We start from the raw sequence: 42,081 nt of genomic DNA on the forward strand, positions 1-42,081 counted from the left end.
GGTAGGGGGCAGAGGTGAAGGAAACGTTACCCGCCCAGATCCTTGCCCATCAAAACCAGGTCGTGATAGCGGCCGAATTTCCAGCCCGCAGCCGGAATACGGCCCCATTCGGTATAGCCCAGCCGCGCGTGGAAACGCAGCGAACCGCTGTTCGTGGCCGTGATCGCGCCGATCATCAGCCGATGACCGCAAGCGCGGGCGTGATCCTCGATCGCCTGCATCAGCATCCGCCCGATGCCGCGACCGCGCGCGGCGGCAGCCAGGTTGACCGAATGTTCCATGCTGCGCGCATAGCCCGGCCCGCCGCGAAACTGGCCATAGCTGGCATAGCCCAGCAGCGCCCCATCTTCCTCGGCCAGCAGGAAGGGATGACCGGCGGCCTGCCGTTCGGCGATATGGGCGGCGATATCTGCCTCGCTGCGTTCGGCCGGCCAGAAGGTGACATCGGTGTCGCGGATCAGGGGGTTCCACAGGGCGCCTATGGCCGGCGCATCCTCGCCGCGTGCCTCGCGCAGCGTGATCACAGCCTGACCTCGCCCTGGGGCGTGGCGAGGCGCAGGGAGAAGGGGCCGCGCGACAGGCGCGGATCGGCGACAGGCAAGTCAATCGGCAGAGAAAGCCGCGCCAGCCTGATACCGTGATCGGGAAGGGTATCCGAGGGATGCGGCCCGCCGCCCCAGTCGATCCGCATCGGCGCGGCACCGTCATGCGGCATCTGCCCGCCATCGGGAACCGTGATCCGCCAGCGCAGCCCTCCGCGACTGGCCGCAAGGATCGTGGTGCCCCGTGGCGCGGTCAGCCGGCTTTGACGGATGACCCAGCCTGCGACCCTGGGTGGCCCGTCGAACCCGTCCAGCCCGAACCAGCGCGGTCGGTCCGGCGCGGGGGCCGCGGGGTCGATGGCGATCAGTTCCAGATATTCGCCCGGTCCCAGCGACAGCAATCGGTTCTGTGTGCCCATCTGCGGATGTTTCCCGCCCGGTTCCGGCGCCACGCCCAGCCTGGCCCGCAGCCATTCCGCGCCCTCGTCCAGATCGCGGGTGGCGATGGCGACATGATCGAAGGCGCAATCCTGGGCCGGCGGGTCCATCAGCCGCGATGCGCCCCGGCCGCCAGATCGGCCACGAATTGCAGGATCTCGGGCACCGGGCGTCCCGCGCCGATCATCTTCACGATGGCGCTGCCGACGACGCAGCCATCCGCGACCGAGGCGACGCTTTCGGCGGCCTCGGGCGTCGAAATGCCAAAGCCCACCACCACCGGCAGGTTCGCCGCTTTCTGGATCCGGGCAACTTCCGGTGCGACCTCGGCGGCGTCGGCGGCCGGGCCGCCGGTGATGCCGGTAACGCTGACGTAATAGACGAAGCCCGACGTGTTCCTGACCACGGCGGGAAGGCGGCGGTCATCGGTCGTGGGCGTGGCAAGGCGGATGAAGTTCAGTCCGGCTTTCGCGGCGGGGATGCAGAGTTCGTCATCTTCCTCGGGCGGCAGATCGACGATGATCAGGCCATCCACGCCGGCCTCGGACGCCTCGGCCAGAAAGCCCTCGACGCCGCCGGGACGGGCATAGATCGGATTATAGTAGCCCATCAGCACGACCGGCGTTTCATCATCCTCCTTGCGGAATGCGCGCAGCATCGCCAGCGTGCGGCTGACGCTGCCGCCCTGGGCCAGCGCCCGCTGGCCCGCCGCCTGGATGATCGGCCCGTCGGCCATCGGATCGGTGAAGGGCATCCCCAGTTCGATCACGTCCACGCCCGCGCCGGGCAGGCCGCGCATGATCTTGAGCGCCGTCGCGTCGTCGGGGTCCGATGCCATCATGTAGGCCACGAAGGCCTTCTTCTTGTCGGCCCTCAGCGCCTGAAACCGTGCGTCGATCCTGGTCATGTCCGTCCCCGTTCGTCCCGGCGCCCAGCACTAGCCCGACCGCACGGCTTTCGCAATCCGCGCGAGGCTGGACTTGCGGCCCCCATCCGCCTATGAGGACGCCGAAATCAGCAAGGGATGTCGCAATGGGCTTTCGCATGGGGATCGTCGGGCTGCCGAATGTGGGCAAGTCCACGCTGTTCAACGCCCTGACCAGAACCGCCGCCGCGCAGGCCGCGAATTTTCCCTTCTGCACGATCGAGCCCAACGTGGGCGAGGTCGCGGTGCCAGACCCGAGGCTGGACCGGCTGGCGGCGATCGCCCACAGCAAGCAGATCATCCCCACGCGGATCACCTTCGTCGATATCGCGGGCCTGGTGAAGGGCGCCAGCAAGGGCGAAGGGCTGGGCAATCAGTTCCTGGCCAATATCCGCGAGGTGGACGCCATCGCGCATGTGCTGCGCTGTTTCGAGGATCGCGATGTCACCCATGTGGAAGGCCGCGTCGATCCCATCGCCGATGCCGAGGTGATCGAGACCGAATTGATGATCGCCGACATGGAATCCATCGAGCGGCGGCTGACCAATCTGGCCCGCAAGCTGAAGGGCGGCGACAAGGAGGCGTTACAGCAGCAGGTGCTGCTGCAACGCGCGCTCGAGGCTCTGGAGGCCGGCCGGCCCGCGCGCAGCGTCGAGGTTGCCGAGGACGACCGCAAGGCCTGGTCCATGCTGCAACTTCTGACCGCGAAGCCGGTGCTGTTCGTCTGCAATGTCGATGAGGCCAGCGCGGCCGGCGGCAACAGCCAGTCGGCGCGGGTGGCGCGGATGGCCGAGGCGCAGGGGATGGGCCATGTGGTGATCTCGGCCCGGATCGAAGAGGAAATTAGCCAGCTTGAACCGGAAGAACAGCAAATGTTCCTGTCCGAGATGGGTCTGGCAGAGGCCGGCCTGGACCGGCTGATCCGCGCGGGATACGCATTGCTGGGTCTTCAGACCTATTTCACCGTCGGCCCGAAAGAGGCGCGTGCCTGGACCATCCGCCGCGGCACGCTGGCCCCGCAGGCGGCGGGCGAAATTCACGGCGATTTCGAAAAGGGCTTCATCCGCGCCGAAACCGTCGGCTATGACGATTATGTCGCCGGCAACGGCGAGGCGGGCGCGCGCGAGTCCGGAAAGCTGCGCGTCGAGGGCAAGACATACGAGGTCCGGGACGGCGATGTGCTGCATTTCCTGTTCAACGCCTGAGGTTTCGGCCCCGAACCGGATCTGTTCCTGGTTTCCGGAAACCCGCGTCGCCTGATTTGCCTGAAACCATTATAAAATCGTCCTCGGTTATCATTTTCGCGAGGAAAACACGCCGATCGCGCGCCGAAAAGCAATTTTCTTTGTGCAAATCATGCTGACCTTGGGTAAACTGACCGGGAACCGCGTGAAGCAGAGAGATATTCATGGCGCAGATTCCCGATGATCTCATTGTCGAAATGCGCCTGGCGCTCGACGATCTCGGCGAGGCGCGTCAGCAGGTTGCGGATCTGGTTGCACGGGAATGCGACCCCCATCTGGGGGCTGCCGTGATGCGGCTGATGATCGCGGCCGAACAATCGACCCGCAAACAGATGCAGCCACAGAATTCCCTTATCTGGGGCTGGCTGTTTGGCGGCGAAAAGGCTGCCGCATCCGCCGCGTCCCGCTGAGGCGGCGTTCCGTCGCGCGGTCATGCAGACCGGATCGAACCGCGTTTCTATCGGCAATGCCGAGCCGCGATTTCCCACGCGATTGATAAAACAGATGAAAGTCGCGGCCGCGTATTAGCATGACTCACATTACCGCGACAGTATATTAACGACACCTGCTAGCGCCGCAGACCGGTCTTTTTCAGCAGTCCCTTGCGTTTGGCTTCGTCATAATAGCCGCGCGAATACCACATGATCGCCGCGTCAGGATCGCCGCCGGCCACCAGCCATGCGCCGCGAAGGTATCTGACGCCGTAGCGCAGGTTCGTATCGGCATCCAGCAACCCATCCGCCGGACCGCGATAGCCCATGGTTCGCGCCGTCTGATACCGGATCTGCATCAGACCGTAATAGGCACCGTTGCGCGCGGTAGGGCGGTGGCGGGATTCGCGAATCACCACACGCTGAACGATCTGGGCCGGGACCCGGTAATGGCGCGCCCAGAAATTGATGCGGGATCGGATATAGGGGGTCTCGTTCGGATAAAGGCCGGTCCTGGTCAGCCCTGCCGGGGCGGTGCGGCCCGTTCCTCCGCCGCCGCAGGCGGCCAGGGCCAGGCTGGCCAGCACCATGGCGCGCCGCCCGACCAGGGGCAGCGCGCGCCGCGGGCGGTCAGGCATGGATCGCGCCGTCGCCGCAGGCCAGGGCGGCCTCTCGGACGGCCTCGGACGTGGTCGGGTGGGCGTGGCATGTCAGCGCCACATCCTCGGCCGAGGCGCCGAATTCCATCGCCACGCAGATCTCGTGGATCATCTCGCCCGCGTTCGGGCCGACGATATGGCAGCCCAGAATGCGGTCGGTTTCCGCATCCGCGATCATCTTGACGAAGCCGTCGGCCTGCAGCATCGCCTTGGCACGCGCGTTGCCCAGAAACGGGAACTTGCCGATCTTGATCTTGCGCCCGCTATCCTTCGCGGCCTCTTCGGTCAGCCCGACGCTGGCGACTTCGGGGGTGGTGTAGATGACGCCGGGGATCACGTCGTAATTGACGTGACCATGCTTGCCCGCGATCACCTCGGCCGTGGCAATGCCCTCGTCCTCGGCCTTGTGGGCCAGCATCAGGCCGGGGACGCAATCGCCGATGGCGTAGAGACCCTTGATGTTGGTCGCCCAGCGGTCATTCACCTTGACGAAGCCGCGATCGGTCATCTCCACGCCCAGCGTGTCAAGTCCCAGCCCTTCGACATGCGGGCGGCGCCCGGTCGAGACCAGGACGCAATCGGCCTCGATCGTCTTTTCGCTGTCGTCCTTTTTCAGCGCATAGACGACCTTCGCCTTGCCCTGAACGATCTCGGCGCTCTTGACCGCCGCGCCAAGAACAAAGTCCATGCCCTGCTTGAGCAGGATCTTCTGGAACTGCTTTTGCACCTCGCCATCCATGCCCGGCGCGATCGCGTCGAGATATTCGACGAAGGTCACCTTGGCGCCCAGGCGGGCATAGACCGAACCCAGTTCCAGCCCGATGATCCCGGCCCCGATCACGACCATGGATTTCGGTATCTTCGGCAGCGCCAGCGCGCCGGTCGAATCGACGATCACGCCGCCGGCATTGTCCACCTCGACCCCTTTCAGCGCGGCCGGGACCGAACCCGAGGCGATGACGATGTTCTTGGTCTCGTGGACCTCGTCGCCGATCTTCACCTTGCCGGCCTCGGGAATGCTGGCCCAGCCCTTGAGCCAGTCGATCTTGTTCTTCTTGAACAGGAATTCGATACCCTTGGTATTGCCCGCGACGGTTTCGGCCTTGTAGCCCTGCATCTTGGTCCAGTCGACCTTCACCTTGGCGCCGGTCAGGCCCATCCGGTCGAAATTCTCATGCGTCTCGTGCAGCATGTGGCTGGCGTGAAGCAGCGCCTTGGAGGGGATGCAGCCCACATTCAGGCATGTGCCACCCAGCGTTTCGCGGCCCTCGACGCAGGCGACCTTCAGGCCCAGTTGCGCGGCACGGATGGCGCAGACATAGCCGCCGGGTCCGGCGCCGATGACGATGAGGTCGTACATGTGGTATTCCCTTTTTCAGTGTTTGCGGCGATGCCGTCGCGAGATATATGGCCCGGCAGGCGATCAGAAAAGGCTCGCCAGGATCATGATCATGCTGGCCGCGAAGCCGACCGCCCAGATGACCGAGCGCCAGGGCACCCAGCCGAAGACGTAGGCCGGCACATAGAGGATGCGCGCCAGCAGGTAGATCCAGGCGCTGGTGGCGGTGAGGCCGCTGGACTGGCCCGGTACGGTGACCACCACCACGGCAAGGGTGAACAGGACGAGCCCCTCGAAATGATTGTTCAGGGCGCGCTGAAGGCGGCCCGCCGTTCCGGTCAGTTCGGGTTTGACGTCGCGCGTGCCCATCGCGACCCGCGGTCCGATCTGCCGATTCGCCGCCACCGAAAAGGCCGCGAACTGAAGGCCCTGCAAAAGACCTGCAAGGGCGAGAACGGTCAATTCGGCTGTCATCAGGCGGTCTCGACAAAGTGGAAGCTGGTCGCGGTCACGCCGCCCTGACTGTTGAAGACCGCCGCCGCGCCATCCAGATACTCGCGCGCCGTCCTGGCGTTGCCGACATCGAACAATGCCCAGGCGCTGCTGTCGCTTTCACGCCAAAGTTGCAGCAAGTTCAGGCTGTTGTTGCCACGATCCTCGGCATCGGCATCAAAGGCGGTCCTGAAGGCGGCATAGGACTTGACCGTGTAATGGGCGATCATCTGCATCGGGATCACTCCGTCGTCATGGCGTCGCGGATGGTCTGGAAATCCGCGGCGTTGATTTCGAAAAGCCCGCGCCGGGCCACGAGGCCCCAGTTGCTGCGGGTAAATTCCAGCCTGTCGCCCAACGGCGCAAGAAGGGTTTCGGTTGCCTTCCACCAGTCGATATCGCGGCGAAAGCCGGTCCGGCCCGGAGCCATTTCGGCCTTGTAGGGCTGGCTGTCCCGGACCGTGCCGATGGCGGTGAAGGCCTTGAGCGGCGGCCCGTCGGGATAGGAGGCTTTCGGCGAGTAACAGATCAGCCCGTCGCCCGGCGTCAACGCGGTCAGCGGACCCAGCTTGCCGTGGTTCAGCATGGCGAAGCCGCCGGCGACGCCCTTGCGGACATGATCGCGGCTGACGACGCCGATCCAGTGGCGGGGGCCGGTCACGCGGCGCCCCGGGTGTTGCGCAACGGCTGCGCGCGTTGCGCGGCGGGGCGGAATTGGGCCCTGCCGCGTCCGGCCCAGCAAATGCTGGCTTTCGGGGGGCACCGGACGGCCACCGGACAGGCACAGCGCGTGCACAGGGCGTGCACCGACAACGCACGATCCCCGATCGTTCCGTGCGCCCGCGCGCGTTTCCAACGGATCTCAGGTGCATCAGTGCATGAATGCACAGGCCGATCAGCCGTCACCCTTGCCGATCGGACCCCTGTTCCGTATCTGCAAGGGGCGTCGACCCGCCGCGAACGGGACGCGAAGCGCCCGCGCCGGGTCAGGCCCGAAACGGGAAGGTTCCGCCGGACCTGTCCGCCGCTTCCGGGCCGTGGCCCTGGCATCCCGGGACGCAAATCACAGATCCATCAGCAGCCTGCGCGGATCCTCCAGCGCCTCTTTCACCCGGACGAGGAACGTGACCGCGCCCTTGCCGTCCACGATCCGGTGATCGTAGCTCAGCGCCAGATACATCATCGGTCGGATCACGATCTGGCCGCCGACGACCACCGGGCGATCCTGGATCTTGTGCATTCCGAGAATGCCCGATTGCGGCGGGTTCAGGATCGGCGAGGACATCAGCGAGCCGTAGACGCCGCCATTCGAGATGGTGAAGGTGCCGCCCTGCATCTGGGCCATGGTCAGCTTGCCGTCGCGGGCCCTGGTGCCCAATTCGCCGATCTCCTTCTCGATCTCGGCAAAGCCCTTGCGGTCGGCATCCTTGACCACCGGCACCACCAGCCCGTTGGGCGTGCCCACCGCGACGCCCATGTTGACGTAGTGCTTGTAGACGACATCGGTGCCGTCGATCTCGGCATTGACCTCGGGCACCTCTTGCAGCGCGTGACAGCAGGCTTTCACGAAGAAGGACATGAAGCCCAGCTTGACCTTGTGCTTCTTCTCGAACGCCTCCTTGTATTCGCCGCGCAGTTCCATGATGGCCGACATGTCGGCCTCGTTATAGGTGGTCAGCATGGCGGCGCTGTTCTGCGCGTCCTTCAGCCGCCGGGCGATGGTCTGGCGCAGGCGGGTCATCCTGACCCGTTCCTCGCGTTCGGCATCCTGCGGCGCCGAGGGGGCGCGGGCGGATTGCGGCGCGGCTTTCGGCGCCGGGGCAGCGGCCGGGGACCCGGCCCTGGCCACGTCTTCCTTCATCACCCGGCCATCGCGGCCCGAGGCCGTCACCTGATCGCGGCCGACGCCCTTTTCGGCCATCGCCTTTCGGGCCGAGGGCGCGTCCTCGACATCCTCGCGCGGGGTCATTTCCTCGGGGCCGGCATCGGTGGCCTTTTCCTCGGGCGCGGCGGGGGCGGGGCTGCTTTCGGATCCGCCGCCCGCGGCACCCTCGGTGATCACCGCCAGCCTGGCCTTGGCATCGACGGTCGCGCCTTCCTCGGCCACGATCTCGGCCAGCACGCCGGCTGTGGGGCTGGGCACCTCGACCGAGACCTTGTCGGTTTCCAGTTCGCACAGCATCTCGTCGGCGGCGACCTGATCGCCGACCTTCTTGAACCAGGTGGCCACCGTCGCCTCGGTCACGCTTTCGCCAAGGGCGGGAACCATCACGTCCACCGAATTGCCGCTCATCTCTGTCTTTTCCTCCGGGGTTTCGGCGCTTGCCCTGACGGCGGCCTTGTCCTGTTTCGCGTCCTGTCCGGCGACCTGTTTCGCATCCTCTCCGGCGTCCTGCTTCGCACCCTTGCCGCCATCCTGCCCAGTGCCGTCCTGCGCGGAGGGCCGGCCCGAGTCCGCGCCCTTGGCGGATTCGTCGATCTGCGCCAGCAAGGCATTGGGCTCGACGGTCGCACCTTCCTCGGCCACGATCTCGGCCAGGACGCCGGCTGTGGGGCTGGGCACCTCGACCGTGACCTTGTCGGTTTCCAGCTCGCACAGCATTTCATCGACCGCCACGGTATCGCCGGCCTTCTTGAACCATGTCGCGATGGTCGCCTCGGTGACGGATTCGCCCAAAGCGGGCACGCGGACTTCGGTACTCATCGGATCATCCTTCGATATTCAGGGCTTCGTTGACCAGGGCTTGCTGCTCGGCCTTGTGGCGCGAGGCGAGGCCCGTGGCGGGCGAGGCCGCCGCGTTGCGCCCGACATAGCGCGCCCGGCCATGTTTCGCGCCCAGCCGTTCCAGCACCCATTCGATATAGGGTTCGACAAAGGTCCATCCCCCCTGGTTCTTGGGTTCCTCCTGACACCAGATCACCTCGGCCGACTTGAAGCGGCCCAGTTCGGCAACCATGGCCTGCGCCGGGAACGGGTAGAATTGTTCCAGCCGCATCAGGTAGACATCGGTGACGCCGGCCTCGTCGCGGGCCTTCAGCAGGTCGTAATAGACCTTGCCCGAACACAGCACGACGCGCTTGATCTTGCCGTCCTGGACCAGTTTGGTGTCGGAATTGCCGCGCTGCGCATCGTCCCACAGCACCCGGTGGAAGGTGGAGCCGGACTGGAATTCCTCGGCGCGGCTGACCGCCAGCGGATGCCGCAGCAGCGATTTCGGGGTCATGATGACCAGCGGCTTGCGGAAGCCGCGATGCATCTGGCGGCGCAGGATGTGGAAATAGTTCGCCGGCGTGGTGCAGTTGGCGACGATCCAGTTGTCCTCGGCGCACATCTGCAGGAACCGTTCCAGCCGGGCCGAGCTGTGTTCCGGGCCCTGGCCTTCGTAGCCATGCGGCAACAGCATGGTCAGGCCCGACATGCGCAGCCATTTCTTCTCGCCCGAGGAGATGAACTGGTCGAACATGATCTGCGCGCCATTGGCGAAATCGCCGAACTGCGCCTCCCACAGGGTCAGGGTATTCGGTTCGGCCAGCGAATAGCCGTATTCGAAGCCCAGCACCGCGTATTCCGACAGCATCGAATCGATGACCTCGTAGCGGGCCTGGTCCTCCTGGATATGGTTCAGCGGATAATAGCGATCCTCGGACTTCTGGTCGATGATCGCGGAATGGCGCTGGCTGAACGTGCCCCGCATGCTGTCCTGACCCGACAGGCGGACGCCGCGGCCCTCGACCAGGAGCGAGCCGAAGGCCAGGGCCTCGGCTGTGGCCCAGTCGAACCCCTTGCCGGTATCGAACATCTCCTTCTTGGCCGCCAGCAGGCGGCCCACGGTCTTGTGCAGGCTCACGCCGTCCGGGGCGCTGGTCAGCGCGCGGCCGATATCGGTCATCATCGCGGCCGGGATGCCGGTCTTGCCGGCGACATATTCCGCGCCTTCGCGTTCGAGGCCCGACCACTTGCCGTCCAGCCAGTCGGCCTTGTTCGGCTTGTAGTTCTTGCCGATCTCGAATTCCTCGGCGAGATGGGCCTGGAAGGCGGCCTTCATGTCCTCGATCTCGCCCTCGGGGATCAGCCCGTCCCTGACCAGCCGGTCGGTGTAGATCTGCAGGGTGGTCTTGTGACCCTTGATGTTGGCATACATGGCCGGGTTGGTGAACATGGGCTCATCGCCCTCGTTATGGCCGAACCGGCGATAGCAGAAGATGTCCAGCACCACGTCCTTGTGAAACTTCTGACGGAATTCGGTGGCGACCCTGGCCGCGTGGACGACGGCCTCGGGATCATCGCCGTTGACGTGGAAGATCGGCGCCTCGACCATCAGCGCGATATCGGTCGGATAGGGCGAGGTGCGGCTGAAATGCGGCGCGGTGGTAAAGCCGATCTGGTTGTTCACGACGATATGGATCGTGCCGCCGGTGCGGTGGCCGCGGATGCCCGAAAGCTGCAGGCATTCCGCCACCACGCCCTGGCCGGCGAAGGCCGCGTCGCCGTGCAGCAGGACCGGCAGCACCGCGGTGCGGGCCTTGCGGTCGCCCAGCTGGTCCTGCTTGGCGCGCGCCTTGCCCAGCACGACCGGGTTCACCGCCTCCAGATGCGAGGGGTTGGCGGTCAGCGACAGATGGACGATGTTGCCGTCGAATTCGCGGTCGGAGGAGGCGCCGAGATGGTATTTCACGTCGCCCGATCCGTCCACGTCCTCGGGCTTGAAGCTGCCGCCCTGGAATTCGTGGAAGATGGCGCGGTAGGGTTTTGACATCACGTTGGCCAGCACCGACAGTCGGCCGCGATGCGGCATCCCGATGACGATTTCCTTCACGCCAAGCGCGCCGCCGCGCTTGACGATCTGTTCCATCGCCGGGATCAGCGCCTCGCCGCCATCGAGGCCGAAGCGCTTGGTGCCCATGTATTTGACATGCAGGAACTTCTCGAATCCCTCGGCCTCGACCAGCTTGTTCAGGATCGCCCGGCGGCCGTTGCGGGTGAAGGCGATTTCCTTGCCATAGCCCTCGATCCGTTCCTTCAGCCAGGCGGCTTCCTCGGGGTTCGAGATATGCATGTATTGCAGCGCGAAGGTGCCGCAATAGGTGCGCTTCATCAATTCGCAGATCTGGCGCATGGTGGCGACTTCCAGACCCAGCACGTTGTCGATGAAGATCGGCCGGTCCAGATCGCCGGGACCGAAGCCATAGGTGGCGGGCTTCAATTCGCCATGATCGGGGACATGGCGCAGCTTCAGCGGGTCGAGATCGGCGTGAAGATGACCGCGGATCCGGTAGGCGCGGATCAGCATCAGCGCGCGGATGCTGTCCAGCACCGCCTGCCGCATCTGGTCGGTGGTCAGTTCGACCCCCTTTTCGGCGGCCTTTCCGGCGATCTTCCTCATCGCCTCGTCGGCCTCGGCCTTGCCGGACATCGGCCATTCGCCGGTCAGCGCGGCGGTGGTGTCGTCATGCGGCATCGGCGGCCAGTCGGCGCGCGACCAGGACGGGCCCTCGGCCTCGCGCAGCGCGTCTTCCTGGGCATCGCCGAGGCCGCGGAAGAATTCGTCCCAGGCCTGATCGACCGCGGCCGGATCCCTGGCCCACTGGCCATAGAGCTGTTCGACCCAGGCGGCGTTATGGCCTTGCAGGAAGGAGGAATCGTGGAAATCGGTGTTCTTGGGCTGGTCGTTCATCGTTTCGGACCTTTAGCGAGACATGAGAAGCCGGGATGCGGGTCTGGTCGGGGCGCGGCGCGACATGTATGCCGACGCAAATCGCGGGCCGCCGGCGGGACCGCAAGGCCGGATGTGAAAGGTGACGGGATGCAGAACTACATCTTCCTGATCGGGGCGCCCAAATGCGGCACCAGCAATCTGGCAGCGATGTTGGGCGCCTTGCCGGAGATCGCGTTGGCCCGTGGCAAGGAGCCGTGCTTTTTCACCGATTTCGCCGAGCGGCGCTGGTCCGGACCCGGCGCGCGCGCCTTTGCCCGCATCCCGCGTGATCTGGCCGATTACCACGCCCTGTTCGCGCACAAGCCCGCCGCGGCGTGGCGTCTGGACGCCTCGACCGACTACTTGTGGAACCCCGCCGCCGCCGGCCGCATCGCCGATTTCGCGGCGCGTCCGGACGTGGGCGAGATCCGGATCCTGGCCGTCCTGCGCGACCCGGTGGCGCGCATCATCTCTGAATATCAGCACACCCGGCGTGACCAGCTGGAGACGCTGGGGCTGACCGCCTCGCTGCGGGCCGAGGCGCAGAGGATCGCGGATGGCTGGCATCCGCTTTTCTATCACCGCCTGCGCAGCCGATATTCCGGCCAGATCGCCCGCTATGACGCGCTGTTCGGCGACCGGCTTGAAGTCCTGGATTTCCACGCCGCCCAGGGCGAGGCGCTGTTGCGGCAGGTCAGCCGGAACCTGGGCGTGGAACCGGTCGCAGATGTGCCTGCCGACCGGAATCGCAATGAAAGCTATGTCACCCAAAGCCGGACGGTGAAGGCCGCGCTCTACAACCCCGCGCTGAAGCGCGTGGCGCGCGCCCTGGTGCCGCGGGAATGGCGCAAGGCAGCCTGGGCGCGCATCGACCGCATGAACCGCACCACGATAGAGGTGAGCGAGCCGGACCGCGCGGCGATCCGAGAATCGCTGGCCGACGAGATCGCCGCCTGTGCCGCCGATCCGAGAATCCCGACCGTGAACTGGTCGCAGGCTTTCGCGACGCCGGCCTAGGACGGGGCCGGCGAGACAGCCGAAATCCGGGTGATGTCGGCGAGCCGTCACGCCGTCGCGCCGCATTTCACCACCATCACCGACACGCCCGGCATGGCGCTGGAGCCGCCGCCGGAATTGGTGCGGGCCGAGGCCACGCCCGCGTCGCCGCAGAGCCTGGCCGCCGCGCCGTCGACGCTGGCGGGTTCGGTCTGCTTCGGACGGAAGATCACCGAAAAGCCGCGATCGGCATTGCCCGAGACCGACACGACAGCGGACTGCCGCATGCCCGTGCGGCTGTCCATCGGTCCCGAAAAGCTGGGCGCGACCGGCGTGGGGGGCGCGATCTCGGCGGGCGGCCTGATCGCCGGCGGGGGCGTGCGGGGTGCCGCGGGCGCCATCGCATAGGGCGAGGTCGCGGCGGCGCTGCGGCCGGTGGTGGTCGGCGCGCCCGGCGGCGGCACGCAGCCCGCGAGCGCCAGCAGCCCCGCAACGGCAAGCGCCGGTTTGCGGATCGTCGTGATGGGGGTGAAGTTGACAATCATGCCCGATCTCCTCATGCGCAATAGATGTCGATGATACGTGCGCCGGGATCGGCAAGGGGGTCGATCCGCGGGATTTGGTCGATCCGCGCCACGGCGCGGCGTTCCAGCCCGCACAGGGCGCTTGCGGCGGCCGGTCCGGCATTGGCGGGCGCGCGGGCGGGCCGATAGATCAGCCGCCAGCCGAAGTCGCGGCGCGCGACGGTGCGCACCGAATCCGGCGGCAGGGTGCTGGCCTGATGCAGATCGGTGCGGGCGGGAATGCCGCCGCGCAGGATGTCTTCGGTCGCGCGTTCGCCGCAGCCCGACAGCAGCAGCGAACCCAGCAGCAGCGCCGGGCGCAGGTCCGTCATGCTGATGCCCGGAACCATCATGGGCGGGCCGGGCGATGCGCCGATCCGCGTCCGCGACCGGCGATCCCCGCCAGGGACATGTCCGGCCGAGGGATCAGGTCAAGCGGGCAAGATGCGATCGCCGCGCGCCGGTCGGGCAAGGCCGCGCCGCACGGGCCGCGCATCACGCCCGGAAGCGTTCCAAGCGAGGCGCCTCTGCGGTTGGCTGTCATTCACCCACTCCTTGCCCGTGCCATGCCATCGTCGCGAGGGCGGCGCCCGGTGTCAAATCATCAGCCCTTGATGGCCTTCAGCACCGCCTCGCCCAGCCCCGCGGGGCTGTCGGCGACGACGATCCCGGCCTTCTTCATGGCCTCGATCTTCGATTCCGCGTCGCCCTTGCCGCCCGAGACGATGGCGCCCGCATGGCCCATGCGCCGGCCCGCGGGCGCGGTGCGCCCGGCGATGAAGCCGGCGGTGGGCTTCCACTGGCCCTTCTTCTTCTGCCGGGCCAGGAATTCGGCCGCCTCTTCCTCGGCCGAGCCGCCGATCTCGCCGATCATGATGATCGATTCGGTTTCCGGATCGTCCAGGAACATGGCCAGCACGTCGACATGTTCCATCCCCTTGATCGGGTCGCCGCCGATTCCCACGGCGCTGGACTGGCCCAGGCCGACATCGGTGGTCTGCTTGACCGCCTCGTAGGTCAGCGTGCCCGAACGCGACACCACGCCGACGCTGCCGCGCTGGAAGATGTTGCCGGGCATGATGCCGATCTTGCATTCGCCGGGCGTCATGATGCCGGGGCAGTTCGGTCCGATCAGGCGGCTTCTGCTGCCCTCCAGCGCGCGCTTGACGCGCATCATGTCCAGCACCGGGATGCCCTCGGTGATCGCCACGATCAGCGGGATTTCGGCGTCGATGGCCTCCAGGATCGAATCCGCCGCGAAGGGCGGGGGCACATAGATCGCGGTCGCGGTCGCGCCGGTCTTTGCCACCGCCTCGTGGACCGAGTTGAAGACCGGCAGGCCGATATGCTCTTGCCCGCCCTTGCCCGGCGTGACCCCGCCGACCATCTGCGTGCCGTAGGCGATGGCCTGTTCGGTGTGGAAGGTGCCCTGCGAGCCGGTCAGGCCCTGGCAGATGACTTTGGTGGTCTTGTCGACGAGAATGGCCATCCCGCTTATCCTTTCACCGCTTTGACAATCTTCTCGGCCGCATCCGACAGGTCGTCGGCCGAGGTCACGTTGAGGCCGCTATTGGCGATGATCTCCTGGCCCTTTTCGACATTGGTGCCTTCCAGCCGCACGACCAGCGGAACTTCCAGGCCGACTTCCTTCACCGCGGCGACGATGCCCTCGGCGATGATGTCGCAGCGCATGATGCCGCCGAAGATGTTGACCAGGATGCCCTTGACGTTCTTGTCCGAGGTGATGATCTTGAATGCCTCGGTCACCTTCTCGCGGGTCGCGCCGCCGCCGACGTCAAGGAAGTTGGCGGGTTCGGCGCCATAGAGCTTGATGATGTCCATCGTGGCCATGGCCAGCCCGGCGCCGTTGACCATGCAGCCGATCTCGCCGTCCAGCGCGATATAGTTCAGGTCGAACTTCGACGCCGCCAGTTCCTTGGGATCCTCCTCGCTTTCGTCGCGCAGGGCCATGATGTCGGGCTGGCGGTACAGCGCGTTGTTGTCGAAACCCATCTTGGCGTCGAGGCATTTCAGGTTGCCATCGGTGGTCACGATCAGCGGGTTGATCTCCAGCATCTCCATGTCGCGTTCGATGAACAGGCGATAGAGGTTGCGGATCAGGGCCACGCATTGCTTGACCTGCCCGCCCTTGAGGCCAAGGGCGAAGGCCACGCGGCGGCCGTGGAAATCGGACAGGCCCGAGGCCGGATCGACGCTGAAGCTGACGATCTTGTCGGGGGTGTTGGCGGCGACTTCCTCGATATCCATGCCGCCCTCGGTCGAGGCGACGAAGCTGACGCGGCTGGTGCCGCGATCGACCAGCAGGGCCAGATACAATTCGCGCTCGATATCGCTGCCGTCCTCGATATAGATGCGGTTGACCTGCTTGCCGGCGGGACCGGTCTGGTGCGTGACCAGCGTGCGTCCCAGCATCTGGCGGGTCAGTTCCTCGGCCTCGGCCACGGATTTGGCCAGACGCACGCCGCCCTTCTCGCCGGCGGCGGCTTCGGCGAAATGGCCCTTGCCGCGGCCGCCGGCATGGATCTGCGCCTTGACCACCCACAGCGGGCCGTCCAGCTCGCCCGCGGCCGATTTGGCCTCGTCGGCCTTGGTCACGACACGACCGTCGCTGACCGGCGCGCCGTAATGGCGCAGCAGCGCCTTGGCCTGATATTCGTGAATGTTCATCGCGACCCCCTCATCGGTTCTGCAGATTTGCCGGTGTCTTGGCACAATCCGGGGGGGAGGCGAAAGGATTTCCAAGCCGCATTGCGAAAAACGGCCAGAAGACCGCGATTGTGATCACAGCCCGAAAGACTGTGATCACAAAGAGCTTTTCGTTAACGGAACCAGCGCGACCCCGGGGGCCGGCGCGGCGGAGTCCCGGGGTCGCGCGGCGCGGCGTGACGCGCGGGCATGACCACCGGCGGGGGAGCGGCGGGCAGGGCCAGGTTCGCCCCGTCACGCCGCATCGTCGCGCCGCGCGCAGGGGTTCACGCCTTTGTCGGCTTGATCTTCCGGGCGGCTGCGGTCAGGTTCGCCGCGATTTTGCAAAGGCCCCCCGGATGTCCAGCCCCGCGCCCTTTTCCCGTTACGAATTCCTGATCGCCTGGCGCTATCTGCGGGCGCGCCGGGCCGAGGGCGGGGTCAGCGTGATGACCTGGATCAGCCTGATCGGGATCGCCCTCGGCGTGATGGCGCTGATCGCGACGCTGGCGGTGCGCGCGGGGTTCCGGGCCGAGTTCGTGGACACGATCCTGGGCGCCAATGCCCATACCAGCGTCTATCTGTCCCCGCAGCAGATCCGGAACCCGCTGACCGACGAGGTCTATGTCACCCCCGGCCGGATCCGGGATTACGACGCGATGGCGGCCCGGCTGGCCAAGGTGCCGGGCGTCCTCCGGGCCGAGCCGGTCGTGCGCGGCCAGGTCATGGCCACGGCCAACGGATCGTCGAACGTGGCCGAGGTCTATGGCGTCACGCCGGACGATCTGAAGGCGATGCCACGGATCGTCGATCCGGCGACCTCATCGGGCAATGTCGATGATTTCGACAACGGCATCGCCATCGGATCCGGCATCGCGCGGGAATTGTCGCTGGGTGTCGGCGACAAGCTGCGCCTGATCGCGCCCGAGGGCGCGCGCACCGCCTTCGGCACGACGCCGCGGGTCAGTGCCTACGAGGTCGTCTATGTCTTCAGCGCCGGCCGCTATGACATCGACCGGACGCGGATCTACATGCCGCTGGCCGAGGCGCAGCGCTATTTCAACCGCGAGGGCGCGGCCGACGAGATCCAGGTCTATGTGACCGATCCCGAGAAGGTGGACGACTGGACCCTGCCGCTGATGCGGGCGGCGGGCGAGGGGGCGCAGGTCTGGTCGTGGAAGGATTCCTCGGGCTCGTTCCTGTCGGCGCTGGACATGGAGGATGACGTGATGTTCGTGATTCTGTCGGTGCTGGTCCTGATCGCGTCGATGAACATCACCTCGGGCCTCATCATGCTGGTCAAGAACAAGGGCCGCGACATCGGCATCCTGCGCACGATGGGGCTGACCGAGGGCGCGGTCCTGCGGGTCTTCTTTCTCTGCGGGGCCTTTACCGGCGTGATCGGGACCCTTGCGGGGGTGATCCTGGGTGTCACGCTGGCGCTGAACGTGGACAACATCATGGCCGCCATCAACGCGCTGAGCGGCGGCGGCGCCTGGCAGCCCGAGGTCCGCGGCATCTATCGGCTGCCGGCCGAATTGCGGGCCTGGGACATCTTTCGCGCCGTCGCCCTGTCGCTGGTCCTGTCCTTCATCGTCACCATCTTTCCCGCCCGCCGCGCCGCGCGGATGAACCCGGTGGAGGCGCTGCGCTATGAGTGACGTGTTGCGGCTGGAGGCCGTGTCCAAGACCTATGGCAAGGGCGGACCGGCCCCGGTCGAGGCGCTGCGCCCGATCGACCTGTCCGTCGCGCGCGGCGAGGTCGTGGCGCTGGTCGCGCCGTCGGGGGCGGGCAAATCGACGCTGCTGCATATCGCCGGGCTGCTGGACACGCCGGATGGCGGCAAGGTGTGGCTGAACGGGCGCGACATGACCGGCCTGCCCGACAGGGCCCGGACCGAGGCGCGGCGGCGCGAGCTGGGTTTCGTCTATCAGTTCCACCACCTGCTGCCCGAATTCAGCGCCGCCGAGAATATCGTGCTGCCGCAACTGGCCGATGGCCGGGCCGCGCGGGATGCGGCGGCGCGGGCGGAGGGCCTGCTGGACCGTGTCGGGCTGGCCCATCGGGCCGCCCATCGCCCGGCCGAATTGTCGGGGGGCGAACAGCAGCGGGTGGCCTTTTGCCGGGCGCTGGCCAATGCGCCGGCGCTGCTGCTGGCGGACGAGCCGACCGGAAACCTGGACCCCGGCACCTCGGACCGGGTGTTCGACATGCTGATGGCGCTGGTTCGCGAGACCGGGCTGGCCGCGCTGATCGCGACGCATAATCACGACCTGGCGGCGCGGATGGACCGGGTGATCCGGCTGACCGGGGCCGCCGGCGACACCCCGCCGGGCTGACCTTCGCAGGCCCGGCCGCGCCGCCCGGCCTGTTGCAGCAAGACCACATCCGCCGGCCCGATCACCTTTTCCGGCGATCCCTTGCGAATCCCGCGCGTTGGGCAGACATCGACGCAACCATTCGACAGCAAAGGAGAAATGGTATGAAATTCGCAATCATCTCCACCGCGGCGATCCTGACGGCCGGTGCGGCTTCGGCCGGGGGCTATACGGCGCCCGTCGCCGAAAGCAGCCCCGCCATCATCACCGCGCCCGTGGTCGAGCAGGGCCCGAACTGGGGCGGCTTCTACGGCGGTCTGCAATACGGCAAGGGCAATGCCAGCCTGTCGAACGGCGGCTTCGACGAAAATCTCGACGCCTATGGTCTGCACGGCGGCTATCTCTACGACATGGGCCGCTATGTCGTCGGCGGCGAGCTGGATTACAACAAGATCAATCTCGACAACAACGGCGGCGATGGCGACCTGGCGCGTCTGAAGGGCCGCGCCGGGATGAAGTTCGGCAGGTTCATGCCCTATCTGACGGCCGGCTATGCCCGGATTTCGACCAACCAGGACGCGGGCGACGTGTCCGAGGGCGCCTTTGCCTATGGGCTGGGGGCCGAATACATGGTCAACAACCGGTTTTCGGTCGGCGCCGAATACACCCGCCAGGACTTCAAGGACGTGTCCAACGTGAACGGCCTGGATCTGGACACCGACATGGTGCAGATGCGCGCCTCGTATCGCTTCTGATCGCGGACGGGTTTCTGCGACAGGACGGGCGGCCCCTGCGACCGCCCGTCTTTTCATTCACCGGAAGGGATGTTCCAGGCGCGTCGCGGCGCATCGCGGCGCGGCCCGCGCGGAAGGCGCGGTCAAACGGGCCGATGGCGGGATTTTGCAGGAATGCGCGGCGATCCGTCGCCGTTGACCCCGGTGGCCCGCAAGGCTAAACCGGCCACAGCCAACCCGTCGCGGGCAGCCACCGATCCCGCGGCCGAAAGGGGGATTCGCCCGTGGAACCATTGTTGCAGGAATATCTGCCCATCCTCGTCTTCGCGGCGATGGCCTCGGCGCTGGCGCTGGTCCTGATGCTGGCGGCCATCGTCATCGCCGTGCGCAATCCCGACCCCGAAAAGGTCAGCGCCTACGAATGCGGTTTCAACGCCTTCGACGACGCGCGGATGAAGTTCGACGTGCGCTTCTACCTGGTCTCGATCCTGTTCATCATCTTCGATCTGGAAATGGCATTCCTGTTTCCCTGGGCTGTCAGCTTCGCCGGGCTTTCGGATCCGGCCTTCTGGTCGATGATCGTGTTCCTGATCGTGCTGACAATCGGCTTTGCCTATGAATGGAAGAAGGGGGCGATGGAATGGGCGTGATGACAGGCGCGAACACCGCCGGCCCCGACCGCGAGGTCGCGACGCAGACGCTGAACCGCGAATTGCAGGACAAGGGTTTCCTGCTGACCACGACCGAGGACATCATCAACTGGGCCCGCAACGGGTCGCTGCACTGGATGACCTTCGGTCTGGCCTGCTGCGCGGTCGAGATGATGCAGGTCTCCATGCCGCGCTATGACCTGGAACGCTTTGGCACCGCGCCGCGCGCATCGCCGCGCCAGTCGGATCTGATGATCGTCGCGGGCACGCTGACCAACAAGATGGCGCCCGCGCTGCGCAAGGTCTATGACCAGATGCCCGAGCCGCGCTATGTCATCAGCATGGGAAGCTGCGCCAATGGCGGCGGCTATTACCATTACAGCTATTCGGTCGTGCGTGGCTGCGACCGGATCGTGCCGATCGACATCTATGTTCCCGGCTGTCCGCCCACCGCCGAGGCGCTGCTATACGGCATCCTGCAACTTCAGCGCCGGATCCGGCGCACCGGCACGCTGGTGAGGTAAGCCATGTCCGTCTATCCCGATCTCGACGCGCTGGACCAACTGGCCGATCACATCAAGCTGCGCCGCTCGAACGAGGTGCTGGATACCGCGATCGCCCATGGCGAGCTGACCGTCGCCTCGACCGTCAGCGGCGTCCTGGATCTGGTCGAATTCCTGCGCACCGATTCGTCCTGCCGCTTCTCGACGCTGGTCGACATCACCGCCCTGGATCACCCCGAACGGCAGCAGCGTTTCGACGTGGTCTGGCATTTCCTGTCGATGTATCAGAATCACCGTATCCGCGTGAAGGTCAGCGTCCGCGAGGATGAGCTGGTGCCCTCGATCATCGGCATCTTCCCCAGTGCGAACTGGTTCGAGCGCGAGATCTTCGACATGTTCGGGATCCTGTTCTCGGGCCATCCCGACCTGCGGCGGCTCTTGACCGATTACGGCTTTCGCGGGCATCCGCTGCGCAAGGATTTCCCGACCACGGGCTATGTCGAGGTGCGGTATGACGAATCCGTCAAGCGCGTGGTCTACGAGCCGGTGAACCTGACCCAGGAATACCGCCAGTTCGATTTCCTGTCGCCCTGGGAGGGCGCGAAATACGTCCTGCCGGGCGACGAGAAGCAGGGGGCGAAGTGATGGACGGCGATATCCGCAACAATGTCTATGACGACGGTTCTTCCGACACGCTGACCGGCGAACAGCGCATCCGCAACTTCAACATCAACTTCGGCCCGCAACACCCTGCCGCGCATGGCGTCTTGCGGCTGGTGCTGGAGCTGGACGGGGAGGTGGTCGAACGCTGTGACCCGCATATCGGGCTGCTGCATCGCGGCACCGAGAAGCTGATGGAAAGCCGCACCTATCTGCAGAACCTGCCCTATCTGGACCGGCTGGATTACGTCGCGCCGATGAATCAGGAACATGCCTGGTGCATGGCCATCGAACGGCTGTCGGGTGTCGAGATTCCGCGCCGCGCCAGCCTGATCCGGGTGCTGTATTCCGAGATCGGCCGCATTCTCAGCCATTTGCTGAACGTGACCACGCAGGCCATGGACGTGGGCGCGCTGACCCCGCCCCTGTGGGGCTTCGAGGAACGCGAAAAGCTGATGGTGTTCTACGAGCGCGCCTGCGGAGCCCGCCTGCACGCGGCCTATTTCCGCCCCGGTGGCGTGCATCAGGATCTGCCGCCCGACCTGATCGACGATATCGAGGCCTGGTGCGATCCGTTCCTGAAGGTCGTGGACGATCTTGACGGGCTGCTGACCGAGAACCGGATCTTCAAGCAGCGCAATGTCGATATCGGCATCGTCCATGAACAGGACGTGCTGGACTGGGGCTATTCCGGCGTGATGGTGCGCGGTTCGGGGATGGCCTGGGATCTGCGGCGGTCGCAGCCCTACGAATGCTATGACGAATTCGACTTTCACATCCCGGTCGGCAAGAATGGCGATTGCTATGACCGTTATCTGGTCCGCATGGAAGAGATGCGCCAGTCGGTCCGCATCATGCGGCAGGCGATCGACAAGCTGCGCGAACCGGCCGGGCAGGGCGACATTTTGGCGCGCGGCAAGCTGACCCCGCCCCGGCGCAGCGAGATGAAGCGCGACATGGAAAGCCTGATCCACCATTTCAAGCTGTATACCGAGGGTTTCCGGGTTCCCGCCGGCGAGGTCTATGCCGCGGTCGAGGCGCCCAAGGGCGAGTTCGGCGTCTATCTGACCAGCGATGGCACCAACAAGCCCTATCGCGCCAAGCTGCGCGCGCCCGGTTTCCTGCATCTTCAATCCATCGACTGGATGGCCAGGGGCCACTTGCTGGCCGATGTTTCCGCAATTATCGGCACGATGGATATCGTGTTCGGAGAGGTTGACCGCTGATGCTTCGCCGACTGAGCCCCGAACAACCCGACGGCTTCGCCTTCACGCCCAAGAACCGGGAATGGGCCGAGGCACAGATGACCAAATACCCGCAAGGCCGCAGGCAATCGGCGATCATCCCGATCCTGTGGCGCGCGCAGGAACAGGAAGGCTGGCTGTCGCGACCGGCCATCGAATATTGCGCCGATCTGCTGGATCTGCCCTATATCCGGGCCCTGGAAGTCGCCACATTCTACTTCATGTTCCAGCTTAAACCCATTGGATCGGTTGCCAATATCCAGATATGCGGCACCACGACCTGCATGATCTGCGGGGCCGAGGCGCTGATCGAGGTCTGCAAGCGCAAGATCGCGCCCAATCCGCACATGGTCTCGGCCGACGGCAAGTTCAGCTGGGAAGAGGTCGAATGCCTGGGCGCCTGCGCCAATGCGCCGGTGGCCCAGATCGGCAAGGATTACTACGAGGATCTGACGCCCGAAAAGCTTGAACGGCTGATCGACGCCTTTTCCGAAGGTCAGGTGCCGCTGCCCGGTCCGCAGAACGGCCGTTTCGCATCGGAACCCGCGTCGGGGCTGACCAGCCTGACCGAACGCGAGGGCAATGAGCTGAATGCCAGCGCATCGCTTGCGCGGCGTCATGGCGACACGGTGAAGCGGATCGACGGGACCGAGGTTCCGATCCTGACGAAATGGCTGGATCGCGACCGCCCCGCCGCGGCCGCGGATGATCAGACCGGGCTCGATGCCGGGCCCCGGCACGACCCGCGCCCCGCCAATGGCCAGCCCGCCGACAAGACCGGCGTGACCGAACACGAGGCACAGGCCGCCTCGGCCGCCAATCCGCCTTCCGACCGCGAACCCGAGGGCGTGCGCGCGCAGGAAGATGCGGTCGAGAAAGACGACCGCGGCGATGCCCGCAAGGCTGACGGCGACACCGCCGCACCCGCCGATGCGGGCCGCCGGCCCGAGGGGCTCGATGCCCCGAGGGACGGCTCTGCCGACGATCTGAAATTGATCAAGGGGGTCGGGCCGAAGCTGGAGGAGATGCTGAACGGAATGGGCTTTTACCATTTCGACCAGATCGCCGCATGGGGTCCCGAGGAACTGGCCTGGGTCGATGCCAATCTGGAAGGTTTCAAGGGAAGGGCCGGCCGCGACGACTGGACCGGACAGGCCAGGGCGCTGGCCGATGACGGCGAGACCGGATCGTCGCGCCGCGCCGCGCAGGACGGAGGCCGGGACGGCGAGGAGTCAGGCAAGGATTGACCTGATACGGGTCTGACACGGGGACAGGCACATGGCGGATGCGAACTGCAACAGAAATTGTTGGATTGCCGGGGCCGGGCTGGGCCTTCTGGTCTGGATTTTCAGCGCGGGCATCGGCTCGGCCGGCTGGCTGGGGGGATTGTTTCTCGGCATCATCGCCGGTGTGCTTCTGGCGCTGCTGCTGATCTGGGCGCTGTGCCACGGACACGCGGCGATGGACGGTTCGCACTGGCATCCCGGTTCCCGGCCCACCCGCGCCGCCGATCCGGTCGAGACGCCCCGTCCGCGTGGCAGCGAATCCGAGGCGGCGATGGCCTTCGCGGGCGCCGCCACCGCGTCACCCGTTCCGGCCGCGCAGCCCGACCACCCCGCGCCGCAGGCCGATCCTGCGCCGCAAGCCGATGTCGCGCCCTCTGGCGAGGCGCAGGCCGGCCGTGGCGGCCCGCGGCCCGAGCCCGAGAAGAACGACATCCATTCCTCCGCCAGCGATCCGGCACGGGCAACCGATGCCGGCGCGGCCGCCACCGGACCGACGGACGCGGATCCTGCCGCAGCGGATGATCTGAAGCAGATCAAGGGCGTCGGACCCAAGCTGGAGGAAACGCTGCACGAACACGGCGTGACCCGTTTCGCGCAGATCGCCGCCTGGGACGAGGCCGAGATCGACCGTTTCGCCGAGATCCTCGGCCGCATGGGAACGCGGATCCGCAGCGAAGACTGGGTCGATCAGGCCAAGGTGCTGGCCTCGGGCGGCGAGACCGAATTTTCCGCCCGGGTCGAGAAGGGTGACGTGTATTGATGGCGGGACGGCCGGACCGCGACACCGCCCAGATCCGGCAGGCGGCCGTGGTCATCGCGGTGGCGATGACCGCCTGGATCGTCGTGCAATGGCTGGGCGCGCGCTATGGCTGGGCGGCGCGGTGGGCATTCCTGGCCGATCTGGCCGCGATCGGCGCTTTTGTCTGGTCGCTGATCGTGACCTGGCGTATCTGGCGGCGCAGGAACGACTCCTAGCCCGTGGATGAGAGGAACAAGAGTCTGATGCTGCAAGACCAGGACCGCATTTTCACCAATCTCTATGGCATGGGCGATCTGGGCCTCGATGCCGCGAAAAAGCGCGGCAACTGGGACGGCACCGCCGATCTGATCGGGCTGGGCCGCGACAAGATCGTCGAGATCGTCAAGGCATCGGGGCTTCGCGGGCGGGGCGGCGCGGGCTTTCCCACCGGTCTCAAATGGTCCTTCATGCCCAAGGAAAGCGATGGCCGGCCCGCCTATCTGGTCATCAATGCCGACGAATCCGAACCCGCGACATGCAAGGACCGCGAGATCATGCGCCATGATCCGCACACGCTGATCGAAGGCGCGCTGATCGCCAGTTTCGCGATGGGCGCCCATGCCTGCTATATCTATATCCGCGGGGAATATATCCGCGAGCGCGAGGCGCTGCAGGCGGCGATCGACGAATGTTATGACGCGGGGCTGCTGGGGCGCGATGCGGCCGGTTCGGATTGGGATTTCGACCTCTACCTGACCCACGGCGCCGGTGCCTATATCTGCGGCGAGGAAACGGCGCTGCTGGAAAGCCTGGAAGGCAAGAAGGGGATGCCGCGCATGAAGCCGCCGTTTCCGGCGGGCGCGGGTCTTTATGGTTGCCCGACCACGGTGAACAATGTCGAATCCATCGCCGTGGTGCCGGCGATCCTGCGCCGGGGCGCGGAATGGTTCGCGGGTTTCGGCCGGCCGAACAATGCCGGCGTCAAGCTGTTCGGCCTGACCGGGCATCTCAACAATCCCTGCGTCGTCGAGGAGGCGATGTCGATCCCGCTGAAGGAACTGATCGAGAAACATGGCGGCGGCGTGCGCGGCGGCTGGAAGAACCTCAAGGCGATCATTCCGGGCGGGGCGTCCTGCCCGGTCATCACCGCCGAACAGGCGGAATCCGCGATCATGGACTATGACGGGATGCGGGATCTGAAATCCAGCTTCGGCACCGCATGCATGATCGTCATGGACCGGGACACCGATGTGATCAAGGCGGTGTGGCGGCTGGCGAAGTTCTTCAAGCATGAAAGCTGCGGGCAATGCACGCCCTGCCGCGAGGGCACGGGCTGGATGATGCGGGTCATGGAACGGCTGGTGACGGGTCAGGCCGAGGTCGAGGAAATCGACATGCTGCTGGACGTGACCAAGCAGGTCGAGGGCCACACGATCTGCGCGCTTGGCGATGCCGCCGCCTGGCCGATCCAGGGCCTGATCCGCAATTTCCGCGGCGAGATCGAGGACCGGATCAAGGCGAAACGCACCGGACGCATGGGAGCGATGGCGGCGCAATGATGTCCGCGCGTGCATATGCTCACGCCGCGCGCACGGGGTCGTGTGGGGAAACCCGTGCAGGCGGCTGTTATGGCAGGGGCCATGACAGAAGAAGGGCACGGATGATGAAACGACAGAACCGCAACCGCGTGGCGACCGCTCTGGTCGCGATCCTGGGAATGGCCGCGACGCAGGCCGCCGCGCTGGAGCCGCTGGCGCAGGAAAAATACATCAATGACCGTCTGATCGCGGCGCGGATCGCCGATCGCATCCGCCGCGAATGTCCCAGCATCGACGGGCGTGTCGTCTTTGCCTTCATGCAGGCGCGCGCGCTGAAGAAATACGCGCGCGACAAGGGCTATTCCACGGCCCAGATCGAGGCGTTCCTGGACAGCCGCGCCGACAAGGACCGCATCTATGCCGTGGCCGAGGATTATCTGGACCGGAACGGGGCGGCGGCCGGGGATGCCGACAGCTTTTGCCGCCTGGGGCGGCAGGAAATCGCGAAGAATACGGTCACGGGATCGTTGCTGAGCGCAAGGTAAGGAAAGTGATGATGGCCGATTTGCGGACAATCAAGATCGACGGCGCCGAGATCGAGGTCGATCCCAATCTGACATTGATCCAGGCCTGTGAACAGGCGGGGATCGAGATCCCGCGCTTCTGCTATCACGAACGTCTCTCCATCGCCGGCAATTGCCGCATGTGCCTGGTCGAGGTCGTGGGCGGCCCGCCCAAGCCCGCCGCCTCCTGCGCGATGCAGGTCAAGGATCTGCGCCCCGGTCCCGAAGGCGCCCCGCCCGAGGTCCGCACCAACAGCCCGATGGTCAAGAAGGCGCGTGAAGGCGTGATGGAGTTCCTGCTGATCAACCACCCGCTGGATTGCCCGATCTGCGACCAGGGCGGCGAATGCGATCTTCAGGACCAGGCGATGGCTTACGGCGTCGATTTCAGCCGCTATCGCGAGCCGAAACGCGCCGCCGAGGAACTGGATCTCGGCCCGCTGGTCGAGACGCACATGACGCGCTGTATCTCGTGCACGCGCTGCGTCCGCTTCACCACCGAGGTGGCGGGCATCAGCCAGATGGGGCAGACCGGGCGCGGCGAGGACAGCGAGATCACCAGCTATCTGAACGAGACGCTGGCCTCGAACCTTCAGGGCAACATCATCGACCTGTGCCCGGTGGGTGCGCTGGTTTCCAAACCCTATGCCTTTACCGCGCGGCCCTGGGAACTGACCAAGACCGAGTCCATCGACGTGATGGATGCGATGTGCAGCAGCATCCGGGTGGATACGAAGGGCCGCGAGGTGATGCGCATCCTGCCGCGCAACCATGACGGCGTGAACGAGGAATGGATTTCCGACAAGACCCGCTTTGTCTGGGACGGGCTGCGCCGGCAGCGGCTGGACAAGCCCTATATCCGCGAGAACGGCAAGCTGCGGCCCGCGACCTGGCCCGAGGCCCTGACCGCGGCCGCGCGCGCCATGCAGGGCAAGAAACTGGCCGGGCTGGTCGGCGACCTGGCACCGGTCGAGGCGGCCTTCAGCCTGAAGACGCTGATCGAGGGCCTGGACGGCCATGTCGAATGCCGCACCGACGGCGCCCGGCTGCCCGCCGGCAATCGCAGCGCCTATGTCGGCACCGCGCGGATCGAGGATATCGACCACGCGAAATACATATTGCTCGTCGGGTCGAATCCGGCAGTCGAGGCGCCGGTGCTGAACGCACGCATTCGCAAGGCGTGGTCGCAAGGCGCTCGGATCGGCGTCGTGGGCGCGGCGGTGGACCTGACCTATCCCTATCACCACGCCGGGACCGATCGTGCCGCCTTGCAGACTATCGTCGACCGCGATCACAGCGACGTGATCGATCATCCGTCCCTGGTCATCGTCGGGCAGGGGGCGTTGCTGGGCGATGACGGCGCGGCCGTGCTGGCCGCTGCCATGGCGGCGGCCGAGGCATCGAAAAGCGGCCTGCTGATCCTGCACACCGCCGCCGGACGGGTGGGCGCGATGGATGTGGGCGCGGTGACCGAGGGCGGTCTGCCGGCGGCGCTGGAGGGCGCCGAGGTGGTCTATAATCTGGGTGCCGACGAGGTCGAGATCGCGGATGGCGCCTTCGTCATCTATCAGGGCAGCCATGGCGACCGGGGCGCGCATCGCGCCGATATCATCCTGCCGGGGGCCTGCTATACCGAGGAAAACGGCCTTTTCGTGAATACCGAGGGCCGGCCGCAGCTTGCCATGCGGGCCAATTTCGCACCCGGCGAGGCGAAAGAGAACTGGGCGATCCTGCGCGCCCTGTCGGCGGAACTGGGCCAGCAATTGCCGTGGGACAGCCTGGCGCAACTGCGCCGCGCGCTGATCCGGGCGGTGCCGCATCTGGCCCGGATCGACCAGGTGCCGGCGAATGAATGGCAGGCCGTGCCGAGGGCCGATCTGGACAGCGCGGCCTTCGTCTATCCGATCAGGGATTTCTACCTGACCAATCCGATCGCGCGTTCCTCTCCGCTGATGGCGGAATTGTCGCGGATGGCCGCGGCGCGGCAGGCGCCGGCGATGGCGGCAGAGTAACCCCATGCGGCCAGCCCTTCGCCAGCCGCTTGTCCGCGCTGCAGCCCTTGCGGGGCTGGCGGCGCTGACGGGGTGCGGCGCGAAGACCGAGGCGCGTCCGCCCGCCAAGCCCGCATCGCTGAGCGCAACGATCGCGGCGCCCGGCGCGGCGGGCGACAGGGCCGCGCTGACGACGGCCCGGATCTCGACCAAATCGGGGCAGATCCTGATCCTCGAACCCGATGGCAGCGTCACCAGCATGGATCTGGATTCGGCGGCGGGGCGCAGCGCCTTTGCCGTCAGCGATGCCGATCTGGCGGCGCTGGACGACAAGCCGCGGCCGGATCCGGCCGGCGCAGGCGCGACAAGGCCGAAAGGCCCGACCGCGCAGCAAAGGGCCATCGCCGCCTTTGCCCGGCGGACCCGACCCGCGCTTCCGGACCGCAAGGAAGGCAGCGAAATTTCGGACAAGGATTTTCTGGGCGCGCGGGTGAAGCCTCTGGGTGACGGCAAACGGTCCGATCTGGTCGAAGTGACGGCGAATCTGCGCGAGGGGGTGGACGCCGATATCGCCTTTTCGTATGCCACCTGCGCGCTGGCAGGCTGGGCAAAGGCGAATGGCGCCCGTTATGGCCGTCACATCCGCACGCTGCAGGACACGCGCGATGGCAAGTTGCTGATCGGGGCCGCCTTCACGATCTCGGACAGCAAGCCGCTGGGCCTGCGGGTGATGGAAACGAATGAGACCTTGCGCGAATGCAAGGCACGCGGCATTCCCGCGGCGTAAGCAGAAGGACGGGCGTCATGGACGGATTTTGGTCTTCATCGCTGGGCATCGCCATCATCCTGCTGGCGCAGGGTCTGGCGCTGATCGTCTTCGTGATGCTGTCGCTGGTCTACATGGTCTATGGCGACCGCAAGATCTGGGCAGCGGTGCAGATGCGGCGCGGCCCGAACGTGGTCGGACCCTGGGGCCTTCTGCAAACCTTCGCCGACGCCTTGAAATATGTCGTCAAGGAAGTGGTGATACCGGCCGGCGCCGACAAGTTCGTCTTCTTCCTGGCGCCGTTCCTGTCGATGATGCTGGCGCTGACCGCCTTCGTGGCGATTCCCTTCGCGCCCGGCTGGGTGATGGCCGACATCAATGTGGGCATCCTGTTCATCCTGGCCATCTCCTCGCTCGAGGTTTACGGCGTCATCATGGGCGGCTGGGCCTCGAACTCGAAATATCCGTTCCTGGGTTCGCTGCGCTCGGCCGCGCAGATGATTTCCTACGAGGTCAGCCTTGGCCTGATCATCATCGGCGTCATCATCTCGACCGGTTCGATGAACCTGACCGATATCGTCGAGGCGCAGCGCGGGATGGGGCTTCTGTCCTGGTACTGGCTGCCGCATCTGCCGATGCTGGTCCTGTTCTTCGTCAGTTGCCTGGCGGAAACCAACCGCCCGCCCTTCGATCTGCCCGAGGCCGAATCCGAATTGGTGGCGGGCTTCATGGTCGAATATTCCTCGACCCCCTATCTGCTGTTCATGGCCGGCGAATACATCGCGATGTGGCTGATGTGCGCGCTGATTGCGCTGCTGTTCTTCGGCGGCTGGCTGTCGCCCATTCCCGGCATCCCCGACGGGGCGCTGTGGATGTTCCTGAAGATGGTCTTCTGGTTCTTCATGTTTGCCATGGTGAAGGCGATCGTGCCGCGCTATCGCTATGACCAGTTGATGCGCATCGGCTGGAAGGTGTTCCTTCCGATGTCGCTGGGCTGGGTCGTGATCGTCGCCTTCCTGGCGAAATTCCAGGTCTTCGGATCGTTCTGGGCCCGCTGGGCGGGGATGTGATCGACATGGCCTATTCGAACAGGATCGCGGAATCGCTGGCCAGCGCCTCGGAGCAGGACAAGATCGAATTCGCGCATTTTCTGGCCAATAATCTGGACAGCGCCGAAAACGCCCGTGACGGCGCGCGTATCCGCGACTATGTGGCGGCCTTCGACCGCTTTTCCGCGCCCAAGCAAGGGGAGCATTTCTGATGGCTTTCGATATCGCCCGCGCCACCAAGTATTTCCTGATGATGGATTTCATCAAGGGGTTCGGCCTCGGCCTGAAATACTTCTTCGCCCCCAAGGCGACGCTGAACTATCCGCACGAAAAGGGGCCGCTGAGCCCGCGTTTTCGCGGGGAACACGTGCTGCGCCGCTATCCCAACGGCGAAGAACGCTGCATCGCCTGCAAGCTGTGCGAGGCGATCTGCCCGGCCCAGGCGATCACCATCGACGCGGAACCGCGCGCCGACGGATCGCGCCGGACCACGCGCTATGACATCGACATGACCAAGTGCATCTATTGCGGGTTCTGCCAGGAGGCCTGTCCGGTCGATGCCATCGTCGAGGGACCGAATTTCGAATTCGCCACCGAATCCCGCGAGGAACTGTTCTACGACAAGCAGAAACTGCTTGCCAACGGCGACCGCTGGGAAGCCGAGATCGCCCGCAACCTCGCCATCGACGCGCCCTACAGATGACCGACGCTTTTCAGAAGATGTTCCAGCAGATGATCCAGTCCGGTCATGAAATGGCGCGGGTCTTCAATCCGGCGCTGGAACATGTCGATACCAAGGCATTCGAGAAGCTGATCCCGACCATGCCGTCGGACATGCTGGAAATGTGGTTCGGCAAGACCTTCAACCGCGACGGGCTGGATGCCAGAACCCGTCTGCTGGTCACCATCGCCGCGCTGACCGTGCAGGGTGCCCAGGCCGAGCCGCAATTGCGCCTGACCATCCGCCATGCCGTCGAGGCGGGCGCCACCCCGCGCGAGATCGCCGAGGTGATCTATCAGATGGGCATGTTCGCGGGCATCCCGGCAATGCAGAAGGCGCTTGAGATCGCCCAGGGCGTCTTTACCAAACCCGAGGAGCGCGAATCCGAATGATGATCTTTTCCTTCTATCTCTTCGCCATCAGCGTCTGCGTCTCGGGATTCATGGTCGTGCTGGCGCGCAACCCGGTCCATTCGGTTCTGTGGCTGATCCTGGCCTTTCTCTCTGCGGCCGGGCTGTTCGTCCTGCAAGGCGCCGAATTCGTCGCCATGCTGCTGGTCATCGTCTATGTCGGCGCGGTTGCGGTGCTGTTCTTGTTCGTGGTGATGATGCTGGATGTCGATTTCGCCGAGCTGAAGGGCGAATTCGCACGCTATCTGCCGCTGGCCGGGCTGATCGCGGTCGTGCTGCTGGCGCAGCTGGGAATCGCTTTCGGGGCCTGGCAATCCTCGGACCAGGCCGAGGCGATGCGGGTCGTGCCGATCGACGCCGGGGCGCAGAACACGAACCTGATCGGGATCGTCCTCTATGACCGCTACATGCTGCCGTTCCAGCTTGCGGGGCTGATCCTGCTGGTGGCGATGATCGGGGCGATCACCCTGACCATGCGGCATCGCCGGGACATCAAGCGTCAGGATGTCCTGACGCAGATGTATCGCGATCCCGCCAAGGCGATGGAATTGCGGGACGTGAAGCCGGGACAGGGGCTGTAGCCGACCGGAACGGCCGCCCGGATCGCGGCAAGGGAATATTTTCAACGGGTGAGCGACCCGGAGGGACGGATAAGATGATCGGTTTGACACATTACCTTGTCGTAGGGGCGATTCTGTTCGTCGCCGGGGTGTTCGGCATCTTCGTGAACCGGAAGAACGTCATCGTCATCCTGATGTCGATCGAGCTGATGCTGCTGGCGGTCAACATCAACTTCGTCGCCTTCTCGGCCCATCTGGGCGATCTGGTCGGGCAGGTCTTTACCCTGTTCATCCTGACCGTCGCCGCCGCCGAGGCCGCGATCGGGCTGGCGATCCTGGTGGTGTTCTTCCGCAACCGCGGCACCATCGCGGTCGAAGACGTCAACGTGATGAAGGGGTAAGGGACCATGGCGCAATTCATTCTCTTTGCCCCGCTGCTGGCCGCGATCGTCGCAGGTTTCGGCTGGCGCGTGATCGGGGAACAGGCCGCCCAATACGTGACCACGGGGATCCTGTTTCTGGCCTGCTTCCTGGCCTGGATCATCTTCCTGACCTTCGGCGGCGAGACGCAGCTCGTGCCGGTGCTGGACTGGATCGTCTCGGGCGATTTCGTCAGCGAATGGGCGATCCGGCTGGACCGGCTGACGGCGATCATGCTGATCGTGGTGACGACCGTCTCGGCGCTGGTTCACCTGTATTCGATGGGCTACATGGCCCATGACGACAACTTCGCCCATGACGAACATTACAAGGCGCGCTTCTTCGCCTATCTGAGCTTTTTCACCTTCGCCATGCTGATGCTGGTGACGGCCGACAACCTGCTTCAGATGTTCTTCGGATGGGAGGGCGTGGGCGTCGCCTCGTATCTGCTGATCGGTTTCTACTACAAGAAGCAATCCGCGGGCGCAGCCGCCATGAAGGCGTTCATCGTGAACCGGGTCGGGGATTTCGGCTTTCTGCTGGGCATCTTCGGGCTGTTCTGGATGACCGGCTCGGTCCAGTTCGACGCCATCTTCGGGCAGGTTCCCGAACTGGCGCAGACGCAGATGCAATTTCTCTGGGGCGACTGGAATTCGGCCGAGGTTCTGGCGGTGCTGCTGTTCATCGGTGCGATGGGCAAGTCGGCGCAGCTTTTCCTGCATACCTGGCTGCCCGACGCGATGGAGGGCCCGACCCCGGTTTCGGCGCTGATCCATGCCGCGACCATGGTCACCGCGGGTGTCTTTCTTGTTGCCCGGATGTCGCCGCTTTACGAATTCGCGCCCGACGCCAAGCTGTTCATCACCGTGATCGGCGCGACGACGGCCTTCTTCGCGGCGACCGTGGGTCTGGTGCAGAACGACATCAAGCGCGTGATCGCCTATTCGACCTGTTCGCAGCTGGGCTACATGTTCGTGGCCGCCGGCGTCGGCGTCTATTCGGTCGCGATGTTCCACCTTCTGACCCACGCCTTCTTCAAGGCGCTGCTGTTTCTGGGCGCGGGTTCGGTCATCCACGCGATGCATCACGAACAGGACATGCGGAATTATGGCGGCCTGCGACAGAAAATCCCGCTGACCTTCTGGACCATGCTGATCGGCACCCTGGCGATCACCGGCGTCGGGATACCGCTGACCGATATCGGATTCGCGGGCTTCCTGTCGAAGGACGCGGTGATCGAAAGCGCCTGGGCGGGCAACACCTATGCCTTCTGGCTGCTGGTCATCGCCGCCGCCTTCACCAGCTTCTATTCCTGGCGGCTGATGTTCATGACCTTCTGGGGCACGCCGCGCGGAGACCGGCACACGCATGAACACGCCCATGAAAGTCCGCGCGTCATGACCGTGCCTCTGGTCGCCTTGTCCGTGGGCGCGATCTTTGCCGGCATGGTCTTCTACGAGCCCTTCTTCGGCCCCCGCGAAGAAGTCTCGCGCTATTTCAACATCGCCGGCAGCGAGGCTTCGGCCAGCGCCGAGGGCGAAGCCGGCGCCGAGGCTCCGGCCGGGGAGAATTCTGCCCAGGCCACGACCGAAGGCGCGGCAACCGGGGCCGCGGCCCCGGCCCAGCCGGCGCAGGCCGCGCCCGAGGGTGAACAGGCGGCACCCGGCGCCGCCGAGGGCGGCGACCAGGCGGCAGCGACCGATTTCCCGCCCCCCGTCGGCGGCGCGATCTACATGCGGCCCGACAACGAGGTTCTGGACGAGGCGCATCACGTCCCGGCCTGGGTCAAGCTGTCGCCCTTCATCGCCATGTTGGGCGGGCTGCTGGTCGCGTGGCTGTTCTATATCCGCTATCCCGAGGCGCCCGCCCGGCTGGCCGCACAACAGCCCGCGCTGTATCGTTTCCTGCTCAACAAGTGGTATTTCGACGAGATCTACGACTTCGTCTTCGTGCGTCCGGCCAGATGGCTGGGGCGTGCCCTGTGGACGGGCGGGGACGGAGCCGTTATCGACGGCGCCATCAACGGGGTGGCCATGGGAATCATTCCCCGGCTGACCCGTTTCGCGGGCCGGGTTCAGTCCGGCTATCTGTTCCATTACGCCTTCGCGATGGTTCTGGGCATCGTGGGCTTGCTGATCTGGGTGATGATGCGGGGCGCATACTGACATGACGAACCTTCTTTCGATCATCACCTTCCTGCCCATCGTCGCGGCAGCGATCCTGGCCCTGTTCCTGCGCGGCGACGACCCCGCCTCGCGGAAGAACGCGAAATGGCTGGCGCTGATCGCCACCTCTGCGACCTTCCTGATCTCGCTGTTCCTGCTGGCGGGGTTCGATTCCGGCGATACCGGCTTCCAGTTCGTCGAGGATCACGCCTGGATCATGGGCCTGCGCTACAAGATGGGTGTCGACGGCATCTCGATCCTGTTCGTGCTGCTGACCACCTTCCTGATGCCGCTGACGATCCTGTCCACCTGGGAGGTCGAGACCCGCGTCAAGGAATACATGATCGCCTTCCTGGTGCTGGAGGGATTGATGATCGGCGTCTTCACGGCGCTGGATCTGATCCTGTTCTACCTGTTCTTCGAGGCCGGGCTGATCCCGATGTTCCTGATCATCGGCATCTGGGGCGGCGCGAACCGCATCTATGCGGCCTTCAAGTTCTTTCTCTATACCTTCCTGGGCTCGGTGCTGATGCTGGTCGCGATGATCGCGATGATCCGCACCGCCGGCACCACCGACATCGCGCAACTGCTGCAATTCGACTTTCCCTCGCAGACCACGCGCGTGCTGGGCTTTACCGTGGTCGGCGGGATGCAGACGCTGCTGTTTCTGGCCTTCTTCGCCAGTTTCGCGGTCAAGCTGCCGATGTGGCCGGTCCATACCTGGCTGCCCGACGCGCATGTTCAGGCGCCCACCGCCGGTTCCGTGGTTCTGGCCGCCGTGCTGCTGAAGATGGGCGGCTACGGGTTCTTGCGCTTTTCGCTGCCGATGTTTCCGGTGGCGTCGCAGATGCTGCAGCCTCTGGTCTTCTGGCTGTCGGCCATTGCCATCGTCTATACCTCGCTGGTGGCGCTGGCGCAGACCGACATGAAGAAGCTGATCGCCTATTCCTCGGTCGCCCATATGGGCTATGTCACCATCGGCACCTTCGCGGCCAACCAGCAGGGGCTGGATGGCGCGATCTTCCAGATGCTGTCGCACGGCTTCATCTCGGGCGCGCTGTTCCTGTGCGTGGGCGTGATCTACGACCGGATGCACACGCGCGAGATCGACGCCTATGGCGGTCTGGTGAACCGGATGCCGAAATATGCGCTGATCTTCATGTTCTTCACCCTGGCCAATGTCGGCCTGCCGGGCACCTCGGGCTTCGTGGGCGAATTCCTGACCCTGATGGGCGCGTTCAAGGCCAATACCTGGGTCGCCTTCGTGGCCACGACCGGGGTGATCCTGTCGGCGGCCTATGCGTTGTGGCTGTATCGCCGCGTCACGCTGGGCGCGCTGATCAAGGAAAGTCTGAAGACCATCGGCGACATGACCCCGCGCGAGCGCTGGATCTTCGCGCCGCTTGTCGCCATGACACTGCTTCTGGGTGTCTATCCGCGGCTGGTCACGGACATCACCGGCCCCGCCGTCGAGGCGCTGCTGGTCAGCTACAACGATGCCCTGCCGCAAGAGCCGCGCGACGGGCTGGCCGTGACCGCGCAGGCGGAACCGGCCGAAGCCAGCCAGTGAGGGACGCAAGATGACCGCGCTTGATATCTCGACCATCCTGCCCGAGCTTTTGCTGGCGATCTATGCGATGGCCGCGCTGATGGCCGGCGCATGGTTCGGCAAGGACGATCTGGCCAAGGCGATACTCTGGGCCAGTGTCGCGGCCCTGCTGATCGCGGGCTTCTTCATCGGCTTCTCGAACCGGCCGGACGGCACCGCCTTCTTCGGCATGTTCCGCGACGATGCCTTCGCCCGCTTCGCCAAGGTCACATTGCTGGTCTCGGCCGCCGCTGTCCTGGCGATGAGCGTCGATTACATGGGTCGGCACGGGCTGATGCGGTTCGAATACCCGATCCTGATCGTGCTGGCCGCGACGGGAATGATGGTGATGGTCTCGGCCGGGGACCTGCTGTCGCTGTATATGGGGCTGGAGCTGCAATCGCTGTCGCTCTATGTCGTGGCCGCGATGCGCCGCGAAAGCGCCAAGTCCTCGGAGGCGGGGCTGAAATATTTCGTTCTGGGCGCGCTCAGTTCCGGGATGCTGCTCTATGGTGCCTCGCTGGTCTACGGTTTCTCGGGGACCACCAATTTCGACGGCATCTTCGCCACGATCGGCGCGGGCCAGATGTCGCTGGGCCTGCTGTTCGGCCTGGTCTTCCTGCTGGTCGGCCTGGCGTTCAAGGTCTCGGCGGTGCCGTTCCACATGTGGACGCCCGATGTCTACGAGGGCGCGCCGACGCCGGTGACGGCCTTCTTCGCCACCGCGCCCAAGATCGCCGCCATGGCGCTGATCGCCCGGCTGATGTTCGGCGCCTTCGGCAACGTCCCCGGCGATTGGGGCCAGATCATCGCCGCGCTGGCGGTGATGTCGATGTTCCTGGGTTCGATCGCCGGGATCGGACAGCGCAACATCAAGCGGCTGATGGCCTATTCCTCGATCGCGCATATGGGCTTTGCGCTGGTCGGGCTGGCGGCCGGAACCGCCTATGGCGTGCAGGCGATGCTGATCTACATGGCGATCTATGCGGTGATGAACGTGGGCACCTTCGCCTTCATCCTGTCGATGGAGCGCGAGGGCCGTCCGGTCGTGATGCTGGACAGCCTGAACCGTTTCGCCGCGACCGAGCCGCTCAAGGCCTTCGCGGTGCTGTTCCTGATGTTCAGCCTTGCCGGCGTGCCGCCGTTTCTGGGTTTCTTCGCCAAATACGGAGTTCTGTCGGCGGCGGTGCAATCGGGGATGAGTTGGCTGGCCGTCGCGGGCGTCGTCGCCTCGGTGATCGGGGCGTTCTATTACCTGCGCATCGTCTATTACATGTTCTTCGGGGCCGAAAACGAGGGCGTGGAAAGCCGCATGGGGCTGGTGCAGTTCACGGCGCTGGTCGTGCCTGCCGCAATGCTGCTGCTGGGCGCGGTGACGATGCTGGGCGTGGACAATGCTGCCGCCACCGCCGCGCAATCGCTGGTCGGGACCGAGGTGACCGATCCCGGCGTCGGCGAGGGGGGGCCGGTCGTGTCCGGCGAAGGGCCAGCCGATCCGACACCAACCGAGCCTGCGGGTGACTGACGTCATCATTCCCTCCGCATGGCCAAGGGACGTGGCCCGGCATGTTCTGGACCGCGTTGACAGCACCAATGCCGAGGCGATGCGGCTTGCGGACCGGATCGCCGGTCCGGCCTGGATCATGGCGCGTCGGCAAGAGGCCGGGCGCGGCAGGCGGGGCAGGGCCTGGACCGACCCTCCGGGAAATTTCGCGGCAACCCTGCTGATCCGGCCCCAGGGCGGGCCCGCGGACGCCGCGCGACTGTCCTTTGTCGCGGCCCTGGCGGTGCATGATGCGCTGATGACCCTCTGCGGGCCGCAACTGAACCTTTCACTGAAATGGCCCAATGACCTGCTGCTGAACGGCGGCAAATTGTCGGGGATCCTGCTGGAAAGCGCCGGCTCGGGGCGTCAGGTGACCGCGCTGGCCATCGGCATCGGCGTCAATCTGGCCTGCGCCCCCGAGATTGCGGCCGACCAGTCCATCCGGCCCGTCAGCCTGAAGGGCGAGACCGGCCTTGCCGTCACCCCGGACGAATTGCTGGACGCGCTGGCAATCGCCTTCGACCATCGGCAGCGGCAGATGCGCGATCACGGCTTCGGGCCGATCCGCGCCGCCTGGCTGGCCCGCGCCGCGCGGCTGGGCGAGACGATCACCGCCCGCACAGGCGGGACCGAAACGACCGGCGTTTTCGAGGGCATCGACGAGACCGGCGCGCTGATCCTCTCGACGCCGCGTGGACGCAAGGCGATTCCCGCCGCCGACATCTATTTCGGCGGGGCGTAAGCCATGCTTCTGTGCATCGATACCGGCAATACGAACACGGTCTTCTCGATCTGGGATGGCGGCAGGTTTCTGGCACATTGGCGCATCGCGACCGATCACCGGCGCACGGCGGACGAGTATTTCGTCTGGCTGTCCACGCTGATCGAGGTGCAGAAATTCAGGCTGGAAATCGACGCCTGCATCATCAGCGCGACCGCGCCGCGCGTGGTCTTCAATCTGCGCGTCCTGTGCAATCGCTATTTCGATACGAGGCCGCTGGTCGTGGGCAAGCCCGACTGCCTGCTGCCGGTTCAGCCCCGCGTCGATGTCGGCACGACGGTCGGCCCCGACCGCCTGGTCAACACCGTTGCCGGGTTCGACCGCCACGGCCCCGACCTGATCGTGGTCGATTTCGGCACCGCGACGACCTTCGACGTGGTCGATGTGGACGGCGCCTATATCGGCGGTGTCATCGCACCCGGCGTGAACCTGTCGCTGGAGGCTCTGCACATGGCCGCCGCCGCGCTGCCGCATGTCGATGTCACCATGCCGGCGAAGGTGATCGGCACGAATACCGTCGCCTGTATTCAGTCGGGTGTCTTCTGGGGCTATATCGGTCTGGTGCAGGGGATCGTCGGCCAGATACGTGCGGAACGCGACCGTCCGATGAAGGTTATCGCGACGGGGGGGCTTGCGCCGCTGTTCGATCAGGGGTTTGACCTCTTCGACGCGATCGAGGACGATCTGACGATGCACGGTCTGCGTCTCATTCACGATTACAACAAGGAGGCGGGCCATGGCTGAACGTCTGATCTATCTGCCGCTGGGCGGCGCCGGCGAAATCGGCATGAACGCCTATGTCTACGGCTATGGTGCGCCGGGCAAGGAACGGCTGATCCTTGTCGATCTCGGGGTGACCTTCGGCGATATGGACAGCAGTCCCGGCATCGACCTGATCATGCCCGATCTGACCTGGCTCGAACAGAACCGCGACCGGCTGGAGGCGATCTTCGTCACCCACGGCCACGAGGATCACATCGGTGCCCTGGGCCATCTTTGGTCGCGTCTGGACGTGCCGATCTACGCCCGCCAGTTCACCGGCACGCTGTGCCGCCTGAAACTGGAAGAGCAGGGACTGCCGGGCGAGGCCGTGAACATCACCGGCCCCCGTCCCGAAGTCACGCAGGTCGGTCCCTTCACCGTGCAATTCGTGCCGGTCAGCCATTCGATCCCCGAAAGCGCGGCGCTGATCATCGACACGCCGGCGGGACGGATCGTGCATACCGGCGACTTCAAGCTGGACGGCACACCGGTCGTGGGCGATTCCTTCGATCCGATCCTGTGGCATGACGTCGCCAGCGAGGGGCAGGGGATCAAGGTTCTGACCTGCGATTCGACCAATGTCTTCTCGACCCATCCCGGCCGGTCCGAGGCGCTGCTGGCCAACCCGATCCTGGAATGGGTGATGGCGCAGAAGAACATGGTGGTGGCCACGACATTTGCCAGCAACATCGCGCGGCTCAAGACCCTGTCCGAGGCCGCGATCGCGTCGGGGCGAAAGGTCTGCCTGCTGGGTCGGGCGATGCGGCGAATGGTTTCGGTCGGACTGGAAACCGGCGTCCTGACCGATTTTCCCGATACGATCGGCCCCGACGAGGCCGCGAACCTGTCGCGCGACAAGGTGATGCTGATCGTTACCGGTTCACAGGGCGAACGCCGCGCCGCCAGCGCGCAATTGTCGCGCGGCCGCTATCTGGGCCTGTCGCTGAAAGACGGTGACAGCTTCCTGTTCAGTTCAAAGACCATTCCGGGCAATGAACGCGCCGTCGGCCGGATCATGAACGCGCTCAGCGAGTCGGGCGTCAATGTCTATGACGCCGATGACGGGCTGTTCCATGTCTCGGGCCACGCCAACCGCCCCGATATCGAGGCGCTGCACGATCTGCTGAAGCCCGAGATCGTGATTCCAATGCATGGCGAGCATCTGCACCTGCGCGAACACATGCTGCTGGCGCGCGACAAGGGCCTTGGCTCGACGATCGCGGTAAACGGCACGATGCTCGATCTGACGGGCGAGCGGCCGAAAGTGGTCGATCAGGTCGAGACGGGGCGGCTCTATCTTGACGGCACGGTGCTGATCGGGGCGATGGACGGGATCGTGCGCGACCGGATCCGCATGGCGCTGAATGGACATGCCCTGGTCAGCGTCATCGTGGACGAGGATGACAATGCGTTGCCCGATGCCTGGGTCGAACTGATGGGCCTGCCCGGCCGCACCCGCAGCGGCGACGATCTGGCGCGGCATATCGAGGGCGAACTGGCCGATTTCCTGGAAGGCGCCGATGCGCGCGTGGTCCGCGACGATGCCAAGATGGACGAGGCATTGCGCAAGATCACCCGCCAGGTGGCGATGGAAGAGATCGGCAAGAAGCCCGAGGTAACGGTCATCATCAGCCGCCTCATGGCCGACTGAGCCGCGCGGGCCGCTATTGTGTAACTATTAATTCTGGCATGTAACCAATTATTCTAGCGTTTGATGTGCGAAGACCCATGAATTTCTCGCGCTTATCCGATATCGTCAGGGGCCGTCGCAAGATGTGTCAGCGGCGTTTCTGCGCCCAATGGTGGACGGTGGCGTGGCTGATGTGGCGCTCGGGCGGGAAGTGTTCGGCGATGGCGGCGGCGATCTGATGATAGGTCAGCCGGTCGAGGCGGGCGAGGATGAAGGCTTGCAATTCGGGGTCGGTGTCGATGATCGGCGGGCGGCCTGAGCGGTGGGCGCGGCGGCGTTCGGTCGGCGGCACATCGCATGCCGGAAGTTGTGACAGGGAATGTTGCAGGGCCGCGCCGCGCAGCCGTTCAAGAGAGGTTTCAAGCCGGGAGAGCGTGCCGCGCAGGACCGATAATTCGGCAAGGGCGGTGTCGATCCCGGACAGATCGTCGGCCGTCACGCGGCCCTGACCGGGCGATTGAACGGGCGCGCCCGTCACAGAACGTCTTCCATGCCGGCGACCACCAGCCGCTCGATCTCGTCGCGGTTCTCGCCGGAGAAGCCGAGATATGGACGCGCCGGCGTGCCGTCACCGCCGGACTGATGAACCGCGCCATAGACCAGGTTGGTGCCGATGGCCACTTCATCGCCGCGCAGCTGCCAGCCGATACTGTCCCGAAGGTGGCCCTCGTTTTCCAGAAGCGAATGTCCGCCAGAGCGTGACCGCGCATAGTCCAGCGACCAGGGTGCCCAGGACCCACCGTCAGGTGCCCGCTTCTCGCTGTCGATACGGTGAACGGTCTGGCTTTTGATCACTGCGCCGATGGCTGCGAGGATGCCGCGAATCTGGCTGTCGTTCAGCCGCGCCAATGCGGCGCGCGCCTCGCTGGCGTCAATATCGGTCGTGACAGCGGCTCCGCTCATGACTTTCTCCTTTTCAGATCACCGCCCCGCATCGGCCCTCGACCGGGACAGAGAAGCCCGAACCGTTGCGGGGCGGTGGCTGTGCGGCCCGTCATCGCTACCCAACCGGGCCGCACATTCCTATTTCAGATCTGTGGGCGTCAGGCCGAGCTGTTCGCAGATCGCCCGTTCATCGGCGCTGGCCGGTCTACGTCCTTGCGCCTCGTGGCCGACATCGTGCAAGCGGCTCGGGCGACGAAGGTGAGCATAGGCCGGCGTGGAGGTCGCGATGAAACTGTCGAATCTCGCTTCGTCCTGGGTGCAGAGGGCGACGGCCCAATCGCGCATCGTCGGTTGGCGAGTGAGCCGCACTGCCAACGCCGGCTTTGTTCTGGATGCTTTGGAACAAGCCATCCACCAACGCAGGCCAGCGCAGGACCAACTGGTGCACCACTCGGACCGCGGATCGCAATATCTGTCGAT

46 protein-coding genes and 1 pseudogene are annotated in these 42,081 nt (G+C 65.4%); 30 read left to right on the top strand and 17 right to left on the bottom strand.

Annotated features, from left to right (window positions below; all coding sequences use genetic code 11):
* Window positions 1–26 precede the first annotated feature (26 nt).
* The 3 genes from AC13CR_RS11665 to trpA are packed head-to-tail and all read right to left on the bottom strand — an operon-like array spanning window position 27 to window position 1,887.
* Window positions 27–524, bottom strand: coding sequence for a GNAT family N-acetyltransferase (locus AC13CR_RS11665; protein ID WP_348670805.1), 498 nt, complete (start codon window positions 522–524; stop codon window positions 27–29).
* A complete protein-coding gene (locus tag AC13CR_RS11670) occupies window positions 521–1,090 on the bottom strand; it encodes a VOC family protein (RefSeq protein ID WP_292952395.1) in 570 nt (189 codons plus the stop codon). Before AC13CR_RS11670 ends, AC13CR_RS11665 begins: the two co-directional genes overlap by 4 nt.
* A complete protein-coding gene (trpA, locus tag AC13CR_RS11675) occupies window positions 1,090–1,887 on the bottom strand; it encodes a tryptophan synthase subunit alpha (protein ID WP_292952398.1) in 798 nt (265 codons plus the stop codon). Before trpA ends, AC13CR_RS11670 begins: the two co-directional genes overlap by 1 nt.
* Window positions 1,888–2,012: 125 nt before the next feature.
* Here trpA and ychF point away from each other — a divergent pair, with 125 nt between their 5' ends.
* Window positions 2,013–3,110 carry a redox-regulated ATPase YchF gene (gene ychF / locus AC13CR_RS11680; RefSeq protein WP_293014787.1) on the top strand — a complete coding sequence of 366 codons (1,098 nt, stop codon included), beginning with the start codon at window positions 2,013–2,015 and terminating at the stop codon, window positions 3,108–3,110.
* Window positions 3,111–3,313: 203 nt separating this feature from the next.
* Window positions 3,314–3,559: a hypothetical protein gene (locus AC13CR_RS11685; protein WP_292952404.1), complete on the top strand. Its 246-nt coding sequence runs from the start codon at window positions 3,314–3,316 to the stop codon at window positions 3,557–3,559.
* Window positions 3,560–3,717: 158 nt separating this feature from the next.
* Here AC13CR_RS11685 and AC13CR_RS11690 read toward each other — a convergent pair whose 3' ends face one another.
* The 7 genes from AC13CR_RS11690 to AC13CR_RS11720 all read right to left on the bottom strand — a co-directional run bounded on the left by AC13CR_RS11690 (window position 3,718) and on the right by AC13CR_RS11720 (window position 11,745).
* Window positions 3,718–4,218, bottom strand: a complete 501-nt coding sequence (locus tag AC13CR_RS11690) for a lytic transglycosylase domain-containing protein (RefSeq protein ID WP_292952407.1) — start codon at window positions 4,216–4,218, stop codon at window positions 3,718–3,720.
* Window positions 4,211–5,599, bottom strand: coding sequence for a dihydrolipoyl dehydrogenase (gene lpdA / locus AC13CR_RS11695; protein ID WP_292952410.1), 1,389 nt, complete (start codon window positions 5,597–5,599; stop codon window positions 4,211–4,213). The genes AC13CR_RS11690 and lpdA overlap by 8 nt, the downstream gene beginning before the upstream one ends.
* Window positions 5,600–5,662: 63 nt before the next feature.
* The gene (locus AC13CR_RS11700) at window positions 5,663–6,052 is read right to left on the bottom strand and encodes an MAPEG family protein (RefSeq protein WP_292952413.1); all 390 of its coding nucleotides are present in this window, start codon (window positions 6,050–6,052) and stop codon (window positions 5,663–5,665) included.
* Entirely contained in the window at window positions 6,052–6,306 is a 255-nt protein-coding gene (locus AC13CR_RS11705; protein WP_292952416.1) for a hypothetical protein, read from the bottom strand. The genes AC13CR_RS11700 and AC13CR_RS11705 overlap by 1 nt, the downstream gene beginning before the upstream one ends.
* Window positions 6,307–6,311: 5 nt before the next feature.
* Window positions 6,312–6,731 (bottom strand): EVE domain-containing protein, encoded by a 420-nt coding sequence (locus AC13CR_RS11710; RefSeq protein ID WP_292952419.1) that lies wholly within the window; start codon window positions 6,729–6,731, stop codon window positions 6,312–6,314.
* 402 nt (window positions 6,732–7,133) lie between these two features.
* Complete coding sequence (gene odhB / locus AC13CR_RS11715; protein ID WP_446233276.1) at window positions 7,134–8,774, bottom strand: 2-oxoglutarate dehydrogenase complex dihydrolipoyllysine-residue succinyltransferase; 1,641 nt, start codon at window positions 8,772–8,774, stop codon at window positions 7,134–7,136.
* 4 nt (window positions 8,775–8,778) lie between these two features.
* The gene (locus AC13CR_RS11720) at window positions 8,779–11,745 is read right to left on the bottom strand and encodes a 2-oxoglutarate dehydrogenase E1 component (protein WP_482900779.1); all 2,967 of its coding nucleotides are present in this window, start codon (window positions 11,743–11,745) and stop codon (window positions 8,779–8,781) included.
* A 129-nt stretch (window positions 11,746–11,874) separates the two neighbouring features.
* On the opposite strand from AC13CR_RS11720, the gene AC13CR_RS11725 reads away from it, so the two are divergent.
* The gene (locus AC13CR_RS11725; protein ID WP_292952428.1) at window positions 11,875–12,783 is read left to right on the top strand and encodes a sulfotransferase family protein; all 909 of its coding nucleotides are present in this window, start codon (window positions 11,875–11,877) and stop codon (window positions 12,781–12,783) included.
* Between the two features lie 47 nt (window positions 12,784–12,830).
* Here the strand turns inward: AC13CR_RS11725 and AC13CR_RS11730 are convergent, their stop codons facing one another.
* The 4 genes from AC13CR_RS11730 to sucC all read right to left on the bottom strand — a co-directional run bounded on the left by AC13CR_RS11730 (window position 12,831) and on the right by sucC (window position 16,013).
* Window positions 12,831–13,307 (bottom strand): hypothetical protein, encoded by a 477-nt coding sequence (locus AC13CR_RS11730; protein ID WP_292952431.1) that lies wholly within the window; start codon window positions 13,305–13,307, stop codon window positions 12,831–12,833.
* 11 nt (window positions 13,308–13,318) lie between these two features.
* Window positions 13,319–13,657 (bottom strand): hypothetical protein, encoded by a 339-nt coding sequence (locus AC13CR_RS11735; protein WP_292978752.1) that lies wholly within the window; start codon window positions 13,655–13,657, stop codon window positions 13,319–13,321.
* A gap of 272 nt (window positions 13,658–13,929) precedes the next feature.
* Window positions 13,930–14,814, bottom strand: coding sequence for a succinate--CoA ligase subunit alpha (gene sucD / locus AC13CR_RS11740; RefSeq protein ID WP_292952435.1), 885 nt, complete (start codon window positions 14,812–14,814; stop codon window positions 13,930–13,932).
* 5 nt (window positions 14,815–14,819) lie between these two features.
* Window positions 14,820–16,013, bottom strand: a complete 1,194-nt coding sequence (gene sucC, locus AC13CR_RS11745) for an ADP-forming succinate--CoA ligase subunit beta (protein WP_335662234.1) — start codon at window positions 16,011–16,013, stop codon at window positions 14,820–14,822.
* A 377-nt stretch (window positions 16,014–16,390) separates the two neighbouring features.
* Here sucC and AC13CR_RS11750 point away from each other — a divergent pair, with 377 nt between their 5' ends.
* The 26 genes from AC13CR_RS11750 to AC13CR_RS11875 all read left to right on the top strand — a co-directional run bounded on the left by AC13CR_RS11750 (window position 16,391) and on the right by AC13CR_RS11875 (window position 40,677).
* Complete coding sequence (locus AC13CR_RS11750; protein ID WP_292957403.1) at window positions 16,391–17,692, top strand: lipoprotein-releasing ABC transporter permease subunit; 1,302 nt, start codon at window positions 16,391–16,393, stop codon at window positions 17,690–17,692.
* A complete protein-coding gene (locus tag AC13CR_RS11755; protein WP_292957406.1) occupies window positions 17,685–18,371 on the top strand; it encodes an ABC transporter ATP-binding protein in 687 nt (228 codons plus the stop codon). The genes AC13CR_RS11750 and AC13CR_RS11755 overlap by 8 nt, the downstream gene beginning before the upstream one ends.
* Window positions 18,372–18,514: 143 nt before the next feature.
* On the top strand, window positions 18,515–19,105 hold the full coding sequence (locus AC13CR_RS11760) for an outer membrane protein (RefSeq protein ID WP_292957409.1): 591 nt from the start codon (window positions 18,515–18,517) through the stop codon (window positions 19,103–19,105).
* A 263-nt stretch (window positions 19,106–19,368) separates the two neighbouring features.
* Window positions 19,369–19,734, top strand: a complete 366-nt coding sequence (locus AC13CR_RS11765; protein ID WP_292957412.1) for an NADH-quinone oxidoreductase subunit A — start codon at window positions 19,369–19,371, stop codon at window positions 19,732–19,734.
* The gene (locus tag AC13CR_RS11770; protein ID WP_292957415.1) at window positions 19,734–20,258 is read left to right on the top strand and encodes a NuoB/complex I 20 kDa subunit family protein; all 525 of its coding nucleotides are present in this window, start codon (window positions 19,734–19,736) and stop codon (window positions 20,256–20,258) included. The genes AC13CR_RS11765 and AC13CR_RS11770 overlap by 1 nt, the downstream gene beginning before the upstream one ends.
* Before the next feature lie 3 nt (window positions 20,259–20,261).
* Complete coding sequence (locus AC13CR_RS11775) at window positions 20,262–20,882, top strand: NADH-quinone oxidoreductase subunit C (protein ID WP_292957418.1); 621 nt, start codon at window positions 20,262–20,264, stop codon at window positions 20,880–20,882.
* Window positions 20,882–22,123 carry an NADH-quinone oxidoreductase subunit D gene (locus tag AC13CR_RS11780; RefSeq protein ID WP_292957421.1) on the top strand — a complete coding sequence of 414 codons (1,242 nt, stop codon included), beginning with the start codon at window positions 20,882–20,884 and terminating at the stop codon, window positions 22,121–22,123. The genes AC13CR_RS11775 and AC13CR_RS11780 overlap by 1 nt, the downstream gene beginning before the upstream one ends.
* Window positions 22,123–23,388, top strand: a complete 1,266-nt coding sequence (locus AC13CR_RS11785) for an NADH-quinone oxidoreductase subunit E (RefSeq protein ID WP_335662236.1) — start codon at window positions 22,123–22,125, stop codon at window positions 23,386–23,388. Before AC13CR_RS11780 ends, AC13CR_RS11785 begins: the two co-directional genes overlap by 1 nt.
* A gap of 31 nt (window positions 23,389–23,419) precedes the next feature.
* Window positions 23,420–24,187, top strand: coding sequence for a helix-hairpin-helix domain-containing protein (locus AC13CR_RS11790; protein ID WP_292957427.1), 768 nt, complete (start codon window positions 23,420–23,422; stop codon window positions 24,185–24,187).
* Window positions 24,187–24,402, top strand: a complete 216-nt coding sequence (locus tag AC13CR_RS11795) for a DUF5337 domain-containing protein (RefSeq protein WP_292957430.1) — start codon at window positions 24,187–24,189, stop codon at window positions 24,400–24,402. The genes AC13CR_RS11790 and AC13CR_RS11795 overlap by 1 nt, the downstream gene beginning before the upstream one ends.
* Before the next feature lie 27 nt (window positions 24,403–24,429).
* Entirely contained in the window at window positions 24,430–25,725 is a 1,296-nt protein-coding gene (gene nuoF / locus AC13CR_RS11800; RefSeq protein WP_292957433.1) for an NADH-quinone oxidoreductase subunit NuoF, read from the top strand.
* Between the two features lie 104 nt (window positions 25,726–25,829).
* A complete protein-coding gene (locus AC13CR_RS11805) occupies window positions 25,830–26,249 on the top strand; it encodes a DUF5333 domain-containing protein (protein WP_292957436.1) in 420 nt (139 codons plus the stop codon).
* An 11-nt stretch (window positions 26,250–26,260) separates the two neighbouring features.
* Complete coding sequence (gene nuoG, locus AC13CR_RS11810) at window positions 26,261–28,279, top strand: NADH-quinone oxidoreductase subunit NuoG (RefSeq protein WP_293014765.1); 2,019 nt, start codon at window positions 26,261–26,263, stop codon at window positions 28,277–28,279.
* 4 nt (window positions 28,280–28,283) lie between these two features.
* Window positions 28,284–29,045 carry a hypothetical protein gene (locus tag AC13CR_RS11815; RefSeq protein WP_335662239.1) on the top strand — a complete coding sequence of 254 codons (762 nt, stop codon included), beginning with the start codon at window positions 28,284–28,286 and terminating at the stop codon, window positions 29,043–29,045.
* A 17-nt stretch (window positions 29,046–29,062) separates the two neighbouring features.
* The gene (nuoH, locus tag AC13CR_RS11820) at window positions 29,063–30,094 is read left to right on the top strand and encodes an NADH-quinone oxidoreductase subunit NuoH (RefSeq protein ID WP_292957448.1); all 1,032 of its coding nucleotides are present in this window, start codon (window positions 29,063–29,065) and stop codon (window positions 30,092–30,094) included.
* Between the two features lie 5 nt (window positions 30,095–30,099).
* Window positions 30,100–30,285: a hypothetical protein gene (locus tag AC13CR_RS11825; RefSeq protein ID WP_292957451.1), complete on the top strand. Its 186-nt coding sequence runs from the start codon at window positions 30,100–30,102 to the stop codon at window positions 30,283–30,285.
* The gene (gene nuoI, locus AC13CR_RS11830; RefSeq protein WP_292957454.1) at window positions 30,285–30,776 is read left to right on the top strand and encodes an NADH-quinone oxidoreductase subunit NuoI; all 492 of its coding nucleotides are present in this window, start codon (window positions 30,285–30,287) and stop codon (window positions 30,774–30,776) included. Before AC13CR_RS11825 ends, nuoI begins: the two co-directional genes overlap by 1 nt.
* The gene (locus AC13CR_RS11835; protein ID WP_292957457.1) at window positions 30,773–31,186 is read left to right on the top strand and encodes a carboxymuconolactone decarboxylase family protein; all 414 of its coding nucleotides are present in this window, start codon (window positions 30,773–30,775) and stop codon (window positions 31,184–31,186) included. The genes nuoI and AC13CR_RS11835 overlap by 4 nt, the downstream gene beginning before the upstream one ends.
* On the top strand, window positions 31,183–31,785 hold the full coding sequence (locus AC13CR_RS11840) for an NADH-quinone oxidoreductase subunit J (protein WP_292957460.1): 603 nt from the start codon (window positions 31,183–31,185) through the stop codon (window positions 31,783–31,785). Before AC13CR_RS11835 ends, AC13CR_RS11840 begins: the two co-directional genes overlap by 4 nt.
* Window positions 31,786–31,859: 74 nt before the next feature.
* Window positions 31,860–32,165, top strand: a complete 306-nt coding sequence (nuoK, locus tag AC13CR_RS11845; RefSeq protein WP_292957463.1) for an NADH-quinone oxidoreductase subunit NuoK — start codon at window positions 31,860–31,862, stop codon at window positions 32,163–32,165.
* A gap of 6 nt (window positions 32,166–32,171) precedes the next feature.
* A complete protein-coding gene (gene nuoL / locus AC13CR_RS11850) occupies window positions 32,172–34,349 on the top strand; it encodes an NADH-quinone oxidoreductase subunit L (RefSeq protein ID WP_482900780.1) in 2,178 nt (725 codons plus the stop codon).
* A 1-nt stretch (window position 34,350) separates the two neighbouring features.
* Entirely contained in the window at window positions 34,351–35,919 is a 1,569-nt protein-coding gene (locus AC13CR_RS11855) for an NADH-quinone oxidoreductase subunit M (protein ID WP_292957468.1), read from the top strand.
* Between the two features lie 10 nt (window positions 35,920–35,929).
* Window positions 35,930–37,462: an NADH-quinone oxidoreductase subunit NuoN gene (nuoN, locus tag AC13CR_RS11860; RefSeq protein WP_292957471.1), complete on the top strand. Its 1,533-nt coding sequence runs from the start codon at window positions 35,930–35,932 to the stop codon at window positions 37,460–37,462.
* Window positions 37,455–38,225, top strand: coding sequence for a biotin--[acetyl-CoA-carboxylase] ligase (locus AC13CR_RS11865; protein WP_446235432.1), 771 nt, complete (start codon window positions 37,455–37,457; stop codon window positions 38,223–38,225). The genes nuoN and AC13CR_RS11865 overlap by 8 nt, the downstream gene beginning before the upstream one ends.
* A 3-nt stretch (window positions 38,226–38,228) precedes the next feature.
* The gene (locus tag AC13CR_RS11870) at window positions 38,229–39,008 is read left to right on the top strand and encodes a type III pantothenate kinase (protein ID WP_292957477.1); all 780 of its coding nucleotides are present in this window, start codon (window positions 38,229–38,231) and stop codon (window positions 39,006–39,008) included.
* On the top strand, window positions 39,001–40,677 hold the full coding sequence (locus AC13CR_RS11875; RefSeq protein WP_292979127.1) for a ribonuclease J: 1,677 nt from the start codon (window positions 39,001–39,003) through the stop codon (window positions 40,675–40,677). The genes AC13CR_RS11870 and AC13CR_RS11875 overlap by 8 nt, the downstream gene beginning before the upstream one ends.
* A gap of 127 nt (window positions 40,678–40,804) precedes the next feature.
* Here the strand turns inward: AC13CR_RS11875 and AC13CR_RS11880 are convergent, their stop codons facing one another.
* The 3 genes from AC13CR_RS11880 to AC13CR_RS11890 form a co-directional block, all read right to left on the bottom strand.
* Window positions 40,805–41,194, bottom strand: a complete 390-nt coding sequence (locus AC13CR_RS11880; RefSeq protein WP_292953726.1) for a helix-turn-helix domain-containing protein — start codon at window positions 41,192–41,194, stop codon at window positions 40,805–40,807.
* Entirely contained in the window at window positions 41,191–41,619 is a 429-nt protein-coding gene (locus tag AC13CR_RS11885; protein WP_446236530.1) for a phage virion morphogenesis protein, read from the bottom strand. The genes AC13CR_RS11880 and AC13CR_RS11885 overlap by 4 nt, the downstream gene beginning before the upstream one ends.
* A gap of 120 nt (window positions 41,620–41,739) precedes the next feature.
* Window positions 41,740–41,946, bottom strand: a complete 207-nt coding sequence (locus tag AC13CR_RS11890) for a phage protease (protein WP_446236529.1) — start codon at window positions 41,944–41,946, stop codon at window positions 41,740–41,742.
* Here AC13CR_RS11890 and AC13CR_RS11895 point away from each other — a divergent pair.
* Window positions 41,942–42,081 (top strand): annotated as a pseudogene (locus AC13CR_RS11895) (DDE-type integrase/transposase/recombinase); the annotation flags it as partial. The gene AC13CR_RS11890 and the pseudogene AC13CR_RS11895 overlap by 5 nt on opposite strands.

The organism is Paracoccus sp. L-17 (assembly GCF_056857655.1).

Bases quoted from the DNA above. Each gene is read 5' to 3' on its own strand.
- AC13CR_RS11670 (WP_292952395.1), bottom strand. From the start codon at position 1,090: ATGGACCCGCCGGCCCAGGATTGCGCCTTCGATCATGTCGCCATCGCC.
- trpA (WP_292952398.1), bottom strand. From the start codon at position 1,887: ATGACCAGGATCGACGCACGGTTTCAGGCGCTGAGGGCCGACAAGAAG.
- ychF (WP_293014787.1), top strand. From the start codon at position 2,013: ATGGGCTTTCGCATGGGGATCGTCGGGCTGCCGAATGTGGGCAAGTCC.
- AC13CR_RS11685 (WP_292952404.1), top strand. From the start codon at position 3,314: ATGGCGCAGATTCCCGATGATCTCATTGTCGAAATGCGCCTGGCGCTC.
- AC13CR_RS11690 (WP_292952407.1), bottom strand. From the start codon at position 4,218: ATGCCTGACCGCCCGCGGCGCGCGCTGCCCCTGGTCGGGCGGCGCGCC.
- lpdA (WP_292952410.1), bottom strand. From the start codon at position 5,599: ATGTACGACCTCATCGTCATCGGCGCCGGACCCGGCGGCTATGTCTGC.
- AC13CR_RS11700 (WP_292952413.1), bottom strand. From the start codon at position 6,052: ATGACAGCCGAATTGACCGTTCTCGCCCTTGCAGGTCTTTTGCAGGGC.
- AC13CR_RS11705 (WP_292952416.1), bottom strand. From the start codon at position 6,306: ATGCAGATGATCGCCCATTACACGGTCAAGTCCTATGCCGCCTTCAGG.
- odhB (WP_446233276.1), bottom strand. From the start codon at position 8,774: ATGAGTACCGAAGTCCGCGTGCCCGCTTTGGGCGAATCCGTCACCGAG.
- AC13CR_RS11720 (WP_482900779.1), bottom strand. From the start codon at position 11,745: ATGAACGACCAGCCCAAGAACACCGATTTCCACGATTCCTCCTTCCTG.
- AC13CR_RS11725 (WP_292952428.1), top strand. From the start codon at position 11,875: ATGCAGAACTACATCTTCCTGATCGGGGCGCCCAAATGCGGCACCAGC.
- AC13CR_RS11730 (WP_292952431.1), bottom strand. From the start codon at position 13,307: ATGATTGTCAACTTCACCCCCATCACGACGATCCGCAAACCGGCGCTT.
- AC13CR_RS11735 (WP_292978752.1), bottom strand. From the start codon at position 13,657: ATGACGGACCTGCGCCCGGCGCTGCTGCTGGGTTCGCTGCTGCTGTCG.
- sucD (WP_292952435.1), bottom strand. From the start codon at position 14,814: ATGGCCATTCTCGTCGACAAGACCACCAAAGTCATCTGCCAGGGCCTG.
- sucC (WP_335662234.1), bottom strand. From the start codon at position 16,013: ATGAACATTCACGAATATCAGGCCAAGGCGCTGCTGCGCCATTACGGC.
- AC13CR_RS11750 (WP_292957403.1), top strand. From the start codon at position 16,391: ATGTCCAGCCCCGCGCCCTTTTCCCGTTACGAATTCCTGATCGCCTGG.
- AC13CR_RS11755 (WP_292957406.1), top strand. From the start codon at position 17,685: ATGAGTGACGTGTTGCGGCTGGAGGCCGTGTCCAAGACCTATGGCAAG.
- AC13CR_RS11760 (WP_292957409.1), top strand. From the start codon at position 18,515: ATGAAATTCGCAATCATCTCCACCGCGGCGATCCTGACGGCCGGTGCG.
- AC13CR_RS11770 (WP_292957415.1), top strand. From the start codon at position 19,734: ATGACAGGCGCGAACACCGCCGGCCCCGACCGCGAGGTCGCGACGCAG.
- AC13CR_RS11775 (WP_292957418.1), top strand. From the start codon at position 20,262: ATGTCCGTCTATCCCGATCTCGACGCGCTGGACCAACTGGCCGATCAC.
- AC13CR_RS11780 (WP_292957421.1), top strand. From the start codon at position 20,882: ATGGACGGCGATATCCGCAACAATGTCTATGACGACGGTTCTTCCGAC.
- AC13CR_RS11785 (WP_335662236.1), top strand. From the start codon at position 22,123: ATGCTTCGCCGACTGAGCCCCGAACAACCCGACGGCTTCGCCTTCACG.
- AC13CR_RS11790 (WP_292957427.1), top strand. From the start codon at position 23,420: ATGGCGGATGCGAACTGCAACAGAAATTGTTGGATTGCCGGGGCCGGG.
- AC13CR_RS11795 (WP_292957430.1), top strand. From the start codon at position 24,187: ATGGCGGGACGGCCGGACCGCGACACCGCCCAGATCCGGCAGGCGGCC.
- nuoF (WP_292957433.1), top strand. From the start codon at position 24,430: ATGCTGCAAGACCAGGACCGCATTTTCACCAATCTCTATGGCATGGGC.
- AC13CR_RS11805 (WP_292957436.1), top strand. From the start codon at position 25,830: ATGAAACGACAGAACCGCAACCGCGTGGCGACCGCTCTGGTCGCGATC.
- nuoG (WP_293014765.1), top strand. From the start codon at position 26,261: ATGGCCGATTTGCGGACAATCAAGATCGACGGCGCCGAGATCGAGGTC.
- AC13CR_RS11815 (WP_335662239.1), top strand. From the start codon at position 28,284: ATGCGGCCAGCCCTTCGCCAGCCGCTTGTCCGCGCTGCAGCCCTTGCG.
- nuoH (WP_292957448.1), top strand. From the start codon at position 29,063: ATGGACGGATTTTGGTCTTCATCGCTGGGCATCGCCATCATCCTGCTG.
- AC13CR_RS11825 (WP_292957451.1), top strand. From the start codon at position 30,100: ATGGCCTATTCGAACAGGATCGCGGAATCGCTGGCCAGCGCCTCGGAG.
- nuoI (WP_292957454.1), top strand. From the start codon at position 30,285: ATGGCTTTCGATATCGCCCGCGCCACCAAGTATTTCCTGATGATGGAT.
- AC13CR_RS11835 (WP_292957457.1), top strand. From the start codon at position 30,773: ATGACCGACGCTTTTCAGAAGATGTTCCAGCAGATGATCCAGTCCGGT.
- AC13CR_RS11840 (WP_292957460.1), top strand. From the start codon at position 31,183: ATGATGATCTTTTCCTTCTATCTCTTCGCCATCAGCGTCTGCGTCTCG.
- nuoK (WP_292957463.1), top strand. From the start codon at position 31,860: ATGATCGGTTTGACACATTACCTTGTCGTAGGGGCGATTCTGTTCGTC.
- nuoL (WP_482900780.1), top strand. From the start codon at position 32,172: ATGGCGCAATTCATTCTCTTTGCCCCGCTGCTGGCCGCGATCGTCGCA.
- AC13CR_RS11855 (WP_292957468.1), top strand. From the start codon at position 34,351: ATGACGAACCTTCTTTCGATCATCACCTTCCTGCCCATCGTCGCGGCA.
- nuoN (WP_292957471.1), top strand. From the start codon at position 35,930: ATGACCGCGCTTGATATCTCGACCATCCTGCCCGAGCTTTTGCTGGCG.
- AC13CR_RS11870 (WP_292957477.1), top strand. From the start codon at position 38,229: ATGCTTCTGTGCATCGATACCGGCAATACGAACACGGTCTTCTCGATC.
- AC13CR_RS11875 (WP_292979127.1), top strand. From the start codon at position 39,001: ATGGCTGAACGTCTGATCTATCTGCCGCTGGGCGGCGCCGGCGAAATC.
- AC13CR_RS11885 (WP_446236530.1), bottom strand. From the start codon at position 41,619: ATGAGCGGAGCCGCTGTCACGACCGATATTGACGCCAGCGAGGCGCGC.
- AC13CR_RS11890 (WP_446236529.1), bottom strand. From the start codon at position 41,946: ATGCGCGATTGGGCCGTCGCCCTCTGCACCCAGGACGAAGCGAGATTC.